Origin of the sequence: Collinsella sp. CLA-JM-H32 (assembly GCF_040098165.1) — a bacterium.
Taxonomy (GTDB): Bacteria; Actinomycetota; Coriobacteriia; order Coriobacteriales; family Coriobacteriaceae; genus Collinsella.
Genome location: NZ_JBBNMZ010000008.1, coordinates 1 through 56,618, shown reverse-complemented (window position 1 = coordinate 56,618; position 56,618 = coordinate 1). Strand labels below are relative to the sequence as shown.

At 59.9% G+C, this 56,618-nt stretch carries 52 protein-coding genes and 1 riboswitch (1 of these 53 running past the window's edge); of the genes, 28 read left to right on the top strand and 24 right to left on the bottom strand.

Annotation, left to right across the window (positions count from 1 at the left end):
* Positions 1-2,090, bottom strand: partial view of a transporter substrate-binding domain-containing protein gene (locus AAA021_RS06265; RefSeq protein WP_349088466.1) — the 5' portion only. The gene continues 715 nt to the left of window position 1, outside the view; the window shows 2,090 of its 2,805 coding nt (coding positions 1-2,090); it begins with the start codon at positions 2,088-2,090; its stop codon lies beyond the left edge, outside the window.
* Positions 2,091-2,334: 244 nt separating this feature from the next.
* On the opposite strand from AAA021_RS06265, the gene AAA021_RS06260 reads away from it, so the two are divergent.
* The 3 genes from AAA021_RS06260 (at position 2,335) to AAA021_RS06250 (ending at position 4,760) form a co-directional block, all read left to right on the top strand.
* Entirely contained in the window at positions 2,335-2,760 is a 426-nt protein-coding gene (locus AAA021_RS06260) for a potassium channel family protein (protein ID WP_055286689.1), read from the top strand.
* A 36-nt stretch (positions 2,761-2,796) separates the two neighbouring features.
* The gene (locus AAA021_RS06255) at positions 2,797-3,330 is read left to right on the top strand and encodes a TIGR00730 family Rossman fold protein (protein ID WP_349088465.1); all 534 of its coding nucleotides are present in this window, start codon (positions 2,797-2,799) and stop codon (positions 3,328-3,330) included.
* 125 nt (positions 3,331-3,455) lie between these two features.
* The gene (locus AAA021_RS06250) at positions 3,456-4,760 is read left to right on the top strand and encodes a chloride channel protein (protein ID WP_349088464.1); all 1,305 of its coding nucleotides are present in this window, start codon (positions 3,456-3,458) and stop codon (positions 4,758-4,760) included.
* Between the two features lie 90 nt (positions 4,761-4,850).
* Here AAA021_RS06250 and AAA021_RS06245 read toward each other — a convergent pair whose 3' ends face one another.
* The 3 genes from AAA021_RS06245 to AAA021_RS06235 are packed head-to-tail and all read right to left on the bottom strand — an operon-like array spanning position 4,851 to position 6,831.
* Positions 4,851-5,549 carry an ABC-2 transporter permease gene (locus AAA021_RS06245; RefSeq protein WP_349088463.1) on the bottom strand — a complete coding sequence of 233 codons (699 nt, stop codon included), beginning with the start codon at positions 5,547-5,549 and terminating at the stop codon, positions 4,851-4,853.
* Entirely contained in the window at positions 5,546-6,427 is an 882-nt protein-coding gene (locus tag AAA021_RS06240) for an ABC transporter ATP-binding protein (protein ID WP_349088462.1), read from the bottom strand. The genes AAA021_RS06245 and AAA021_RS06240 overlap by 4 nt, the downstream gene beginning before the upstream one ends.
* A gap of 23 nt (positions 6,428-6,450) precedes the next feature.
* Complete coding sequence (locus AAA021_RS06235) at positions 6,451-6,831, bottom strand: GntR family transcriptional regulator (RefSeq protein ID WP_117820855.1); 381 nt, start codon at positions 6,829-6,831, stop codon at positions 6,451-6,453.
* A gap of 215 nt (positions 6,832-7,046) precedes the next feature.
* Here AAA021_RS06235 and AAA021_RS06230 point away from each other — a divergent pair, with 215 nt between their 5' ends.
* The 3 genes from AAA021_RS06230 (at position 7,047) to AAA021_RS06220 (ending at position 10,229) form a co-directional block, all read left to right on the top strand.
* The gene (locus tag AAA021_RS06230) at positions 7,047-8,660 is read left to right on the top strand and encodes a peptide chain release factor 3 (RefSeq protein ID WP_055252215.1); all 1,614 of its coding nucleotides are present in this window, start codon (positions 7,047-7,049) and stop codon (positions 8,658-8,660) included.
* A gap of 156 nt (positions 8,661-8,816) precedes the next feature.
* Positions 8,817-9,539 carry a VUT family protein gene (locus AAA021_RS06225; protein WP_022093974.1) on the top strand — a complete coding sequence of 241 codons (723 nt, stop codon included), beginning with the start codon at positions 8,817-8,819 and terminating at the stop codon, positions 9,537-9,539.
* Between the two features lie 9 nt (positions 9,540-9,548).
* On the top strand, positions 9,549-10,229 hold the full coding sequence (locus AAA021_RS06220) for an SDR family oxidoreductase (RefSeq protein ID WP_349088461.1): 681 nt from the start codon (positions 9,549-9,551) through the stop codon (positions 10,227-10,229).
* 50 nt (positions 10,230-10,279) lie between these two features.
* On the opposite strand, the gene AAA021_RS06215 is transcribed toward AAA021_RS06220, so the two are convergent.
* Both AAA021_RS06215 and AAA021_RS06210 read right to left on the bottom strand, forming a co-directional pair.
* Positions 10,280-11,005, bottom strand: coding sequence for a uracil-DNA glycosylase (locus AAA021_RS06215; RefSeq protein ID WP_349088460.1), 726 nt, complete (start codon positions 11,003-11,005; stop codon positions 10,280-10,282).
* Between the two features lie 88 nt (positions 11,006-11,093).
* Complete coding sequence (locus AAA021_RS06210) at positions 11,094-11,996, bottom strand: DMT family transporter (RefSeq protein ID WP_349088459.1); 903 nt, start codon at positions 11,994-11,996, stop codon at positions 11,094-11,096.
* A gap of 158 nt (positions 11,997-12,154) precedes the next feature.
* Here AAA021_RS06210 and AAA021_RS06205 point away from each other — a divergent pair, with 158 nt between their 5' ends.
* Complete coding sequence (locus AAA021_RS06205) at positions 12,155-13,021, top strand: LysR family transcriptional regulator (RefSeq protein ID WP_349088458.1); 867 nt, start codon at positions 12,155-12,157, stop codon at positions 13,019-13,021.
* A gap of 27 nt (positions 13,022-13,048) precedes the next feature.
* Here the strand turns inward: AAA021_RS06205 and AAA021_RS06200 are convergent, their stop codons facing one another.
* On the bottom strand, positions 13,049-14,431 hold the full coding sequence (locus AAA021_RS06200) for an MATE family efflux transporter (protein ID WP_349088457.1): 1,383 nt from the start codon (positions 14,429-14,431) through the stop codon (positions 13,049-13,051).
* Positions 14,432-14,609: 178 nt separating this feature from the next.
* Here AAA021_RS06200 and AAA021_RS06195 point away from each other — a divergent pair, with 178 nt between their 5' ends.
* Positions 14,610-15,425 (top strand): putative RNA methyltransferase, encoded by an 816-nt coding sequence (locus tag AAA021_RS06195; protein WP_349088456.1) that lies wholly within the window; start codon positions 14,610-14,612, stop codon positions 15,423-15,425.
* Positions 15,426-15,553: 128 nt separating this feature from the next.
* Here AAA021_RS06195 and AAA021_RS06190 read toward each other — a convergent pair whose 3' ends face one another.
* Positions 15,554-15,955: a hypothetical protein gene (locus AAA021_RS06190; protein ID WP_349088455.1), complete on the bottom strand. Its 402-nt coding sequence runs from the start codon at positions 15,953-15,955 to the stop codon at positions 15,554-15,556.
* A 436-nt stretch (positions 15,956-16,391) separates the two neighbouring features.
* Here AAA021_RS06190 and AAA021_RS06185 point away from each other — a divergent pair, with 436 nt between their 5' ends.
* Positions 16,392-17,096, top strand: a complete 705-nt coding sequence (locus tag AAA021_RS06185) for a class I SAM-dependent methyltransferase (RefSeq protein WP_349088453.1) — start codon at positions 16,392-16,394, stop codon at positions 17,094-17,096.
* A gap of 48 nt (positions 17,097-17,144) precedes the next feature.
* On the opposite strand, the gene AAA021_RS06180 is transcribed toward AAA021_RS06185, so the two are convergent.
* Positions 17,145-17,441 (bottom strand): hypothetical protein, encoded by a 297-nt coding sequence (locus tag AAA021_RS06180; protein ID WP_118081365.1) that lies wholly within the window; start codon positions 17,439-17,441, stop codon positions 17,145-17,147.
* A 77-nt stretch (positions 17,442-17,518) separates the two neighbouring features.
* Here AAA021_RS06180 and AAA021_RS06175 point away from each other — a divergent pair, with 77 nt between their 5' ends.
* The 4 genes from AAA021_RS06175 to AAA021_RS06160 all read left to right on the top strand — a co-directional run bounded on the left by AAA021_RS06175 (position 17,519) and on the right by AAA021_RS06160 (position 23,982).
* Positions 17,519-18,007, top strand: coding sequence for an N-acetyltransferase (locus AAA021_RS06175; protein WP_349088451.1), 489 nt, complete (start codon positions 17,519-17,521; stop codon positions 18,005-18,007).
* 253 nt (positions 18,008-18,260) lie between these two features.
* Entirely contained in the window at positions 18,261-20,264 is a 2,004-nt protein-coding gene (locus AAA021_RS06170; protein WP_349088449.1) for a translation factor GTPase family protein, read from the top strand.
* A gap of 93 nt (positions 20,265-20,357) precedes the next feature.
* Positions 20,358-21,476 carry an ATP-binding protein gene (locus AAA021_RS06165; protein ID WP_349088447.1) on the top strand — a complete coding sequence of 373 codons (1,119 nt, stop codon included), beginning with the start codon at positions 20,358-20,360 and terminating at the stop codon, positions 21,474-21,476.
* 10 nt (positions 21,477-21,486) lie between these two features.
* Positions 21,487-23,982, top strand: a complete 2,496-nt coding sequence (locus AAA021_RS06160) for an excinuclease ABC subunit UvrA (protein WP_349088446.1) — start codon at positions 21,487-21,489, stop codon at positions 23,980-23,982.
* A gap of 29 nt (positions 23,983-24,011) precedes the next feature.
* Here AAA021_RS06160 and AAA021_RS06155 read toward each other — a convergent pair whose 3' ends face one another.
* From AAA021_RS06155 to AAA021_RS06130, 6 genes are all read right to left on the bottom strand, one after another.
* Entirely contained in the window at positions 24,012-24,611 is a 600-nt protein-coding gene (locus tag AAA021_RS06155; protein ID WP_349088445.1) for a tRNA (cytidine(34)-2'-O)-methyltransferase, read from the bottom strand.
* Positions 24,612-24,706: 95 nt separating this feature from the next.
* Positions 24,707-25,837, bottom strand: coding sequence for a GTP-binding protein (locus AAA021_RS06150; RefSeq protein WP_035137003.1), 1,131 nt, complete (start codon positions 25,835-25,837; stop codon positions 24,707-24,709).
* Positions 25,838-25,923: 86 nt separating this feature from the next.
* A complete protein-coding gene (locus AAA021_RS06145) occupies positions 25,924-26,265 on the bottom strand; it encodes an ArsC/Spx/MgsR family protein (protein ID WP_349088443.1) in 342 nt (113 codons plus the stop codon).
* Between the two features lie 16 nt (positions 26,266-26,281).
* Positions 26,282-26,905, bottom strand: a complete 624-nt coding sequence (locus AAA021_RS06140; protein WP_349088442.1) for a flavodoxin family protein — start codon at positions 26,903-26,905, stop codon at positions 26,282-26,284.
* A gap of 74 nt (positions 26,906-26,979) precedes the next feature.
* The gene (locus AAA021_RS06135; RefSeq protein ID WP_349088441.1) at positions 26,980-28,401 is read right to left on the bottom strand and encodes a diguanylate cyclase; all 1,422 of its coding nucleotides are present in this window, start codon (positions 28,399-28,401) and stop codon (positions 26,980-26,982) included.
* Positions 28,402-28,585: 184 nt separating this feature from the next.
* Positions 28,586-28,933: an EAL domain-containing protein gene (locus tag AAA021_RS06130; protein WP_349088440.1), complete on the bottom strand. Its 348-nt coding sequence runs from the start codon at positions 28,931-28,933 to the stop codon at positions 28,586-28,588.
* Positions 28,934-29,061: 128 nt separating this feature from the next.
* Between AAA021_RS06130 and AAA021_RS06125 the strand changes: the two genes are divergently transcribed.
* On the top strand, positions 29,062-29,931 hold the full coding sequence (locus AAA021_RS06125) for a patatin family protein (protein WP_006234518.1): 870 nt from the start codon (positions 29,062-29,064) through the stop codon (positions 29,929-29,931).
* Between the two features lie 297 nt (positions 29,932-30,228).
* Here the strand turns inward: AAA021_RS06125 and AAA021_RS06120 are convergent, their stop codons facing one another.
* The 3 genes from AAA021_RS06120 to thiM are packed head-to-tail and all read right to left on the bottom strand — an operon-like array spanning position 30,229 to position 32,105.
* A complete protein-coding gene (locus AAA021_RS06120) occupies positions 30,229-30,924 on the bottom strand; it encodes a thiamine phosphate synthase (protein WP_349088438.1) in 696 nt (231 codons plus the stop codon).
* Complete coding sequence (locus AAA021_RS06115) at positions 30,921-31,262, bottom strand: thiamine-binding protein (RefSeq protein ID WP_225093307.1); 342 nt, start codon at positions 31,260-31,262, stop codon at positions 30,921-30,923. Before AAA021_RS06115 ends, AAA021_RS06120 begins: the two co-directional genes overlap by 4 nt.
* A gap of 3 nt (positions 31,263-31,265) precedes the next feature.
* Positions 31,266-32,105: a hydroxyethylthiazole kinase gene (thiM, locus tag AAA021_RS06110; RefSeq protein ID WP_238022525.1), complete on the bottom strand. Its 840-nt coding sequence runs from the start codon at positions 32,103-32,105 to the stop codon at positions 31,266-31,268.
* Between the two features lie 51 nt (positions 32,106-32,156).
* Positions 32,157-32,267, bottom strand: a riboswitch (TPP riboswitch).
* A gap of 163 nt (positions 32,268-32,430) precedes the next feature.
* Between thiM and AAA021_RS06105 the strand changes: the two genes are divergently transcribed.
* The 4 genes from AAA021_RS06105 to AAA021_RS06090 all read left to right on the top strand — a co-directional run bounded on the left by AAA021_RS06105 (position 32,431) and on the right by AAA021_RS06090 (position 36,995).
* On the top strand, positions 32,431-33,339 hold the full coding sequence (locus AAA021_RS06105) for an HAD family hydrolase (RefSeq protein WP_349088436.1): 909 nt from the start codon (positions 32,431-32,433) through the stop codon (positions 33,337-33,339).
* Positions 33,340-33,349: 10 nt separating this feature from the next.
* Positions 33,350-34,246, top strand: a complete 897-nt coding sequence (locus tag AAA021_RS06100) for a LysR family transcriptional regulator (RefSeq protein ID WP_349088434.1) — start codon at positions 33,350-33,352, stop codon at positions 34,244-34,246.
* Positions 34,247-34,401: 155 nt separating this feature from the next.
* Complete coding sequence (locus AAA021_RS06095) at positions 34,402-35,535, top strand: 5-methyltetrahydropteroyltriglutamate--homocysteine S-methyltransferase (protein ID WP_349088433.1); 1,134 nt, start codon at positions 34,402-34,404, stop codon at positions 35,533-35,535.
* 125 nt (positions 35,536-35,660) lie between these two features.
* On the top strand, positions 35,661-36,995 hold the full coding sequence (locus AAA021_RS06090; protein WP_349088432.1) for a uracil-xanthine permease family protein: 1,335 nt from the start codon (positions 35,661-35,663) through the stop codon (positions 36,993-36,995).
* Positions 36,996-37,055: 60 nt separating this feature from the next.
* On the opposite strand, the gene AAA021_RS06085 is transcribed toward AAA021_RS06090, so the two are convergent.
* Both AAA021_RS06085 and AAA021_RS06080 read right to left on the bottom strand, forming a co-directional pair.
* A complete protein-coding gene (locus AAA021_RS06085; RefSeq protein ID WP_195544252.1) occupies positions 37,056-37,721 on the bottom strand; it encodes an alpha/beta hydrolase-fold protein in 666 nt (221 codons plus the stop codon).
* Between the two features lie 138 nt (positions 37,722-37,859).
* Positions 37,860-39,170 carry an NCS2 family permease gene (locus AAA021_RS06080; RefSeq protein ID WP_349088431.1) on the bottom strand — a complete coding sequence of 437 codons (1,311 nt, stop codon included), beginning with the start codon at positions 39,168-39,170 and terminating at the stop codon, positions 37,860-37,862.
* A 193-nt stretch (positions 39,171-39,363) separates the two neighbouring features.
* Here AAA021_RS06080 and AAA021_RS06075 point away from each other — a divergent pair, with 193 nt between their 5' ends.
* Complete coding sequence (locus AAA021_RS06075) at positions 39,364-39,783, top strand: peptide deformylase (protein WP_156598032.1); 420 nt, start codon at positions 39,364-39,366, stop codon at positions 39,781-39,783.
* A 244-nt stretch (positions 39,784-40,027) separates the two neighbouring features.
* Complete coding sequence (bsh, locus tag AAA021_RS06070) at positions 40,028-40,993, top strand: choloylglycine hydrolase (RefSeq protein ID WP_349088429.1); 966 nt, start codon at positions 40,028-40,030, stop codon at positions 40,991-40,993.
* Positions 40,994-41,074: 81 nt separating this feature from the next.
* On the opposite strand, the gene AAA021_RS06065 is transcribed toward bsh, so the two are convergent.
* Together AAA021_RS06065 and AAA021_RS06060 are read right to left on the bottom strand one after the other, a co-directional pair.
* Positions 41,075-43,321: a KUP/HAK/KT family potassium transporter gene (locus tag AAA021_RS06065; RefSeq protein WP_349088428.1), complete on the bottom strand. Its 2,247-nt coding sequence runs from the start codon at positions 43,319-43,321 to the stop codon at positions 41,075-41,077.
* A gap of 139 nt (positions 43,322-43,460) precedes the next feature.
* Positions 43,461-44,372: a DMT family transporter gene (locus tag AAA021_RS06060; protein WP_349088427.1), complete on the bottom strand. Its 912-nt coding sequence runs from the start codon at positions 44,370-44,372 to the stop codon at positions 43,461-43,463.
* A gap of 118 nt (positions 44,373-44,490) precedes the next feature.
* Between AAA021_RS06060 and AAA021_RS06055 the strand changes: the two genes are divergently transcribed.
* The 6 genes from AAA021_RS06055 to AAA021_RS06030 all read left to right on the top strand — a co-directional run bounded on the left by AAA021_RS06055 (position 44,491) and on the right by AAA021_RS06030 (position 52,338).
* Complete coding sequence (locus tag AAA021_RS06055) at positions 44,491-45,348, top strand: LysR family transcriptional regulator (RefSeq protein WP_349088426.1); 858 nt, start codon at positions 44,491-44,493, stop codon at positions 45,346-45,348.
* A 201-nt stretch (positions 45,349-45,549) separates the two neighbouring features.
* Complete coding sequence (locus tag AAA021_RS06050; protein WP_349088534.1) at positions 45,550-47,031, top strand: aminotransferase class I/II-fold pyridoxal phosphate-dependent enzyme; 1,482 nt, start codon at positions 45,550-45,552, stop codon at positions 47,029-47,031.
* A 226-nt stretch (positions 47,032-47,257) separates the two neighbouring features.
* Positions 47,258-48,292 carry an amidohydrolase family protein gene (locus AAA021_RS06045; protein ID WP_349088425.1) on the top strand — a complete coding sequence of 345 codons (1,035 nt, stop codon included), beginning with the start codon at positions 47,258-47,260 and terminating at the stop codon, positions 48,290-48,292.
* Positions 48,293-48,318: 26 nt separating this feature from the next.
* Positions 48,319-49,566: a hypothetical protein gene (locus tag AAA021_RS06040; protein WP_217750125.1), complete on the top strand. Its 1,248-nt coding sequence runs from the start codon at positions 48,319-48,321 to the stop codon at positions 49,564-49,566.
* An 18-nt stretch (positions 49,567-49,584) separates the two neighbouring features.
* On the top strand, positions 49,585-50,703 hold the full coding sequence (locus AAA021_RS06035; protein ID WP_217750124.1) for a neutral/alkaline non-lysosomal ceramidase N-terminal domain-containing protein: 1,119 nt from the start codon (positions 49,585-49,587) through the stop codon (positions 50,701-50,703).
* A 192-nt stretch (positions 50,704-50,895) separates the two neighbouring features.
* On the top strand, positions 50,896-52,338 hold the full coding sequence (locus AAA021_RS06030; RefSeq protein WP_349088423.1) for a PTS transporter subunit EIIC: 1,443 nt from the start codon (positions 50,896-50,898) through the stop codon (positions 52,336-52,338).
* A gap of 123 nt (positions 52,339-52,461) precedes the next feature.
* Here AAA021_RS06030 and AAA021_RS06025 read toward each other — a convergent pair whose 3' ends face one another.
* Complete coding sequence (locus AAA021_RS06025) at positions 52,462-53,385, bottom strand: LysR family transcriptional regulator (RefSeq protein WP_349088421.1); 924 nt, start codon at positions 53,383-53,385, stop codon at positions 52,462-52,464.
* A gap of 36 nt (positions 53,386-53,421) precedes the next feature.
* A complete protein-coding gene (locus AAA021_RS06020; protein ID WP_349088420.1) occupies positions 53,422-53,832 on the bottom strand; it encodes a peptide deformylase in 411 nt (136 codons plus the stop codon).
* 205 nt (positions 53,833-54,037) lie between these two features.
* Between AAA021_RS06020 and AAA021_RS06015 the strand changes: the two genes are divergently transcribed.
* Both AAA021_RS06015 and AAA021_RS06010 read left to right on the top strand, forming a co-directional pair.
* Positions 54,038-55,453 carry an MFS transporter gene (locus tag AAA021_RS06015; RefSeq protein ID WP_349088419.1) on the top strand — a complete coding sequence of 472 codons (1,416 nt, stop codon included), beginning with the start codon at positions 54,038-54,040 and terminating at the stop codon, positions 55,451-55,453.
* Positions 55,454-55,605: 152 nt separating this feature from the next.
* The gene (locus AAA021_RS06010) at positions 55,606-56,457 is read left to right on the top strand and encodes a hypothetical protein (RefSeq protein WP_349088417.1); all 852 of its coding nucleotides are present in this window, start codon (positions 55,606-55,608) and stop codon (positions 56,455-56,457) included.
* The last annotated feature ends 161 nt before the right edge of the window (positions 56,458-56,618 follow it).

Genomic DNA, 56,618 nt, shown 5'->3' with positions numbered 1-56,618 from the left:
TTTGAGCTAAAGGTGACGGAGCCGCCGTGCTTGTTGTACTTAATGCTGTTGTCTAACAGGTTGATCATGATCTGTCGGATATGGGTGGGACTGCCGACCATGTATGGCCCCGTGGTGTATGGCAGACTATTGTCCTGCATGGTGATGCCGTTATCGGATGCGCGGAGCTTGCACAGCACTAGCGTATTGTCACAGAGCTCTTTGAGGTTAAAAGGCGCATGTTCCAGTGTTATCTTGCGGTCTTCAATTTTGCCCATCTCGAGGATGTCGTTAATCAGCGAGAGCAGGTGATTGGCGGCAACACGAGCCTTGGCGCGGCTTTCGCGGGCGACCTGGATATCGCCTTCCTTCAATTCCTCGATATCGATAAGGCCCAGGATGCCGTTGAGCGGCGTACGGATGTCGTGGCTCATGCGCGTGAGGAATGCCGTCTTAGCGGCGTTGGCGGCGTCGGCTTTTTCGCGCTCGGTTCGAGCGCGCACGAGCGCCCAGATGAGCAGGACGATGCTGACCGACAACATACCGATGAGGGTGGAGGCAACGGCGGTGCGGTTGCGATAAAGGAATTGAAGCGTGTTGGATTCCTGGGCCGTGTACGACGTAGAGGAGTAATTGCTTGCGGAGAGCGATTCTCCGGCATTGATGATGCCCTTGTTGATGATTCCCAGCAGCTCGGGCTTTCCGCGCGAAATCCAGCACGAGAGCTCGCAGGTGTCAGGGAGCTCGACCGTCTCGCAGTCCTCGAGATCATAACGATCGCCGAGGGTTTTTACGCGTGAACTGGGAGCGACGACGCAGCGCGCCGTTCCCCTCCTGAGGGCGTCGAACGCTTCATCGTCGGATCGGTATTCGGTCACGGTCGCTGTGGGGAACAGACTTTCAAGTACGTTTCGGTTGATAAACGATGATTTGGTACAGGCGATGTTCTGAAGGTCTTTGTTCAGGTTGCTTCCGCTGTGGATGGCGGTGAGGGATATGGTCCCCAACGATACCGACTGCACAACGCCTGATTGCTCGGCAAACCAGTAATCTCGGTATACCGGCAGCGCGACGTCTATGCTTCCCTTTGACAGGGCCTTTGACATCATCTTGTAGCTATCAAAGGCGACGGTTTTGACCGTAATGCCAAATTTATCGTGCAACGTCGTCGCAAGCGATGCGAGCGAGCCTTCCATTTTGCCGTCTTCGTCTTCGTTGCAGTAGGGGAGTTTGCCCGTAATGTAGCCGAGCGTGATGGTGTTGTTGTTCGCCTTGAGCCAGGCGCGCTCATCGCCGGTGAGCGAGGATGATCCGCTGTTTTGCGCTGAATAGTTCGATTTGACCTCGTCGTTATAGCGGGGGTTGACGCGGTTGATTGCCGCCATTGCGGAGTTGATGTTGTCCATCAGGTCGGGGCGGCTTTTGGGAACGGCAAAGTAGTAATCGCTCGAACCGACGTAGAACATGGGCGACGCCTCGGGCGACGAAATGGTGTCGTTCATGATGATGGCGTCGACCTCGCCGTTTGCGAGCGCGTCAAAGAGAACGGAGCCTCCGTCATACTCCCTGTATGTGCAGGCGATTCCCTCGTTGGCGAGCCACTGCTGGCCGACGATGGTTTGCATAACACCGGAGTTGTAACCGATGGTGAGACCCTGGAGTGCTTGAGGGTCACCCTTGGCCAGGTCGTCACGGTCGGGCCTGGCGTAGATGTAGTAGCGCTCGGTGCCCTCGGGGTTCGAGGAAAAGAGCAGCTTTTGGGCGCGTTCCTCGGAGTAGGAGATGTTGGGCATGAGGTCGATCTCGCCTGCCTCGAGCATGTCCATAAGCTCGGTGAAGGTGCCGGAGACGTATTCGTACCGCCAGCCGGGCGTGTAGTACGACAGGGTCTGGAGGTACTCGTAACCCCATCCCGAGAGACGCTCGCCGGGGGTGCCGTTCTGGAAGCCCTCGTTGTTGACGAGCCAGCCGACGCGGACCGTCTTGACTGGCTGACTAGAGTCATCGGCAAAAGCCTGGACAGGCGCGATGGAACTCAGTGCGGCAAGCGCGGCAAGCACAATGGCCAGGGCGCGACATATAACTGAACGAAGGACAGTGGCAGCTCTCACATGCAATCCTAACGAATCGAGACAATACCGCATAAGGATACCAGCTCAGCCTGCCCAGTCGGCAGCTGTACCGCTAAACGCTCCCGCCCGGCAGTCATCGGGGACGTTCTTAAACGACTAGTCATTGGGGACGTTCTTGTTTGACTGGTCATTTAAGAACGTCCCCAATGACTAGTTCCGTTTGCTGGGGAGGCGTGGGACAATACCGAGCGAACGTGATTGGTTGTCCGTGGAAGGGGTCGCGATGAAAAAGCTCAGGACGCTTGCCGATGTGCTGCGACAGGCTGGCTTTGCACGCATTACGGGCCTGTTTCTTATTTTCTATCTGCTTTGCTCGACGGCTGTCTGGCTGTCCGAGCCCACGACCCTCACGTTTGGCGATGGTCTCTGGTTTAGCTTTGAGACGGTCTCGACGATTGGCTTTGGCGATATCCCCGCTGAAACGCCGGTTGCCCGCGGCATTACCGTTATCCTAAGCGTCATCAGTATCTTCTATATCGCCATGCTTACGGGCGTGGCGGTGAACTACTGCAATACGCTTATCAAGATGCGCCAAAAGGACACCATGGCGCGCTTTATGGACGATCTTGAGCATTTGGAAGAACTCGACCGCGATGAGCTCGCCGATTTGTCGCGCCGCGTGCGCGAATACCGTCGCCGGCAACGATAGAACGGGTGCCGCGCGTCACGACGAGGGGGATTGCATATGAACATCACCGTCTACCTGGGCGCGAGCGTCGGCAACGACCCGGCGTTTCTGCCCGCAGTGCAGGAGCTGGGCAATTGGATTGGCGCCAACGGACACGCGCTCGTATACGGCGGGTCCAAATCGGGACTGATGGGCGCGCTCGCCGATAGCGTACTCGAGGCAGGCGGACATGTGACGGGTGTGGAGCCGAGCTTTTTTATCGAGGCAGAGTTTCAACACGACGGAATCGACGACCTTATCGTGACGAGCGACATGGCCGAGCGCAAAGCCAAGATGATCGAGCTCGGCGATGCGTTCATCGCATTTCCGGGCGGCACGGGCACGCTCGAGGAGATTGCCGAGGTTATGTCCGCGGTGTCGTTGGGGCATCTCGATGCGCCGTGCATTTTGTACAACCTGAACGGTTACTACAACGACCTCAAGGCGCTGCTCGGGCACATGATTGATAAGGGGCTTTCGAGCCTGAAGCGCCAGCACGGCATCTACTTTGCCGACGATTTGCGCGAGATTGCCTCGATTATCAACGGATAAGCCTTGAGCCTGCCCCACTATGGCTCCCAATGGTGCCGTTTGCGGCGCAGACGGTTGGCTTGTCTGGGCCACACTCGCTCTACAATAAAACGTATCTATGTCGACTTTGACCGCGGGAGGACCCGATGGATAACCTTGCCAAACCCACAAACCGCGCGCTGTTTTTAGTTAGCGTTGCCGTGACCGGTGCGTTCGCAGGTGCCGCAGTCTGGCTGTTCTTCTTTGCGATGGAGCACGGCATCGACTATCTATGGACCGAGATTCCACACGCGCTGGGCGTCGCTTCGCCCGAGCTTGCCAGCGGCCCGTTTGGCTTTTTGCCGTACCCGTTTTTTGTCTGCCTGCTGGGCGGCCTGTTAATCGGTCTGTACGAAAAGATGACAGGCACCAAGACCGATGACCTCAATCAGGTGATGGCTAAGGTTAAGCAAGACGGGCGCTACCCGTACGACAACCTGGGCAAGCTTTCGCTCGCGGCATTGCTGCCGTTGCTGTTTGGCGGCAGCATTGGACCGGAGGCCGGCCTGACCGGCGTCATCGCGGGTCTGTGCAGCTGGGTCGGCGATCGCATGCGTCGCTTTGGCGCCGAGTTTAGGGAGCTCACGCTGCTGGGCACCCAGGCTGCCCTGACGGCACTCTTTACCGCGCCCGTCTTTGGCTTTGTGGCGCCGCTTGCCGGTAGCACCGACGGCCAGGGTGAAGACGCCGACGATGAGTCCGCGTCCGGCGAGATCACCATCAAGCTGCCCAAGGCGCAAAAGACGGTGGTCTACGGTATTGCGATTGCCGGCGGTCTGGGCACCTACCTGCTGCTTGGACAGCTTGTGGGCGGCGGCATGGGCATGCCCAGGTTCGAGTCCGCCGAGGTGGGCAACCTAGAGCTTACCTGGCTCGTCCCTCTGTCGTTGATCGGCACCGTCTGCGGCTGGCTGTACTTTGTCTCTGAGCATGCAAGCGAGGCACTGTCCCATGCAATAGGGGAGCGTCCTGTCGTCAAGGCCATGCTGGCCGGTTTGGCACTCGCCATCTGTGGCACGGTTCTGCCCTATACCATGTTTGCCGGCGAGACCCAGGCCGACGTGCTCATGGAAACCTATCTGACCATTCCCGCTGGCGTGCTTATTTTGACCGGTCTGGTCAAGGCCATGCTGACCCCCGCTCTTATCAACTTGGGCTGGCGCGGCGGTCACTTCTTCCCGGTTATCTTCTCGGGCGTAAGCCTGGGCTATGGCCTTGCCATCCTCACCGGCGCAGATCCGGTCTTTTGCGTCGCCGTCTGCACGGCATCGACGATGGGTGCGGTCATGCGTCAGCCGGTCATGGTCGTGGGCCTGCTGCTCATGTGCTTCCCACTCAAGGGTATCGTCTGCATGATCATCGCGGCCGTCATCGCCGCCGGCATTCCACTGCCCAAGCCGCTGCGCAAGTAGTACAGTGGCGCACGCCGGGGACATGCCCTTTGCCACGGATTTGCGGGGAGGGGGGGCGATCGCGTCCTTCGCGGATTGAGACTCGTGTGGCTACAGATCGCGTACTCGATAAACCTTGGTGCTGACGGTGCAGCTGATTGCGCATAGTGCGAGCGCCAGTACGGCAATTCCTGCACACAGACAGCCAAGGACGGCAGGATCGGGATTCGCCCCGGCAATCGACATAAGCCAGTTGCTGATGGGGTTGGAGGAGCTCAGCGCTGCCATGGTAAGGCATCCGAGTAGGGCAAACAGGCCAACGGATAGGCGCAGTGCCTCCATGTGTCCAAATCGGAAGAACAGCGGCTGTGCCAAGAACACCATCATGAGGGAGATGAGCATCGATGCTGCCGAGGCAATTGCGATCTCAAAGATGGTTTGTCCTGTCGAGGCCACGCCCGCGCTGTTGAAGAACGGAAGGGCGATGATGTTCAAAAGCACGGCTGCGCATGCCATGACGGCCGAGAAAGCAATACTGCACAGGTAGCGTGCGCAGATGATGTCTTTGCGCGAGAACGGCAGCGTTGCCCGATAGCGCTCCCAGCCGTTTTGGTTATCGTAGCCAGCCAGTGAGTTCATGATTATGATGGGCGACATGGCGCTGACCGCGCAGGCGCCGGCGCTCATGCCGGAATCGCCATCCGACGCGTTGGCAAGGGTTAGCACGACGAAGATGAACAGGCTGACGCCCGCGATGCTCGGGATAAGCGTGCGAACGATGGCGAGCTCGGACATAAAGGCGCGTTTCATTTCGAAGCCCCTTTCAGCATGAGGCGAAGATAGTCATCAATGGTTGTCCGATCGCAGGGAATCTCTGGGAAGGCCTCGAGCGTTTCGCGACGGTTGGGCACGAGTACGTCCACGCTGTAGGCGTGGCGGGCGGCACGGGCACCTTCGACGCAAGCCATAAGCTCGGCGGCCTGTGCTTGGGTACAGTGGGCGATGCCAGCTCGGTCGGTAATGTCCTCGCGCGGCAGATCAAACACAATCGAGCCGTTATCGATGCAGATGACGCGGTCGGCGGCGCGATCGAGGTCAGACGTAATGTGGCTCGAGAGCAGCACGCTGTGCTGGCCGTCGGCGACAAAGGCAAGCAGCTCATCAAGCAGCTCCTCGCGTGCCATGGGATCAAGCCCCGCGGTGGCTTCGTCCAAAACGAGCAGCTTGGCCTGGTGGCTGAGCGCGCAGGCAAGCTGCAGCTTCATGCCCATGCCGCGGGAGAGGTCCTTGACCTTTGCCTTGGGATCCAAGCCAAATCGGTCGATGAGGCTGGCGAAGGTGTCGTGGCTCCAGGTGGGGTACGCCGGGCCTACGAGTGCCTCGATCTGGCCCGCCTTGAGCGTTGAAGGGAAGGGGCATGTGTCCAGGACGAGACCGACGCGGGAGCGCAGGCAGCGCTGTGTCTCATCGGGCGCGTCGGCGCCACAGTGCTGCCCAAACAGGTGCACCTCGCCGGCATCGAGCTTGATAAGCCCGAGCGCGGCGCGAATCGTCGTTGTTTTGCCGGCACCATTGGCACCAACAAAGCCGACGATCTGGCCGGGCTCCACGGCAAGCGTGACGTCGCGCAGCGAAAAGCGGTCGCTTACAGTGCGTGAGATGCCTTTGAGTTCTAGCAAGTTTTGCATGGTATAGCCTTTCTTGCAGATGGCTACTGCATGGTTTCGGGGGCCACCAGGTCGAGCATCTCGTGCAGTTTGTCGCGCGTGACGCCCAGGGTTTCGGCTTGGCTCGCCGCTTTCGCAAGTAGCTCTTCGATATGGCAGAGCTGGTTTTCGCGCAAAAGCTCCTGGTTGCCCTCGGCGACAAAACAGCCCTTGCCCTGCACGGTGCAGATAAACCCGAGCTGCTCCAGGTCGGCGTAGGCGCGCTTGGTGGTGATGACGCTCACGCCAAGATCGCTCGCGAGTGCACGGATGCTGGGGAGTTTGGCGCCCGCAGCGAGCGTGCCCGATAAAATCTGAGCTTTGACCTGCGAGGTTATCTGCTCGTAGATGGGCTTATCGCTCGAATTGGATAGGATGATGTCCACAGCGGCTCCTTAGCTGATGGGCTACACGTGTATATAACCGGTAAGCACAGTATATATACACTATGCACAGTTATGCAAGAGGCAAATGCTGATTGGGCCGGCTACCCAGGCCCCAACTGATGAATTTGTCCTGATAGGCGCTCTAGAGCGAGGTTTCGCGGCTACAATAATGCGGTTACAACGACGTAATGCACTCAATGCAAGAAAGGATCCGCATGGCAAGCCTGTCGGATGAAATCTCGTCGCGCCGCACATTCGCGATCATCAGCCACCCGGACGCCGGTAAGACCACGCTTACCGAGAAGCTGCTGCTCTATACCGGCAGCATCCAGACCGCCGGCTCGGTCAAGGGCAAGAGCTCGGCCAAGCATGCCGTCTCGGACTGGATGGACATCGAGAAGGAGCGCGGTATCTCCGTTACCTCCTCGGTGCTGCAGTTCACCTACAACGGCGCCTGCGTCAACATCCTCGATACCCCCGGCCACCAGGACTTCTCGGAGGATACCTACCGTACCCTTATGGCCGCCGACGCCGCGGTCATGGTCATCGACGGCGCCAAGGGCGTCGAGGCCCAGACCAAAAAGCTCTTTAAGGTCTGCACGCTGCGTCATATTCCCATCTTCACCTTTGTGAACAAGCTCGACCACGAGGCTCGCGACCCGTTTGAGCTCATGGAAGAGATCGAGAATGTCCTGGGTATCAATACGTATCCCATGAACTGGCCGATCGGCAGCGGTCGTAACTTCCGCGGCGTGTTCGATCGTCAGACCCGTCGCGTTATCGCCTTTGAGGGCGATGGTCACGCCAACGCCACCAAGAAGGTCGCCGAGGTCGAGGCCGAGCTGGGCGACCCCGCCATGGATGAGCTCATTGGCGAGGAGAACCATAAGAACCTAATGGACGATATCGAGCTGCTCGATGGCGCCGGCGACGAGCTCGACTTGGATGCCGTGGCCTGCGGCAAGCTGAGCCCGGCGTTCTTTGGCTCGGCGCTCACCAACTTTGGTGTGGAGCCCTTCCTCAAGGAGTTCCTGCGTCTGGCCCCGACGCCGCGCGCCTATACCGATACGCTCACCAGTGAGCCGGTCGATCCTTGCCGCGACGACTTTAGCGGCTTTGTGTTTAAGATTCAGGCCAACATGGACAAGAACCACCGTGACCGCATCGCCTTTGTGCGCATTTGCTCGGGTAAGTTCGAGCGCGGCATGGATGCCTTTCACGTGCAGGGCAACCGCAAGCTTAAGCTCGCCACGGGCACGTCGATGATGGCCGACGATCGCGCCATCGTGGACGAGGCGTACGCGGGCGATATCGTGGGCCTCTTCGACCCGGGTATCTTTAGCATCGGCGACACCGTGTGCTCCGGCAAGCGCCACGTGCAGTATCCGCAGATCCCGACGTTTGCCCCCGAGATGTTCGCTCGCATTACGCAGGTCGACACGCTCAAGCGCAAGCAGTTCGTCAAGGGTATGGAGGAGCTTGCCCAGGAGGGCGCCATCCAGATTTTCCGCGAACTGGGTGCCGGCATGGAGAGCGTCATCGTGGGCGTGGTCGGCGTGCTGCAGTTTGAGGTGCTCGAGCGCCGCCTCAAGGCTGAGTACCGTGTTGAGGTTCGTCGCCAGCCGCTGCCCTATACGGACATCCGCTGGATCCAGAACGACCCCGACACTATCGATATCCCGGGCCTTTCGCTCACGCGCGACACGCTGCGTGTCGAGGACATGCGCGGCGGTAAGCTGCTGCTGTTCACGAGCCCGTGGAACGTGGATTGGGCAACCGACCACAACCCCGACCTTATCCTGTCGGAGTTTGGCAACGTAGCCTTTTAACGCATTGGCGCGGTGGTCCTGTGGGGCTGCCGCGCCGTTTGTTTGCCTTATGCCGCGCGAGCGGCTATCATACCCACCGTCGTCTCAAGACCGGGGCGTCCGAGCAGTTCGGGTCCGATATCCTGCTCGTTAAACCTAAAACCAAAGGAGTACATAATGATCAAGAAGGTCATGGAGGACTACAAGGTCCTGTTGCGGAGCATTCCCGCGGCAACGGTTTCGCTGTTTTTCGTGAGTGTCATCATGATGAACCTGCTGGCCAACAAGGAGCTTATCAGCCTGCCGTATCTGGCGCTCGACTGTGGCTTTGTGGTGAGCTGGGTTTCGTTTTTGTGCCAGGACATGATCTGCAAGCGCTTTGGCGCCAAGGCATCCATCAAAATCTCTATCCTCGCGCTGCTGGTTAACCTGGCCGTGAGCCTGTGCTTTTGGGCATGCTCGCTCACGCCCGGTATGTGGGGCGCCTACTACGACACCGGCATGATCGAGGTCAACACCGCCCTTAACGCCACCATCGGCGGCACCTGGTACGTGGTGCTGGGCTCTTCGCTGGCAATGCTCGTTTCTGCCGTGGTTAACTCCACGCTCAACCAGTCGCTCGGTCGTATGCTCAAAAAGAATAACTTTGCGAGCTTCGCCTTCCGCTCCTATGTGTCCACGGGTGTTGGCCAGTTTATCGACAACTTGGTCTTTGCCATTGTGGTGAGCCACACGTTCTTTGGTTGGACCTGGGTGCAGGTCCTTATGTGCTCGCTGACCGGCGCTGTTGCCGAGCTGCTGTGCGAGGTTTTCCTGAGCCCCGTGGGCTACAAGGTCGTGCGCGGCTGGGAGCGCGAGAATGTGGGCTCCGAGTACCTCGAGCGCCACGCAACCGCCTAAGGAGCAAGTATGCGGGTTTTGATCACGGGCGCTTCGGGTGGTATCGGAGCCGCGTGCGTGCAGCGCTTTTTGGACGAGGGCCACGAGGTCGTGGGCTTTGATCTGCTGCCGGCGGCGATCGAACACGAGCGCTACCGCCATCTGATCGTTGATGTCCGCGAGCCGGACTCGTTTCCAAGCGACCTTGAACCCCAGGTAATCGTGAATGTTGCCGGTACGCAGGATTCGGCCGACGACATCGCCGCCAACCTGTGTGGCACCATCAACGTGACCGAGCGCTACGCCTTTGTGGGGGAGGGGCTTGCCGCCAAGCCGGCGCCGGCTATTAAATCCGTGGTCAATGTGGGGTCGGCGAGCGGGCATACGGGATCGGAGTTTCCCGCCTATGCTGCCAGCAAGGGCGGCATTATCGCCTACACCAAGAACCTTGCAAACCGGCTGGCACCGCAGGCCATCGCCAACAGTGTGGACCCGGGCGGCGTTATCACGCCGCTCAACCGTTGCGTGATGGAAGACGAACACCTGTGGAGCCAGATTATGGAGCTCACGCCGCTTAGGCGCTGGGCCACTGCCCAAGAGATTGCCGAGTGGATCTACTTTGTGGGCGTGACCAACCGGTTTATGACCGGGCAGAGCCTGCTGATCGATGGCGGCGAGGCCGGCCGCACACAATTTATTTGGCCCGAATAGGAAACGCGTCCGATGGAAAGCCGTCGGGCGCGTTTTTGATGTGTCGATTTTTAGCCGAGGCAAATCCAGTTGACGGGGGTCGAGCCGTGCTGTTCGAGTAGCCGATTGGCTGCCGAGAAGGGGCGCGACCCCATAAAAGCGGGGAGTTCTGCCGTGGCACGGTTGGCCGAAAGTGGCGAGGGGTGCGTGGACGCCAGGCAGAACTTGCCGGTTGCCTTGCCCGCGCCGGTCGCGGCGAGCTTGCCTTCGACCATCTGTTGGGCAAAGCGGCCCCATGCCAAAAAGACGACCGGTTGGGGCAGCTGACAGCAGCGTTCGATAACGTAGTCGGTCAGGGTGCTCCAGCCTAGTTTGGCGTGCGAGTTGGCGGCATGCTCGCGCACGGTGAGCGTAGTGTTGAGGAGCAGGACGCCCTGCTGTGCCCATGGTGTTAGGTCTCCTGTGGCGGGAATGGGGCAACCCAAATCGGCTTTGAGTTCCTTATAGATGTTGCGCAGGCTCGGCGGCAACTTGGTTTGCGTCGCGGGGACCGAAAACGACAGCCCCATGGCCTGGTTGGGTCCGTGATAGGGGTCTTGACCCAAGATGACAACCTTGACCTGGTCGGCCGGCGTGTAGGCGAGGGCATTGAGGATGTCGTCTTGTGCCGGGTAGATGGTCTGCTCGGCACGCAAAAAGGCGATGCGCTCGAGCAGCCGGTTCGTAGTGTCACGTACCGGCTGCGGCGCATCGCCCAACCAAGTTGCTATGTTGCGGTCGCGGGTCGCGGCGTCCATGGGGCTCCTTTACGTCAGATGCTCTGTTTACATCTATTGTAAAGGCGCACCGGTTGCCTTTATGCCGCGGCTGTATGAAGAGCGGGGTCTACGAGACGTGCTCGGGCGCTCCTGCCATGCGAGCCTGTTCATGTGCGCGGAGGCGCGGAAGCTCGACGGTTGCCACCATGACGCCGGTTAGGATGAGTGCGGCGCCAAAGAAGGTGATGGGGCTCAGAACCTCGCCGACCAGGAAGAACGAGAAGACGGCGGAGCAGACCGGCTCGAGCGAGAAGGCGAAGCCGGTGGTCTCGGCGGGCACGTGGGGCTGTACGAGTGTCTGAGTGATAAAGCCGTAGGCGGAGCAGATGAGTGCGAGCGCGACGACAACGACGATTTCGCTGGGCGTGCCGGGAAGCGTGAAGCCGCCAAAGGTGAATGCAGCGATGCCCGAGAACAAGCCGCCGAAGCCCAGCTGCCAAACGCCCAGAGCAAGCGGATCGACTTCTTCGACAAAGCGCTTGGCCACGATAATGTGGCTGGCATAGATAAAGGCGGAGAGCAGCATGATGAGCGCGCCCGGGTTCAGGCTGGTGAAGTCGGCGCCCGAGAGCAGCAGCATGCCGCAGGTGACGATAGCCGTGCCGACGAGCACCTTGCGCTCGGGGGCACGACGCAGCAGGGCGGCGTTGGCAAACGGCACGATCACGACCGTCAGGCTCTGCAAAAAGCCGGCAGTGGAGGCAGAGGTGAGGCTGGAGCCCAGGCACATGCAGGTGAGCTCGGTTGCCATGATGGCGCCGATGATAGCGGCGCGGACCATAAGGTCGCGATTGATGCGGAAAGCGCGCTTGTGGAAGAGCAGCAGGCAGGCCGCAAAGGCGATGATGCAGCGCAGCGCAACGATGCTCGTGGCGTTCATGCTGTCCATGCCGATCTTCATGAGGGGATACGAAAAGCCCCATGCGACGGGAACGGAAAATGAGAGCGCGATTGCTTTTTTGCGATCCATGGGGCTCCTTTTGTTACAGAACGGTTTCGTAAAAAGGATTCTGCTCCCAGATGTGGATGTAGTAAAGCGAATGTATCTTCAGTATGATTAAGAAATGCTAATGTTGGCAGAAAAAGCCCTGGCAAAACGTTTTACGTCTGCATTGATGGGGAGGCACAATGGCATCGCGGTATCAGATTGTTTGTATGGTGGTCGATCGCGGCAGTCTTAAGGGCGCGGCCGATGAGCTTGGCTATACGCAAAGCGCGGTGAGCCAGGCCGTCAAGGCGCTCGAGCGCGAGCTGGGCACCACGCTTATCGAGCGCGGTAAGCAGGGTGTTTCGCTTACGCGCGACGGTAAACAATATCTGCCGTACCTGCGCCAGATTGTGACCGCCGAGGCCGAGCTCGAGGGCAAGCGCCAGGAGCTGCTGGGACTTTCGTCGACTGATATTCGCATCGCGACGTTTACCAACGTGAGTCGAACCGTGTTGCCGCGTGTGATCCGCGACTTTGGGGCCTTGCACCCGGGCGTACGTTTTACCCTCAAGCAGGGCGATTACACGCGCAACGCTCAATGGGTGCACGACGGCGTAGTGGATTTTTGCTTTACGGCACGCGGGTTTACCGCGGGGCTCGAGAAGCGCGTGGTCTATCACGACGAGCTGGTGGCGCTGTTGCCTGTCGCGCATCCGCTGACGGCAAAGGAAAAGGTGACACTCGCCGACCTGGCGTCCGAGCCGTTTGTGCTGCTGGATGAGGGCGAACAGAGCCTAGTGCTCGATGCGTTTGCGGCGCATGGGCTGTCGCCGCACGTGACGAGCGAGGTCACTGACGACTACACCATCATGGCGATGGTGGAGGAGGGCCTAGGCGTGAGCATGCTCTACCGTCGTACTGTGGAGGGCATGCGAGCCGATATTCGTGTGCGGCCCATCGTGCATGCCCCCTCGCGCGACGTGGTGGCGGCCTGGCGCAGCTGGGACACCATGCCTATCGCCACGAGGCGCTTTATCGACTATATGAGCTCGCATATTGTCAATTAATGACTGGCGTAGCGTTGGGTGCGGTGTTTAGCGGGCTGTCGCTTTGGCTTGGGTGGCGCGATAGGTGCGTGCCGGGTGGCAGAGTAGCACCGCCACGACCATAAAGAACGCCGTGGTGCCCAGGCTGATGGGGTAGACCATCATGATGTTCGCAAAGGTGCGGAAGTGCGGGAACACGCAGAACACCCAATAGAAGCGGATGCCGCAGACGCAGATCATGGTGATGAGGGCGGGCGCGAGCGAGATACCAAAGCCGCGCAGGTAGCCGGACATGTTTTCGTAGAACATGCTAAAGGCGTACGCCGGGAAGATCGAGCACACGCGGATATAGCCGATCGAGACGATGTTGGGATCGCTGTTGAACAGCGACAAGATCTCGCGCCCCAGGCCGACAATAACGATGATCGTGGTGAGCGCGACGATACCGCCTTCGACCAGGCAGACCTTGAGCGTTTTGGTGCAGCGGTCGATCTGGCGGGCACCGTGGTTTTGTCCCACAAAGGTGGTGCACGCCTGGCTAAAGCTGTTGAGCAGGTTGTAGCATACGTACTCCAAGCTCATGGCGGCGCTCGATGCCGCCATGACCTCGGTGCCCAGGCTGTTGATGGCGGACTGGATGATGATGTTGGCTACGGCAAAGACGGCGCTTTGGATGCCGGCCGGCAGGCCGATCTTGACGATGCGCTTGAGGGCGACGGGGTCGATAGCCAGGTCGCGTGGGGTGACGCGGACGACGGAGTCGGTCTTGAGCAGGCGGATAAAGAGTGTGGCGGCGCTGACGGTGTAGGCGATGGCGGTGGCGATGGCGACGCCCGCGACACCCCAGTGGAGTACGGGGACAAAGATGAGGTCCAGGCCAATGTTGAGGACGGTGGACACGGCAAGCGCCTGCAGCGGCATGCGGGTGATGCCGACGGAGCGGAAGATCGCAGCCTCAAAGTTGTAGAGCAAGATCGAGGGCATGCTCAGCAAAAAGACGCGCAGGTAGAGCGAAGCGAGCGGCATGGTTTCGGCGGGAACGTTGAGGGCGGCGAGCATGGGCTCGGCAAAGATCTCGCCCAGCGCGATGACGATAAAGCCCACGAGCGCCATTAAAATCGAGGTATGGACGGCGCGTTTGACCATGCTCTGATCGTCGCGGCCGATAGCGTTGGCGATGACCACGTTGGAGCCAAGCGACATGCCAATAAACAGGTTGAGCATAAGGCTGGTAAGCGGAACATTGGAGCCGACCGCCGCCATGGCGAGGGTTCCCTGGTCGCCCGTGAAGTTGCCGATAATGACCGTGGCGATGAGGTTCGACAGCTGCTCCAAGATGCTCGTGGCGGCCACGGGGAAGGCGAACAGGGGAATATTGCGCCACAGCGAGCCGGTGGTCATGTCAATGTGCTTAGATACGGTGTCAGCCATACGCTCTCAATCTCTAACATGCTCTTTCGTGCTCATTTGCGCAGACGATGATACTCCTAATCGACTAGTCATTGGGGACGTTCTTAAACGACTAGTCATTTAAGAACGTCCCCAATGACTAGGTGGGGAAGGCGTGCGACAATGGTGGGCGTTGTGTTGTTCGCGCTAAGGAGTTGCCATGTTGTTGTGTCCCGTTTGCCATGAGCCTTTGGTGGACAATGAGCGCGGTGCTGCATGCGCGGGCGGACACCGGTTTGACCGTGCTCGCGAGGGCTATCTATATCTACTGCGCTCGTCCAAGAGCGGCGACTCCATGGGTGATCCCAAGTCGCAGGCACGCAGCCGTCGTGACTTTTTGAACCGTGGTTACTATGCGCCGTTGCGCGATGCGATGGTCGAGCTCGTGCGCGAGCGGGTGTCTGGGCGTGCAGCATCTGCGAACGGCCCCATGACGCTGCTCGATATTTGCTGCGGCGAGGGGTATTACACGAGCGCCATGGGCGCGGTGCCGGGCGTGGATGCTTACGGCTTTGACCTGGGCAAAGAGATGGTGCGCCTGGCCGCCAAGCGCGGCGATGCGACCTACTTCGTAGCCAACATGAAGGACATTCCCGTGGCCGATGGCGCCTTCGATATGGTGACCGAGCTCTTCGCTCCCTTTAACGAGCGCGAGTTTGCCCGCGTGCTGGCGCCAGAGGGCTCACTCTATACCGTGGTGCCGGGTGCTCGCCATCTGTTTGGGCTCAAGGAGGTGCTCTACGACACACCGTACCTTAACGATGAGAAGCTGCCGAAGACCACCGAGCTCGAGTTAGTCGGAACGCAGCGGGTATCTGCGAATATTACGCTTCAGACGCAGGCCGACATCGAGGCGGTGTTTCAGATGACGCCCTACTACTACCGCACGCGCCCCGCCGACAAAGAGCGCCTGGCAAACTTGGACACGCTCCAGACCGATATCGACTTCATCATCGCCGAGTACCGCCACAGCTAACAACCTGCCAAAAAGGGACAGGTTTATTTTGGTAGGTTTTATCTGGGCAAACGTAAAGGGCCGACCGCGGAGATGCGCGATCGGCCCTTTTTAGCTGCTTGGCTGCAGAGGTTATGAGAAGCGAGCGCTTACAGGCGGTCCTTGTTCTCGGCCTTAACGGCGTGCGCCTGCTGAACAAAGAACAGATCGTACACCACGATGACAAAGGCGACGATATTGACGGAGCTGCCGCCGAGCGCGGGAAGCGTGAGCGCGGCCTGGACGAGCGTGGCGATTGCGGCGACGATGCCGAGCTTAAACGCGCCATCCACCTGCGAAGGCTTGTTGGCGCCCTTGATGCCCGCAACGCCCGCGGCGAGATCGATGAGGCCCTTGGCGACCAGCACGACCGCGGCGAGCATGGCGTTCGACCCGTACGTGGAATCGAGGTTGCCGGTCGCGATGCCGGTGATTCCGATGACGAGGCTGGCGATGCCCAGAACAAAATAAATCAGGGCAAGGATTTTGAGTGTCTTGCGAGCAGCGCTCATAGCTGGTCCTTTCGATGCGGGCGCGGAGAATCTGTCGCGCCCAGGTTACGGCACATATCGTGAAGCACATTGTAGTTCAACGGGACGATGCATGCGTTTGAAAGCGTCTCTTGCCTGTACGGCCCAACCTTTCAAAAAGGAAAGCTGGACGTAAGCCAAATCGATGGCAGCCCATGTGCGGCGCTGCGATGATGAGGCCGTAACAAGGAGCTGGTCTCAAGGAGGAGCCATGATGTACGGAACAGGGCAAGTGCGTGAGCCGCGGTCGTTGGGAAGGCGCATGGGCGATTCTGTGATCGCTGCCGTGTGCACGGGATTGATGGCGGTGCTTTGCATTGCGATGCTGTGGGCCATGTCGCATGTGGGACAATAGCGGACGGTTGGGTGCTGGCATAAACGGCGCTCACGTATTCGTTTTGCTTGCTAAGGAGTACCCATGGGCGTCGTCGATCCCTTTTCTGTTGCTCGGGCCGCGGGGCTTGAACTGACCGGGAAGTCCGAGGGCCTCACGCTCACCGACGGCACGATGGAGCTGCGTGCCGATTTTGGCCGCATGCTTCCACGGCTCAAGCAGGGCCGTCTGCAGCAAGAGCTGTTGGTAAAGGCTGCACGCATAAAAGGTGCCGAGCAACCGTGGGCAATCGATGCCACAGCAGGCTTTGGCGAGGATTCGCTGCTGTTGGCGGCCGCGGGCTTTACCGTCGATCTGTATGAGCAGGATTGCGTGATTGCGGCGCTCCTCAAGGATGCCTTGGATCGCGCGGCAGATGATCCGGCGCTTGCGGTTGCCGTGTCGCGCATGCGCCTTCATGCGGGCGAGGACAGCATTGCCGGTCTTCGCCATGTAGCTGAGTTGATCGGGCGGGGCGAGTTTGCCGCCCCCGACGTGGTGTATCTGGACCCCATGTTTCCCGAGCGCGCCAAGAGCGCGGCGGTGAAAAAGAAGTTTCAACTCTTGCACCATTTGGAGCAGCCGTGTGCCGATGAGGAGTCGCTGGTCCAGGCAGCGCTTGCTGTGCATCCGCGCAAGGTCGTTATCAAACGGCCGGTGAAGGGCCCGTTGCTTGCCGGCGTTAAGCCGAGCTATCAGCTTGCGGGCAAGGCCGTTCGTTACGATGTTTTGGTGCCGCCGCGCCCGTAGCTTGCGTGCGATGGTTGGCGCTCCGTCAGTGCCGTGCCGATGCGGCGCCTATTTCCATGGGTGCGATGTCAGGTGCCATCCGCCGCAGTATTCGCATTTGTAGCAGGCCAAACCGCGCCGCCCGCGGTTTTCGCAGTCGGCCATAACGGCCTCGGCCTCGGCGCGCGTGTCGTAACGGTTTTTGCGTTCGCACGACTTGTAGCGCCAGGCCTCATCGCGCTCGGCGTCCAGGGCGTCGCGGCGCTCGTCCTCGCGCGCAAACAGGTCGCTCATATCGCCGCCCGTGGCAGCGCTCAAAAACTCGCTTTTGGCCTTTGACCAGGCGGCTCGCTTTTTGCTCCCCATCTGCTTCGTGCCCCTCTCCAAACGCTGGTATCATTGCCCAATCAAAGTGATACCAATAAACGTGAGGTCGCCGCGTGATGATCAGAAAAACCCTCGATACCGACATTCCCGCCGTCATGGCTATCTATGACGCGGCCCGCGCCTTTATGCGCGCGCATGGCAACGCTACGCAGTGGCCCGAGGGCACGCCTTCTGCCGATAAGCTGGCTGCCGATATCGCCGCCGGTGGCAGCTATGTGTGCGAAGTCGACGGCCGTGTGGTGGCGACGTTTGCCTTTTTGCCGGGTCCGGACGAGTGCTATGACGTAATTGAGGACGGGCAATGGCGCAGCGACACTCCGTACGCCGTGCTGCACCGTGTGGCGTCCGACGGCACCGTGCACGGTATCGCGGCCGCGATGTTTGCCTTTGCCAAGGAGCGCGCCGATCACCTGCGTATCGACACGCATCAAGACAACCTGCCCATGCAGGGTGCCATCATAAAGGCCGGCTTTGAGCGCGCTGGTATCGTCTATGTGTCCGACGGCACGGCGCGTGTCGCGTTCGATTGGCTGCGCGAGGCATAAGAGCGGGGACGCGTATCAACAATTTGCACGAACGAAAATGGCCCCGGGTGGGGCTATTTTCGTTCGCTGCGCTGATTTAAAGCCGGCTTTCGCAAGGCGCGAACCTACGAAAATCGCCGCGCGGCAACGCGGGGCGATGAGCTCGGTCGGGGGATAGGGCCCGCTTCGCCCGCCGGCCCGTAAATTGTATCATCCAGTGTGGAGCGTGAGTGCCCGTTGCCGCGTGCGATGGGCTTGTAATAAGAGGAGAGCCATGTCGAAGCAAGCGGTCGTTGGAATCTTGGCGCATGTCGATGCCGGCAAGACCACGCTGGCCGAGGCCATGCTGTTCAACGCGGGTCGCATTCGCAAACGCGGTCGCGTTGACGATGGCGATTCGCACCTGGACACTGACGCGATCGAGCGCGAGCGTGGCATCACGATTTTCTCGTCGCAGGCCGTGCTCGACCATGGCGATACCCACGTCATGCTCGTGGATGCGCCGGGGCATGTCGATTTTTCTGCCGAGGCGGAGCGCACGTTGCGCGCGCTGGACTACGCGATTTTGGTTGTGGGTGCCAACGATGGCGTGCAGGGACATACCGAAACCCTGTGGCGCCTGCTTGCGCGCTATGACATCCCGACGTTCATCTTTATCAACAAAATCGATTTGGAGAATCCCGGCCGCGATACACTGCTGGCGCAGCTCGGGCAGCGTCTTTCCGAAGGCTGCCTGGACGCCAACGAACTGCTGGCGGGCGGCGCCGTTCAGGAGGACGCTGCCGCGTTGGATGAGACAGCGCTCGAGGAGTTTCTTGAGGCGGGTGAGCTTTCCGTCGCAACGCTGTCGCGCATGGTTGCCGAGCGCAAATTGTTTCCCTGCTTTGCGGGGTCGGCGCTCAAGGACCAGGGTGTGGCAGAGCTGCTCGACGGCATATGTGCGCTGATGCGCGAGCGAACATGGCCCCAGGAGTTCGCCGCGCGTGTCTACCGTGTGAGTCGTGGAGACCGTGGCGAGCGTCTTGCCTGGGTCAAGGTGACGGGCGGTGTACTGCGTGCAAAGCAAGTTGTCGAGGGATGCTCTGGCGCCTCCACTTGGGAGCAAAAGATCGACCAGGTGCGCATCTATAACGGCGAGAAGTATGAGCTTGCCCAAGAAGTTGCCGCTGGCGGTATTTGTGCCGTGACGGGTCTTGCGCACGTTCGCCCAGGGGACGCCCTGGGTGCGGAGCCCGCGGGCGATGCGCCTGTCATTGCGCCGGTCCTCACCTATACGGTGCTGCCGAACGAGCACGATGTCCATACGGTGTTCAAAGCACTGACTGAGCTGGCGGATGAAGATCCTATGCTCGGCGTAAGCTGGAATACGCATCTGGAGCAGATTCATTTGCAGTTGATGGGCGCCGTGCAGCTCGAGGTCGTGCAGCGCGTGCTTGCCGATCGCTTTGGCCTTTCGGTTGCGTTTGAGTCTGGCGGCATTCTCTATAAGGAGACTATTTCGCAGCCGGTCGAGGGCGTGGGCCACTTTGAGCCACTGCGCCACTATGCCGAGGTGCATCTGCGCCTGGAGCCGTTGCCGGCGGGCTCGGGCGTGCAGTTTGGCACCGTGACCTCGACCGACGAGCTCGATCTTAACTGGCAGCGTCTGGCGCTCACCAACGCCATGGAGCGCGATCATCTGGGTGCGCTGACCGGCTCGCCCATCACCGATGTGCGCATTACGCTCACGGGTGGCCGCGCGCATGCCAAACACACCGAGGGCGGCGATTTTCGCCAGGCCACGTACCGCGCGATTCGCCAGGGGCTCATGCAGGCGCGTGAGGCCGGCGCGGCGGTGCTGTTGGAGCCGTGGTATCGCTTTGAGCTCGAGGTGCCGGGGGAGTGCGTGGGCCGGGCGCTCTCGGATGTCACGCGCATGGGTGCCGAGTACGAGCCGCCGACGATGGCGGGAGACCGGGCGAAGCTTGTGGGTCGCGTGCCGGCATCTGAGGTGCAGGATTACGCGCTGGAGGTGGCTGCCTACACGAGTGGTCGTGGGCATCTGTACCTGGAGTTCGCCGGCTATGCGCCTTGCCATGATGCCGAGTGCGTAATCGAGACGGCCGCCTATGAGCCCGAGGCCGATCTGCCCAACACGCCCGACTCGGTCTTTTGCTCTCACGGCACCGGCTACACGGTCAAATGGTACGACGTACCCGCCGCAGCTCATGTAAAGGTCGATCCCACCACCTTCCGCCCCTGGCGAGCGGCGGACGCCGAGTTTTTCGGCCATAGGTGATAGAGGGTCAGTCTCTTTGCCGCATCCTGTTGGTATAACTCGGTATAAGTTGGTATAACTGTTACCAGGGTTTGCCAATCTGAGGAGGCCGACATGAATCCAAATCCCTTTAAGCCCACGGCTGGCAAGCGGCCTCCGATACTCATCGGTCGCGAGTCGGTCATCGAGGATTTTGAGGAAGGGCTCGATAACGGCGCCGGAGCGCCGGGTAGGCTCATGCTCATTACGGGAAATCGCGGCTGCGGCAAGACGGTTCTCCTGCGGGAGCTGCAACGTCTAGCCAATGAGCGCGGATGGGCGGTTGTCTCCGATTCCGCTTCGCTTGGCTTATGCGACCGATTGGCCGACGCGCTTCGCTCGAATAAGCCCGTTGTGACGTCAATGGAGTTCGGTCCGTCGTTTGGCCGGATGTCGGTCGAGGCGGCGCGGGCAAAGGGCGAAACGTTGCGAGGGCTGGTCAACGAGCGCCTCAAGAAGCTCGGTCCAGGCAAGGGCATACTGTTTGCGATTGACGAGGCGCAATCGGCGTCTATCGAGGAACTGGCGGCTCTTGCCGTTCTCTATCAGCAGGTGCTCGGAGACCAGGATGCTACGGGCTTGCCCGATAGCGAGCAGCGCGGCCTTGCGCTGGTGTTCGCCGGCTTACCCAGTATGGTTGACGATCTGCTCGAAGAGCCGAGCGTAACGTTTTTACGGCGTGCCCAGCAGCGTACGTTGGGGGCGATATCCTTGCCCAAGGTGCGCGATTCGTATATCCAGACGGTCAAGGACGCTGGTCTTTACGTGGACGCGGGGACGGCGGACCTTGCGGCGCGCAAGAGCATGGGGCATCCCTATATGGTTCAGCTGGTGGGATATTACATGTGGCGCTCTGCCGTCCGGCGTGGCTCGCAGGTCATCGAAAGGTGCGATGTCGAGGCTGGCCATACGGATGCCGTCTCCGAGTTCTACGAAGCGGTCGACGCGCCCCTGTATTACGGGCTGCGCAGTCCACAGCGCCTCTTTATCGAGGCCATGGCGGTTGACGAGGGCAAGCCGACGCGCATGGCGGACATCATTGAGCGTTGCGACCGTACTCAGAGCTGGGCGAGTAAATATCGCGCAAGCCTGATTCGCGAGCGCGTCATCGAGGCTGCCGGATACGGCCTCGTCCGGTTTACCGTGCCCATGCTGGGCGAGTACATCCGCGACCGCGTTTTATGGCATGAGTAGGGTGATAAAGGTGACGGAACAGAAGATGAGCCCGCAGGCTATCGAGGTACGTGGCGCACGTGTCCATAACCTTAAGGACATCGATATCGATATTCCGCTGGGAAAGCTCGTGGGCATTGCCGGCGTGTCGGGTTCGGGCAAGAGTTCGCTGGCGCTGGGGGTTCTTTATGCCGAGGGCTCGCGTCGCTACTTGGAAGCACTCAGCACCTATACTCGACGTCGCCTGACGCAGGCCGAGCACGCCCAGGTGGACGAGGTGCTGCACGTGCCGGCGGCGCTCGCATTGCATCAGCGCCCCAGCGTGCCGGGCGTGCGCTCGACCTTTGGTACCATGACCGAGCTCAACAACAGCCTGCGTCTGCTCTTTAGCCGTTGCGCCCATCACGTGTGCCCGCATTGCGGGGCGCGTGTGGAGCCGAGCCTTAACGTAGCTGCGAGCCTGTCGCTCACGTGTCCGACATGCGGCCGCGAGTTCTACGCGCCGAGTGCCGAGGATTTGGCTTTCAATAGCGGCGGCGCATGCCCCACCTGTGGCGGCACCGGTGTCATGCGCGAGGTGGACGAGGCGAGCCTGGTGCCAGATGAGTCAAAGACCATCAACGAGGGCGCAGTCCTTCCCTGGGGTACGCTCATGTGGGATCTGATGAAGCAGGTGGCAGGCGAGATGGGCGTACGCACCGACGTGCCGTTTAGCCAACTCACACCTCAAGAGCGCGATATCGTGTTCCACGGCCCGGCGGTTAAGAAGCACATTCTCTACGTTCCCAAAAACGGCGAGGGCGCCACGCCGCTCGACTTTACCTATTACAACGCCGTCTATACCGTTGAGAATGCGCTCGCCAAGGTTAAGGACGACAAGGGCCTCAAACGCGTTGCGCGCTTTTTGCGCGAGGGTCCATGCCGTGACTGTGGTGGCACGCGTCTCTCCGAGGCTGCGCGCCAGCCCCAGGTGCGCGGTATCAATCTGGCGCAGGCCGCAGCCATGACGCTGGGCGAGGCGATTGAGTGGGTGCGCGGAGTGCCCGCATCCTTGCCGCCCGAGATGCGGCCCATGGCGACGGATATCTGCGATTCGTTTTTGAGCGCGGCCCGTCGTCTGGTCGACCTGGGTCTCGATTACCTTTCACTCGATCGCGCCGGTGCCACGCTCTCCACGGGTGAGCGCCAGCGTGTGCAGCTCGCCCGCGTGGTGCGCAACCGGTCGACGGGTGTGCTTTATGTGCTGGACGAGCCCTCGATTGGCTTGCATCCTGCCAATGTCGACGGCTTGGTGGGCGTGATGCGCGATCTGGTGGATGACGGCAACACCGTGGTTGTTGTCGACCACGATACGCGCGTACTGGCGGATGCCGACTATCTGGTCGAGATGGGTCCCGTTGCCGGAGCAGGCGGCGGCAATGTGATCGCTGCTGGTACGGTAGACGAGGTCGAGCAATCGCGGGACAGCCGCATCGCTCCGTTTTTGCGCGCCGAGCCCAAGCGCTTGCGCCCACAGGTGACTGACGACGAAATGTTCGACCAGGGCCATATCCGCATGGCGACCGATACCATCCATACCGTCAAGCCGCTCGAAGTCGATATCCCGCGCGGTCGTCTCGTCGCGGTGACGGGTGTTTCGGGTTCGGGCAAGACGACGTTGGTGCTCGAGACGCTCATCCCGGCGCTCAAGGCTCGGGCAGCTGGCGAGCGTCTGCCGGGGCACGTGCGTTGGGTCGATGCCGAGGACATTGCACGTGCCAACCTGATTGACGCCACGCCCATCGGTGCCAACGTGCGCTCGACGGTAGCGACCTATGCCGACATCCATGATGAGCTGCGACGCGCCTTCGCCCGTACACCCGAAGCCAAGGCAGCCGGCTACAAGGCGGGCGCCTTTAGCTACAACACCGGCGCCTTGCGCTGCCCTACGTGCGATGGAACGGGCTCGATATCGCTCGATGTACAGTTTTTGCCCGATGTCGAGATCGTCTGCCCGGCATGTCGCGGTTCGCGTTATGCGGATGCGGCTTCGCGTATCCATCGCGAGGGCAAGGACGGGAGCTTGCTGACGTTGCCGCAGCTCATGGATATGAGTGTGGATGAGGCGCTCGACGCCACGGTGGGACTCAAGAAGGTTCAGGCGCGCTTGCAGACCTTACACGACCTGGGCTTGGGCTATCTCACCTTGGGTGAGCCCACACCGGCACTCTCGGGCGGCGAGGCCCAGCGTCTTAAGCTCGCGAGCGAGATGGGCCGTGTGCAGGATGATGCCGTGTTCGTATTTGACGAGCCCACGATCGGCCTGCATCCGCTCGATGTTCAGGTGTTGTTGAGTGTGTTCGACGGCCTTGTTGCCAAGGGCGCCACGGTTATCGTGATCGAGCACGACCTCGACCTTATCCGTAACGCCGATTACGTGATCGACATGGGCCCGGGCGGTGGCGACGCCGGCGGGCAAATCGTCTGCGCCGGCACGCCGGCGGATATCGTCGCTTGCTCCAAGAGCATTACCGGTCGCTACCTATAACCGAATGTGATAAAGGGACTGTCCCTTTGTTACATTCCCGGAAAGCCTGTTTGGCGCAGGGCCTCGTAGAGGACGATGGCGGCGCTGTTGGAGAGGTTGAGTGCACTGATGCGGTAGTCGTCCGGGTTGACGAAGTTGCCGCAGATGTCCTGTTGAAGGATGGCCTCGTGGCTGTCCTCGGTATGCCCGAGTGATTCCTCGTGGGCTTCCCATGCCTCGGCGTTATCGAGTGAGTCACAATCGCGCAGCATCGGGATGCGCTCGCAGCGCTCGGGCGCCGCGGCGAGCAGCTCCTCGGGAATGCCCGAGCTCTCGCTGCCAAAGACCAAGTAGTCACCATCGCGGTAGGTACTCTGCGCATAGGTTCTGCGCGCCTTTTTGGTCAGCAGATGCAGGCGCTCGTCGGCAGGGGAGAGGCCGTTGCGCGCAAGGAAATCCTCCCAGCCGGCATAGGTCGTCACGTCCAAGTTTTGCCAGTAGCCCAGTCCGGCACGACGCACCGTCTTGTCGTCGAGCGAAAACCCCAGCGGCTCCACCAGATGCAGACGGGTGCCGGTAACCACGCAGGTGCGGCCGATATTGCCCGTATTGGCCGGAATCTCGGGCGCATACAGCACAATGTTGAACATGAATCTCCTTGGCTCAGAACGAAAAACCACCACGAAGGGCACCTTCGTGGTGGTTTGGCGGTTACGTAGGCGGAAAAATACCCGCTTGGATAAGCCTAGGCGCGGTGCCAGTCGGTCAGGCAGGCATCGAGGGAGGCGATGAGCGCATCCTTGTCCATGTGACGGCCGATGATGCACAGGCTCGTCATGCGGTCGCCCGTCTCGTCGTCCCAAATCTGCATGATTTCGGGGTTCTCGTCGATGATCTTCTGCTTCTCGCCCTCGGGCGCCGAGTCGACAAACAGGCCGTTCTCCATCAGGCGCATCTGGTGGCCGGCCTGCTCAAACATGTAGCACATGTCCGGATCGCCGGTCTGCCACAGCGGACCCTTGACGCGGATGACCTCGTCGGGCCACTCCTGCTCAACAAAATCGGTGAACTTCTGCAGGTCAAACGGCTTGCGGCGCGAGTACACAAAGGTCTCGATGTCGTACTCGAGCACCTCGGGGTCGTCGTGCTCCTCGGGATGCTCCATGGCCTCGATCCAGGCGGCGGAGTTGTAGGCGCGCATAAAGTCGAAGCGGTCGGTGTCGAGCAGCTCCTCCATGGGGACCTCGCCGTTTTGGGCCTCGACGATCACGGCGTCCTTCTGCAGGCTGCGCACGATGGCCTTAAGCTCGGCGATCTGCTCGGGACTCACGGTATCGGTCTTGTTGAGGATCAGCGTGGAGCAGAACTCGATCTGCTGGATGAGCAGGCTTTCGATGTCGTCCTCGTCGATATCCTCGGCCAGCAGGTCGCGACCGCCGTTGAACTCGTCGTACATGCGGGCACAATCGACCACGGCCACGATGTTGTCGAGCGCGAGCTTGGGCTCGCCGCCCACCTTGGCCTCGTCGCAGAAGCTCGAGATGGTGTAGGCGATGGGGATAGGCTCGCAAATGCCCGATGCCTCGATGATGATGTAATCGAAGTTGCCCGAATCGGCGATGCCCTGCAGCTGGTTGGCCAGGTCGTCCGAAAGCGTGCAACAGATGCAGCCGTTGGTGAGCGGGATGAGGTCATCGGTCTCGGAAAGGCCGCCGTCGGCGATAAGGCTGGCGTCGACGTTGATCTCGCCGATATCGTTGACGATCACGGCGGCGCGGATGCCGCCGTCGTTAGCGAGGATGTGGTTGAGCAGCGTGGTCTTGCCGGCACCGAGGTATCCGGTAAGCATGATGATCTTCACGGGTTTGTTGGGCATGTGCCCTCCTTTGTTAGACATGGCTTACAGTTGAATCTTATGCCAAACGCCTGCTCTTATACCCACGCGCCGGCAAATAACACAAGCTACTCCCAGGCTCCCCATACATCGGGGCAATAACCGACGGTGGCCTTCTTGCCGTTGCGTACGATGGGCTCGGCTAGAACCTGCTGGTTCTCGAGCAGCTTGTCGAAGCGCTGGCTAGGGGTGAGGTGCTGGATGAGTGCGAGCATCTCCTCGTCCTTGGCTTTGGGATTGAGTAACTTGTCGATACTACCGACCGCCTGCATCACGCTCGTGAGCTCGCCCTTGCTCATCTCCTTTTCCTTAAGGTCGATAAACTGCACCTTAATGCGGCGCTCTTTAAAATAACGCTGCGCCTTCTTGGTGTCGAAGGACTTCTTAGTCCCGAAGATTTGCACGTTCATAGTATGTTCCGCCGTTCTACCTGATGAAGTTGGTCGTTGCGCGATCGGCTTCGGGTGCGTTGATACCAGCGGCCTGTCCTGCCTCGATACAGCGCAGGAGCCAGGCCATGTTTTTGCCGATGTTTCGCATGGTGGCAAGGCCCTCGGCATCCCCATCGGCGTCGCCGGGCACGCGACCAAACACGTTGTTCCAGTACGTGGAGGCGACCACGGGCATCTGGTTGATGGTGAAGTACTTGTTGAGCACATCGAAGGTGGTCGATGTACCGCCGCGACGGGCGACGGCGACGGCAGCGCCCGGCTTGTGTGCAAAGGCCTTGCTGCCGGCATAGAATGCGCGATCGAGTGCCGAGAGGATGCGTCCGCTGGGATGCGCATAGTAGACGGGCGAGCCAAAGACAAAACCGTCGGCCTGTTCGGCGGCAGCGATGAGCTCGTTCACCACGTCGTCGTCAAAGGTGCAGCGACCGCCAAGCTTGCCGCACTGGCCACAGCCAATGCAGTCGCGAATGGGCTTGGCGCCCAGTTGAAACACCTCGGTATCAATGCCTTCGGCATTGAGCTGCTCGGCGACCTCGGCGAGTGCGCGGGCGGTGTTGCCGTTTGCCTTGGGGCTGCCATTGACCAAAAGAACCTTCATCACAAACTCCCTCTGCTTTTGGTGGCTTCTGCAGAGGATTATCGCACGATGGGGGAGGCGGCGCGGGCGCGGTGCTAATCCAGTTTGGTACCTGGCACCTGCACGGCTTTCCCGAGCAACGCTTTGAGCTCGTTCAAAATGGAAACGGGCTGTCGGTCAACGCTGTTCAGATGGAGCGTCGCTACACGAATGGGTGGCTGATATTCAAGCGAGCCGATGAGCACGGGGGAACCCAGGAACCGCTCGATTTCGTCTGCGATCGAGTCGGTCTCTTCGGGATCAAAGTCGTCGAAAAGCGCCACGAATGTCGGCCCCGTCGAGCGGAACAGGCGGCCCTTGCCGCGCGAACAATCCATGAGGCAGGCGGCGCTTTCGGCGAGCACGCGGTCGCCTGCATCGAATCCAAAGCGGGCATTGACCTCGGCGATATCGTCGACCTTAATGGCAATAAAGCCTGCCTCGCGCGCCACGCGGCGCATCTCTCCAATAGCGTTGACCAGCGCGTGGACATCGCCCAGGCCCGTTACCGAGTCGGTCGTATCTGCTAGGCTTCGGTTGATGATAATGCCCACATACATGCTGGGCTCGGTATCGGTGCCGTCCAAGCGGTAGCCCGTGCAGTCGCAAAGCACGTATTTTCCGGTGGCATCCATTACGCGATACTGCATGTAGTGGAAGTGCCACGTGCCGTTTATCACCATGTCGAGCTCGGCGCGTACGTTGTCGCGGTCCTCGGGATGAACGCGGGCAAGCCACATATCGACCGAGTTAAAAGGGTGCTGGGAGGGCAGGTCAAAATCGCGCACGGCGTTGACCGACCATTGCGATTCTCCAGTATCGAGATTGAGGATAAACGGATAGCGCGTCTCGGAGCTCATGGAGATCGCTTGGAACACCCGGTCGTTGCAGGGAAGCTGGTCGACGATCGGGCGTTGCGGCGCGTCATCGTCTTTCGGCTGCTGCACGCGATGCATAAGCTTATAGCGATACATCTTGCGATCGGCATCCATCGTCATCTGGCGACGCGTGTCGCCGGCAAGTGGATCGACGCGCGAGCAGCCAAAGCTAAAGCTGGCGATCATGGGCGCCTTGCCACCTGAGCTCGCCTCGATCAGCCCGGCACGTACCTGCTCCAAGCGCTGCTCGAGTTCAGTCTCGTTTGCGGAGAGCGAGATAAGCACAAATTCGTCTCCACCGATGCGGAACAGCATCTCATCGTGCTCCATGGTTTCGGAGAGCGTGCGGCAGATGCTCAGAATATAGCGATTGCCTTCGGCGTGGCCAAACCTATCATTGCAATGTTTGAGATGGTCGATGTCAATATAGGCGCAGGTGAAGGGGCCGCCTTTGCGCCAGAGTTGCTCGACGTGACGGTCGAGTCCGCTGCGGTTGCCCAAGTTGGTGAGCGGGTCGATATAGGCGTTGCTCTCAAGCAGCCGGCGCTCTTGTTGCAGGATGGCATGCGTCTTTTTTAACTGCTCGCCAATGCCGCGCAACTCTACGGGCAGGGCGGCAACGTCAAGCTCGGCGGTCGAGACGCCATTCGCAAGTCACTGGAGATAGGCAATAATCGATTGCTCGCCCAGGCGATATGGCTCGTTCATGATGAATAACCTCCTTGGGCGGAACAATGGTTTGTATCATATCCCCAATTCGGTTTGAATTGGGGATATAAGTTAGCTAATGGAGACAAATGCCCCCTTCGGCGGTGGCGTTTTGCTCGCGAGCGTACCAGTTGTTATTGCCACCATCGAGCAATGCCTCAAAATCCTTCGCCGGCATGGGGCGGTAGTAGAGGAAGCCTTGAGCGTCGCGGGCGCCCATTTGCCGTAGCACGTTCGCCTGCTCATTTGTCTCGACGCCTTCGACCACGACGGGCAGATGGAGCGACTGCGCCATCTCGAGCATCGATGAAATGATCTGCGTGCTGCGGCCTTGATCGCCGTCGACGGGCGCAATCTGCCAAATGTGCTTGTCGAGCGTCACCATAAAGCCGCTTTCCTCGAGTGCGGGGATATGGGTGCACATGCTGTGGACGGCTATTATTCGACAGGCGGTAGCGCGACGATGCGATGTTCGATGAAAATGCGACTGAGACGATATATGTTGACGGGTATACTTGTCCCGGTTTAAAACGCAGGAACGGAGATGGTCGCATGGCACAGCCGGATACGACGCACACGGTGGGGCTTGCGCTCGAGGGAGGCGGCTACCGCGGTATGTATACGGCGGGCGTGCTCGACGTTTGGATGGAGCACGGTTTGACCTGCGACCATATGGTGGGTGTCTCGGCGGGCGCGGCGTTTGGCTACAACTTTAAATCGCGCCAGATCGGCCGCGCCATTCGCTACAACAAGGCCTATTGTGCCGATAAGCGCTATGCGGGTGTGACTAGCTGGTTGCGAACCGGTGACATGTTCAATGCCGATTTTGCCTATCACGAGGTGCCCATCGAGCGCGATCCCATCGACCTGGAGACATATCGCGCCTGCCCTATGCGGTTTACGTGCGTGTGTACCGATATCGAGACGGGCAAGGCCGTCTACCACGACCTGCCCTATGGCGACGAGCGCGATATCGAGTGGATCCGGGCGTCGTCGGCGATTCCCGTGGCGACGCGTCCCGTTGCTATTGGCGGGCATAAGTATCTGGATGGTGGCGTGGCTGATTCCATTCCCAGCGCTTGGTTGTTTGCGCAGGGGTATGACCGCAATATCGTGGTACTCACGCAGCCGGCGGGCTTTGTGAAGCAACCCAACAGCGTGATGCCCATGCTGCGGCGCGTGTTCCGTCACTACCCGGAGTTTGTTGCAGCGCTCGATCATCGGCATGAGGTCTACAATGCCACGCTCGATGACTTGGCGCGTCGTGAGGCTGCCGGCGAGGTCTTTGTGGTGCGGCCGAGCGAATCGGTGAAGGTGCCGTCGCTGTGCCGCGAGCCGGATGAGCTCGAGCGTATCTACCAGGTCGGCCGCCACGATGCGGAGGCGACCTTGCCGGCGCTGGAAGCGTATCTGGCAGAGTAGAGCAAACTGCCGTGGACTCGGCGGAAAGCGCATCCCGGAATCGGCGCTAAAAATGGGATGAGGTTTCCGCGAGAGGCCCGTAGCGGAAAGCGCGCCCCGGAATCGGCATCCAAAACGGGATGCAGTTTCCCCGACGGCGGGTTTTGGAAACGGCGTCCCAGAATTTGCGCCTGGAATGGGATGGGGTTTCCCAACGGAGCCGCATGCGGAAAGCGCATCCCGGAATGGAGGTCCAAACTGGGATGCGCTTTCCATTGCTGAAGATATGAGGCCGCGGATCGGCTGCTCGGCCTAGACTTATGCCTGCTGCCAGGTGTCGACGAGCTCCTTGGCGGCGGCGTAGGGGTCGTCGGCACTGCAGACAGCGCTCACCACAAAGAAGCCATCGACGCCGGTGGCCTTGAGCTGCGGCAGGTCGGCCGTCTTGATGCCGCCGCCCACCACGATGGGCACGGGGCTTGCCGCGTGGAGTGCGGCCAGGTCCTCAAAGCTCTTGGTGATGATAGAGCCGTCGGCCGCGCGTCCGCAGTCGCGCTTGGTTTCGGTCTCGTGGAGCGGGCCGATGCCCAGGTAGTCGACTAGGCTCATGTCGGCGGTCTTGACGTACTCGAGCATCTCCTCGCAGCGGGCCGAAAGGCCCACGATGGCATCGGGGCCCAGAAGCTTGCGGCAGACCTCGACGGGAATATCGCTCTGGCCCACGTGCACGCCGTCGACAGCAATACCCTGCTCGCGCGCGGCGAGTACGCAGTCCAGGCGGTCGTCGATCAGCAGGGCAACCTGACCGGTTTTGCCGGCCTGCGCGATTGCCTGCGCGGCGTCGCCCGTCAGCGCAATGATCTCGCGGGCGCTTGCCACCTTGGAGCGCACCTGGATGCAGGTAAAGCCGGCGTCGAGCGCCTGGGCCACCACATCGCCCACGGGACGCCCGAGCGTGTTTTCGGGGCCGAGTACCAGATAGGCCGAGATATCAAGGTTGTCGCGGATGCTCATCGTGCTTCCTCCTGCTTTTTGATCTGCGCTTCCATGCGTTCGAGCTTGCCGGTCATGGTGTCGGTAAATCCGGGTCGAATATCGGCTTTGAGCACGACTTCGGTGCGGATGCCCTTGCTCGCCAACACAAAGGTTGCGTCGCGCACGACCTGCATGACCTCGTCCCAGTCGCCCTCGATCTCGGTGAACATGGAGGTGGTGCGGTTGGGCAGGCCGCTCTCGCGAATGACACGCACGACCTCGGCGACCTCGGCGGATAGCTCATCGCCGGTGCCGCACGGGGCGATGGCCACGGCGACGAGCGTGTTCATGCCGGCATTGGTTGCGGGCTCGGACATGGCCTATGCCTCCTCGAGCTCGAGTCGGTTATCGGCGATGTCTTGGGCGGTTGCGCGGTAGAGCTCGTCGATAAAGGCGACCTTAAAGCTTGCCGGGGCGTCGGCGACAGCGGCGGCACGCGTGCCGGCCACGTTGTAGACGGCGGTGCCGCAGACGGCTGCCGTAAACGGGTCGGCGGCGCAGGCGTACACGGCCAGCACGCCGCCCTGCGAGCAGCCGCAGCCGGTGATCTTGGACATGAGCGGGCTGCCGCCGTGAGACTTGGCCACCGTCGTGCCGTCGGTGATCAGGTCGACTTCGCCCGAGACCACAACGGCGCCACCGGTGTGGCGAGCGAGCGCCACGGCGGCACCACGGGCGGCGTCGACCGTGTCGGTGGTATCGACACCGCGCACGCGGCTCAGATCGGCCGCCTCGCCCTCAAGACCCCACAGGCCGGCGAGCGCGATAATCTCGGAGGCGTTGCCGCGCACGATGGCGGGCTTGTACTGCTTGAGCTCGTTGACCAGCTGGGTGCGCAGGCTACCGATACCCAGGCCCACCGGATCGAGCACCCAGGGCTTACCGGCGTCGTGTGCCGCCTTGGCCGCGCGGGGAATCGTTTGCTCGTAAATGGGGAAGAGCGTGCCCATGTTGAGATAGATGGCGCCGCCGCCGGCAACGAGTGCCTCGCCCTCGTCGGGCAGATAGACCATGGCGGCCGATCCGCCCACGGCGAGCTGCGCGTTGGCGACAAAGTCGATCGTCACCGTGTTGGTGATGGAACCGGCCATCGGATTGGTAGCGCGAATCTCCTCCACGGCCTTGACCATATGTTGCTTAAGCTGTTCCGAATCAATCACTGCACATGCCTCCTTGGCATAGAAAAGGGGCGCTGTGCATAGACAGCGCCCCTGTAAAGGCGGCATGCTCCCTACGCCAGCATTAACTGACAGGTTCAAAGGATTGGGCCCATTGCCCTCTCAGCCTTGTGGTTTGCACCGCCGGCACTCCCGCATCGAATCTGTTGTTCCCTATACTAGCGCACCTGCCAAAAAGGGACAGGTTTATTTTGGCAGGTAACAACTGGGACTTTGCGTTTTCCCAGATGAAACCTGCCGAAATAAACCTGTCCCTTTTTGGCAGGTCGGTACAATAGATGGGATTAAGAATGACCGAGGGGGCCTTATGATCAAACTTGTGCTGACCGATATGGACGATACGCTGATTCCAGCCGGGCATGACGGCGCCAGCGACTACGCCATTGAGGGTGTTCATGCCATGCAGGCGGCGGGTCTGCACTTTGGGCCGGTTTCGGGTCGTCAGCCGTCCGCGATGGGCTGGATGTTCAAAAACCGTTCCGAGTGTTTTTCGACCGGTGCGTTCTGTAACGGCCAGGTGATGTTTGTCGACGGCGAAGTAGTCGCTTCGCGCGCAATCGACAACGATGCTCTGATGCGTTTGGCTGACTATCTGGAGCAAGAGACCGACGATACATTTCTAAAAGTCTACAGCCTGGGCGATGACTTTTGGAATAACGATGCCTATTGCGTGACAAGCGATCCCGAGCGTGTGCGTCGCGCTATGGAGTCGGGCGGCAATGCGTGGCTCAAAGGCGAAGAGGCCCCGTGTCGTCCCGTCGTCGATGGCGCGCCGGTGTTTAAGGCGAATATCTGGAGTGCCCGTTCGCGTGAGGAGCTCGCGGAGCTACGCGAGCGCGTTGCTGCTGAGGTGCCGGAACTCTCGCTTGTGTTTCCCAACAACCGAGTGCGCCTGTTCGACATCCTTCCGGATGGTTGGGACAAGGGCTGCGCTGCGCTGGAGCTGGCGCGCGCCTTGGGCCTGACGCCCGACGAGGTGGCCGTATTTGGCGATTCCGATAACGATTTGCCCATGATCGATGCCGTTCCCAACTCCGTTGCAGTCGCCAATGCCAATGAGGCCGTCACGGCTGCCGCGCGCTGGCATATCGGCGCTGCGGCAGACGATGCGGTTGCCGGGGCTCTGCATCAGATTGCCGCCTGCGCCGCGACGGGGGAGATGCCGCCGTTTATGCGCCTGCCGGGTGCTGCCGACGCGAATCTCACGAACAGCTAAGGAGACAGCCATGAAGCTTCAGCAGCTCAGGTATGTCGTCAAAGTTGCCGAATGCGGTAGCATCACCGAGGCCTCGCGCCGGCTCTTTGTGTCGCAGCCTTCGATTACCGCGTCGATCCGCGATCTCGAAAACGAGATGGGTGTGCACATCTTTGAGCGCACCAACAAGGGCGTCATTGTGTCCGAGGAGGGCGAGACCTTCTTGGGCTATGCGCGCCAGGTACTCGACCAGGCCGACCTGCTCGAGGGCAAGTACAAAGGCACGTCCGAGCAGGTGCCGCACTTTAGTGTGAGCTGCCAGCATTATTCCTTTGCCGTTAATGCGTTTGTCGATGTAATCCGCGAGTTCGATGCCGCGCGCTACGACTTTACCCTACGCGAGGAACAGACCCACGAGATTATCGAGGATGTCGCGCACATGAAAAGCGAGCTGGGCATCCTATATCTGTCCGAGCACAACCGCGAGGTCATCGAGCGCATGCTGGTGGCCAACGAGCTCGTGTTCGAAGGGCTCTTCTGCGCCACGCCGCATGTCTTCGTCTGCGCCGACCATCCGCTGTCGGACCGCTCCAGCGTGACGCTCGAGGATCTGGAAGACTACCCGTTCCTGTCCTACGAGCAGGGCAGCTACAACTCGTTTTACTATTCCGAGGAGCTGACCTCGACGTTCGAGCGTCGCAAGAATATTCGCGTGCGTGACCGTGCGACGCTGTTCAACCTTGCCATGGGCCTCAACGGCTACACGGTATGCTCGGGCGTGATCAGCCACGAGCTCAACGGCCCCGGCATTATCTCGATTCCGCTCGACGTGGACGAGTACATGGAGATTGGCATCATCACGCGCAAGAACACGACGCTCACGCGCTACGGTCGGGCCTATATCGACGCGATTCGTCAGCATATCTAGGCTGCTGTGCTCCGCACAGTTCAAGTCTCTTTATGGCAGTCCAGACTGATATAGGAAGCATCTATATCAAACTGTTATAAACGTATATTTTACGATGGTCATATGAGCGCTCATACTCTGTCCCAGTAAAGCATCCAATGCAAAGGGAGATATCTATGAGCACTTCGATTCAACCGAACGCGCCGTTTCGCGCCGATATCGTCGGCAGTTTTCTTCGTCCGCAGGCTGTAAAGGACGCCCGTGCCGCCTATGTCGCGGGTAAACTCGACGCTTCCGGCCTTAAGGCCGTCGAGGACGAGGCCATCCGCGACTTAGTGGCCAAGCAGAAGGCTGCCGGCTTGCAGGTGATTACCGATGGCGAGTTCCGCCGCAGCTACTGGCACCTCGATTTTATGTGGGGACTCAACGGCATTGAGCGCCGCACCTCACGCACGGGTTATATGTTCCATGACGAGGAGACGACGGCCGACACCGCCGTGGTTACTGGTCCCATTAGCGGCGAGAACCACCCGTTCGTCGAGCATTTTAAGTTCGTCAAGGCGCTTGAGGGGGAGGGCCAGGTCGCACGCCAGACCATTCCGGCGCCGATCCAGACGTTCTCTGAGGTCACGCTCGATCGCTGCGACGGCCAGCAGGAGAGCCTGCGCGCTGTCTATAAGACCGATGAGGAACTTGCCGACGCCATTGCAGCCGCTTATCGCACGGTGATCGCCGACCTGTACGCAGCAGGCTGCCGCAACATCCAGTTTGATGACTGCACCTGGGGCATCTATTGCGATACCGACTTTGTGTCCAAGACCGGCATGAGCCCGGTCGACCTGCAAAAGGTAAGCGAGCTGGGCGTGGCGCTCAACAATGCCGCCATCGAGGGCAAGCCCGACGATCTGGTCATCAACACGCACGTGTGCCGCGGCAACTATCACTCCACCTATGCCTTTGAGGGCGGCTACGATCCCATCGCGCCGTACCTGTTCGCACATGAGAATGTCGATGCGTTCTATCTGGAGTTCGACACGCCGCGCGCCGGCGGCTTTGAGCCGCTCAAGTACGTCGCTCCCGGCAAGAAGGTCGTGCTGGGCTTGGTAACCACCAAGGCGGCAGAGCTCGAGAACGAGGATGTTATCGTCGAGCGCATCCGCGAAGCCGCTAAGTACGTGCCGCTCGAGAATCTGTACCTGTCGCCCCAGTGCGGCTTTGCCAGCTGCGAGATTGGCAACAAGCTGACCGAGGACGAGCAATGGGCGAAGATCGCGCTGGTCAAGCGCATTGCCGAGCGCGTTTGGAAGTAACGCTAGCGTTTGCAGGTGGCGGCGCGTGCGAGGCATTGCGTATCGCGTACAATGGTTCGGATCGTATCGTTCGGGCAGGTTATCCGATATGCCTGATCGCCCTTCCATTTTTTGAAAGGACTCTCATGTCCCGGTCTTCGACGCCCGCCGTCACCGATGCCATCTACGATGCATCGTCGCTCGGCCGCCCGCGCATTTTTGTGTTGGGTTTGCAACACATGTTTGCGATGTTCGGAGCCACGGTGCTCGTGCCCGTGCTCACCGGCCTTTCCGTTTCGACGACGCTTCTGTTCGCCGGCATCGGCACGCTGCTGTTTCATTTTCTATCGCGCGGTAAGGTGCCCGCGTTCCTGGGCTCGTCGTTTGCCTTTATCGCGGGTTATGCCGCCGTTGCGCCCAACGGCGAGGCCGAGCTTTTGCCCTACGCTTGCCTGGGCGTTGTCTGCGCCGGCCTGCTCTATCCGGTGCTGGCAGCGCTGTTCCGCGCATTTGGCGCCAAGCGTGTCATGCACTTCTTCCCGCCGGTGGTGACCGGCCCCATCGTCATTTCCATCGGCCTGATCTTGGCAAGCTCTGCTATCGCCAACTGCCAGACCAACTGGCTTGTTGCCGTTGTCGCTGTGGCCGTGATCGTCATCTGCAATATTTGGGGCCGCGGCATGGTTAAGATCGTGCCGATTCTGCTGGGCGTCGTGGTGAGCTATGCCGTTGCGGCCGCGTTGGGTGAGGTCGACTTCTCTGGCGTCGCAGCCGCCCCCTGGGTTGGCTTGCCCGTCGTGTGGGACAACACCGTGTTTGCGCTCTTTGGACCGCAGCTCGATAGCGGTCTTGCCACGACGGCCATCATCACCATCATGCCGCTGGCCTTTGCGACCATGATTGAGCACATTGGCGATATCTCCGCCATTGGCTCTACCTGCGAACGCAATTACATTGCCGATCCCGGTCTGCACCGTACCCTGCTCGGCGATGGCCTGGCGACCATCTTGGCATCGCTCTTTGGCGCCCCCGCCAATACGACGTATGGCGAGAACACTGGCGTGCTTGCCCTGACGCGCGTGTTCGACCCGCGCGTGATTCGCATTGCCGCCTGCTGCGCCATCGTGCTTTCGTTCTGCCCCAAGTTTGCTGCCGTGATCGCCGCCATGCCGGCGTGTGTAATCGGCGGCGTGTCGCTCGTGCTCTACGGCATGATCAGTGCCGTGGGCGTTCGCAACCTTATCGAAAACCAGGTTGATTTCCAGAACAACCGCAATGTGCTGGTTGCGGCTTTGGTGCTCGTGCTTTCGCTCGGCATTGCCTACAGTACCGCCGGTGCCATCGTGCTGGAGCTGGGCGGCGTGACGATTTCGCTTTCGGGCCTTGCCGTGGGCTCGCTGGTGGGCATTGTGCTCAACGCCATCCTGCCCGGTAATGACTTTGAGTTCGATACTTCCGAGCTTGAGGAGACTACTGAATAGTAGCTGCGTTCAGCCAAATTAAAAATGGCGTCCATGCGTATGTGCGCGTGGACGCCATTTTTAATGCGTCAGTATCCAGTGGATGCCGCGCGCCATGCGCAGGTCAGTTTGGGCAAAATGATTGCCGGGGTTGAGCTCCAGCGTTGTTGGGATGTCGCGCTCGATAAACAGCTTTTCCATCGCGCGCGTATCGTCGAGTACGTGCCGCATCATGCGGTTGGGCGTCTTGGTTTCCTTTTTACCGAGCGACAGATAGGCGGCGTCGGGCGTAGCCGTCATCGTGCGCTCGCGCGCGTAGTCGATAAAGCCGGGGAACCACAGCGACCCCGATGCACTCGCTACGCGCTCAAAGACATCTGTTTGCCAAAGTGCCCACAGTGCAAAAAGACCCGCCAACGAGTAGCCGGCAACGCCGCGCCAGGCGGGCGGTTGCGGGAGCGATGATTCGGCCTGGGGGATTATCTGCTTCAACAACTCGTCAAGAAAACCAGCAGCCTGTCCGCCAAAGGGCTCGGCATCTCGTATAGTTCCGTCGCATTCCCAGGGGCTCAGCTCGCGATTCCAATCGAGCCCTCCAATGGCGACAAGGGTGAACGGCGGGCAGTCGAGCTCTCGGCAGCGCTCGTAGACTTCACTACCGTTGCCCATAACCACGGGGAGATAGATGACGGGCGCGCCTTCCGCACACTCTGAATAAACGGTTATCTGCTTATGATGCGCTTCCAAGGCAGGCTTCTCTCAGTGTTGTGATAATTGACAGCCTCAATTGTCGCACGCTGACACGGGGGCAGACGCTAAAAGAAAGGCGCGGAGCCGCTCGATGCGATTCCGCGCCTTGTTGTTTTGCTTTAGCAGACTATGCCGTTACGCCACGAAGAAGTAGACGAGGAAGGCGAGGGCTGCGATCCACATGAGCGGCTTGATCTTGGAGGCCTCGCCCTTAAAGAGCGCGACGACCACGTAGGCGATAAAGCCCAGGCCAATGCCGGCAGAGATGGAGTAGGTGAAGGGCACGCCGGCGACAATCATGAACGCCGGGAAACCCTGCGACACGTCGGACCAGTCGATCTCGGAGGCTTCGCTCATCATGAGGTAACCGACGTAGACCAGAGCACCGCAGGTGGCGGCGCTGGAAACGATGGTGACGATGGGGGAGAAGAACGCGGCGAGAATGAACAGCACGCCGGTGGTGACGGAGGTGAGGCCCGTGCGGCCACCGTCGGCAGCGCCAGAGGTGGACTCGACGAAGGTGGTGATGGAGGAGACGCCCATGAAACCGCCCACAGCAGCGGCGGCGGAGTCGACGATCAGAATCTCCTTGATATTCTCGACGTTGCCGTCGTCGGTGAGGAACTCGCCCTGCTTGGCCACGGCCATCGCGGTGCCCATGGTGTCGAAGAAGTCACTCATGAGCAGCGAGAACGAGATGACGAGGAGCGTGGGGTCGGTAAGGACCTTGACGATGGCGGGCACGCCGCCGGCGTCGGCGATGGGGCCACCGATGCTCGAGAAGTCGAGCGGTGCGATGAGGCCCTCGGGGGCGTGGGTGACGCCCAGCGGGATACCGGCGATAACGGCGACGATGATGCCGATGAGCAGCGAGCCCGGCACGTTGCGGGAAGCCAGGGCAACCGTCACGACGATGGAGATGATACCGACGATAAAGGTGGGGGAGGCGATGTCGCCCAGGCCGACGAGCGTACCGGCGCCAGCGGTGATGATGCCAGCGTCGCACAGGCCGATCATGGCGATAAACAGGCCCAGACCCACCGAGATGGCGTGACGCAGGACAACCGGGATGGCGTCCATGATGGCCTCGCGCAGGCCACAAAGCACGAGCAGCAAGACGACGACGCCCTCAAGGAAGATGACGCTCATGGCCACGTGCCAGTCACCGCCGCAGACGGTGGTGGTGATTCCGGCGATCATCGCGTTGACGCCTAAGCCCGATGCGCAGGCGAGCGGGCGGTTGGCGAAGATGCCCATGCAGATGGTCATGATGCCGGCGCCCAGGCAGGTGGCGCAGGCGAGCGCTCCCGCATCGATGCCAGCGCCCGAGAGCACCGCGGGGTTGACGGCGATGATGTAGGCCATCGCCAGGAATGTTGTCAGTCCAGCGCGGAGTTCGGTCCCGATTGTGGACTTGCGCTCGCTGACGTGAAATAGTTCGTCCATGCATACCCTTTCCTTGTTCGGCCCCGAGTTTAGGCCGATTGACACGAACTCACCCACTATAGCCCCTTTACGACGCTGTTGTTCCTCGCATGTTGATGTTCGGCGCTTTGTAGCAGACGGACGGTATTTTTCGCATGAAAAAGTGTGGGTACCGTATACTTAAGCGGTTACAACGACCCCTATGGAGGAACGTATGATTAAAGAGCTTTGCCACGACGAGGCTATCCTGTCCCAGCGTTGCGAGGTTGCGACCGTCGAGGACGAGTCGGTTGCTCAGGACCTGATCGATACCATCAAGTCGCTCGACGATGCCGGCTGCCTTGCCGCTAACCAGATCGGCGTCACCAAGAAGGTCTGCGTCTACCTGGACGATGCCGGCGAGCCCCATGTGCTCTACAACCCCCGTCTGGTGTTTGGCCTGGGCGCCAGCAAGATGGAGGAGAGCTGCCTGACGCACGAGGAGATCACCAAGTCCACGCGCTATATCAAGTGCAAGGTTGCCTTTGACCAGATCGTCGACGGCAAGATGAAGGAGTGCCGCCGCGACTACGCGGGCTTTGAGGCACAAATGATCCAGCATATGATCGACCACTGTCTCGGCAAGTTGGTCTAAGGGGACCAAAGCACCGCACCTTGCCGCTCAATCGTCGCTTGCGTACCGTTAGTACGCGGCGCTCCTCTTTCGTGGCAATCTGCGGCACTTTGACCCCTTAGACGACCTGCGGGGTTAACTTGGTTGAGTTTATCCAGCTTGAATAGTCCGGGCGTGACATTGTTGTCATGTCCGGGCTTTTGTGTTTAGCGCCTTTTTGTTTGGAGACAATGAAATTAGCAAGAACGTAAAGCTAGGAGGCGCTATGTGCACGAGTATTCGATTTACCGATAATTCTGGCCACATGTATCTAGGCCGCAACCTCGACTGGAGCTTTGACTACGGCCAACAGGTTCGCGTGATGCCGCGCGGGTTTCAGATTCCGTATTCGTTTATCGACGACGCGACAGCGGCACACGCGGTGATCGGTATGTGCATCGATTACAAGAACTACCCTATGTTCTTCGATTGCGGCAACGATGCGGGCCTCGCCGTGGCGGGCCTCAATTTCCCGGGTTATGCCGAGTATGCCGAGGGGCCGGTTGATGGAAAGACCAATATCGCGGCCTATGAGTTTCCCCTGTGGGTGGCAGCGACGTTCTCGACGGTCGATGAGGTCGAGGCCGCGCTGCGCGACACGGTGATTGTCGCCAAATCTGCCGGAGAGGGGCTGGGCGTGTCGCTGCTCCATTGGATTATCGGCGACAGCCAGCGCAGCATCGTGGTCGAGATGATGGCTGACGGCCTGCATGTATACGACGATCCGGTCGACACCCTTGCCAACCAGCCGACCTTCCCGTGGCACATGGAAAACCTGCGCACCTATATCACCGCCACAAGTGATTTTCCGCAGACGGCGACATGGCGTGGCGCCGAGCTCAAGCCCTATGGCGCGGGCGCCGGCATGCGCGGTATTCCGGGTGACTGCTATTCGCCGAGCCGTTTTGTAAAGGCGGCGTACCTCAATGCCAATTACCCGCAAAAGGAGAGCGAGACCGAAAACGTCGTCCGCATGTTCCGTTCACTTGAGGGCGTGGTGATGATTGAGGGGGCGTCCAGGATGGGCGATGGCAAGTTCGAGAAGACTATCTACACCGGATGCTTTAGCGCGCGCACGGGCAATTATTACTACGCGATGTATGATGATCCGTCGATTCGCTACGTGAGCCTGATGGATGCCGAGGGCGCAAGCCCCGATAGGCTCGTGGTTCCCGAGCCGCGCCGTTCGTAGCTCACTGGTCCGTTGCGACATAAAACGGCCTCGCACCTCTTATGAGATGCGAGGCCGTTGTCGTTAATGGCTGGTGGCGTGTTAGAAGTTGGCGTCGTTGAACTGGGTGCTCTCGAGTCCGTCGAGTTGCTGTTCGGGCGTATCGGCGACGCTCTCGAGCAACTCGGTGGGGTCGACGTTCATATTCTTACCGGCCTCGTTGCCGTTGACCAGGTCGTCCGAGAAGATATCGACATCCATTTCCTCGGCTTCCTCGATCTGAACTTCGAGTGGCACCTGGGTGCGTACAAGCTTGACTGCCGGACGCATGCGGGCAAAGAGGGGCACGTACTCGATGATGATGGCCGAGTTCTCGAGACCGTACCAACGTGCCGGGCTTCCGCAGGCGCGGCGGACGGCGTACTTGATGGCCATGACGCGATGGTCGTTGCGGTTGATGTCCGTTTCGGGGGCAAGCATCTTGCGCAGCATGCAAAAACGGAAGTCGCCCACGTTGCCGCGTGTCTCGTAGATGGAGTAGGTGTGATGCTGCGGCGGCAACTCACCCGATGCCATCAGGTCGCCAACGATCTGGCGCAGGTAGGCGTTGATGCGCTGATTGACCTTAAAGCCCAGGTCCAAGCGTACGCGGAACAAAAAGTCTGTGCCAAAGGTCTCAACGGAATACTCGTGCGTATAGGGCTCGTCGGTAACGTGTACGTTGATGAACCAATATGCCTTGGCACGCTTGGGGTGCTTGTCCAGGATGGAGTAGAGCACGTCGCGGTCGAGCGTGAGCGGATCGGGGCTGTTGGTGAGGAATACCAGATTGTCGGCGAGCACGGGGTAGGTTTCGTCGTTGCGCAGGCGGTTGAGCTGATCGATGTACTTGGAGACGGGCAGCAGGATCGTCTGCGTGCGCTCGATGGCGGTGCCGCGACGCCACACATACATAAGGCCGAACAGCAGTGCGGCCAGGAAGATCATGACGTAGCCGCCGTCAAAGAACATGGTGAGGCACGAGGCGAAGAAGCATAGCTCAATGGCACCAAAGAGCAGGGCGAAGACGCAGGCACCTAGCTTGTGCTTGAGGATGCCGGCGATGTAGCTCGTCAAAAGCGTCGTGGTCATGAGCATGGTCACGGTAATCGCGAGGCCGTAGGCGCTCTCCATGCGCTCGGAGTTCTGGAACAGCAGCACGATGAAGATGCAGCCGACCCACATGATGTTGTTGACGAGCGGAATGTAGAGCTGGCCCTTGGTGTCGCTGGGGTAGTGGATGCGCAGATGCGGCATAAGGTTGAGACGGGTTGCCTCGGATACCAGCGAGAACGAGCCGGTGATGAGCGCCTGCGAGGCGATGATGGCCGCCACGGCCGAAAGCACGATGGCAAAGGGGCGCAGGGGCTCGGGGAGCATCATATAGAACGGGTTGACGATGTCCATCGCGAGCATCTGGGGATTGGAGTTGTTGGCGAGCAGCCAAGCGCCCTGACCCAGATAGTTAAGGATGAGGGCCGCCTTTACGAACGGCCAGGATGCGTAAATGTTAGCCTTGCCCACGTGACCCATGTCCGAATAGAGCGCCTCGGCGCCGGTCGTCGACAGGAAGACGAAGCCGAGCACCATGATGCCCGAGTGGTTGATGGGCGAGAACAGGAACATGATGCCGCGGATGGGGTTGAGCGCGCGTAGGATGGACAGGTTGCCGAGCATGTTGAACAGGCCGGCGCCCGCCAGGAACAGGAACCATAGCGTCATAAGCGGGCCGAACAGCTTGCCGATTGACGAGGTGCCGGCGCGCTGCATGGCAAATAGGCCGCAGATAATGATGATGGTAATAATGATGACGTTGGTTTGCCCGTCACCCAATAGCGCGTGGCCCCACTCGATAGTGCGCAGGCCCTCAATGGCCGTGGTAACCGTGACGGCGGGGGTGAGGATGCCGTCGGCGAGCAGCGCCGCGCCGCCGATCATGGCGGGAAGAATCAGCCAAGGCGCCACTTTGCGCACCAAGCTAAACAGGGCGAAGATGCCGCCCTCGTTATGGTTGTCGGCCTTCATGGCGATTACCACGTACTTGACCGTGGTCACGAGTGTCATGGTCCAGATGACGAGCGAAAGCGCGCCCAGAATCATGTCCTCGCTGACGGTGCCGATGCCGCCGTTGTTGGCGACGATTGATTTCATGGTGTACATGGGGCTTGTGCCGATGTCACCGTAGACGACGCCGAGCGTTACGAGCAGCATGCCAGCGGAGAGGGGAATGGCTCCATGCCTGCCTTGACTACGCTGGTCTTGGAGGCTTGCCTCCAGCTTGTTGTGTGCCACGTGGACTCCCTTGGACATCTGGCCTCTGCCACGAGCAGCAGACCTTTATGCCATCTTTATACATATAAGAGCAGTTTGGCACATCGGGGTGTTTTAGACAATAATCCCCATCTGGGGATTATTCATGTACGCAGGTAGTATTTCAGAGCAGGGGCTATTAAGCACGTGCTGTCTGGGCGATGCCAGCCTTGGTGTTTGCGCGTTTGCCGGCGAGTTCGCAAAAAATCGCGCCGCCGATGATAAACGCGGCGCCCATCAGGCGGACCGGTGTTATGGTTTCGCCCAAAAGGACGGCCGAGAACACGACGGCCGAAAGCGGCTCAAGGTAGCCGACGACGGCGACGGTCTGCACGGGCAGTTTGGCGACGGCGCTAAAGTAGAGCAGGCAACCGAGTCCGGTGTTGACAATGCCGAGCATGGCAACGGCGTGCCAATCGATGCCGGCGGCAATGCTGGGGGAGAGGAACGAGGGGGCACCTTGCGTGAAGAGCGTAAGGATCAACGCGGTTACAAAGGCGGCACTCACCTGGAGCGTGGAGTTCTCGAGACCTTCGATATGTGGCGCTCCCTTGCTGGCAATGACCATCAACGCGTAGCAGAAGGCCGAGGCGATGCCGCACACGATGCCTGCGATGGGCATATTGCCGCCGAGGCCTTGGGCCGCGATGAGAAAAGCACCGCAGGCGACGGCGATAAACCCGGCGATTTTGCCGCCGGTCAGTTTTTCGCCAAAGATGAGTGGGGAGAGCGCCATGACAATGATGGGGCCGCAGTAGTACAGCAGCGAGGATACGCCGACGCCGATCGTCTGGTAGGCGCGGAACAGAAAAATCCAGCTGGCGCCCAGTGCGGCTCCCGAGAGGAGGAGGGCTGCGGCTTCGCGGGGGCGAGATGGCGCCTGCAACTTATGGCGTTGGGTGATGGCGAGGACGGTGACAAGCGAGAGTGCGCCCAAAAACGTGCGTAGTAGCACGATATCGGAGCTCGGCAGCGCGATGGCAGCGGCGATGATGCCGTTGGAACCAAACAATAGCAATGCTGCTAAGTACGTAAACAGTCCGTTGTTCATGCGCTGACATCCCCTCTATATCCGAGCATGTTCACTATGGGTGAACTGGCTTTAGAAGAAAAGCGAATATAATGCATGGATAGCATGAGAAAAACTCATGCAAAGGTGGAGGGGTGCCGTGGAAACGAATATTCAAAAGATGCAGGTGCTGCTCGAGACCGTACGCGCCGGCAGTTTTACGCGCGCCGCCGAGCGGCTAAGCTATTCGCAGTCGGGCGTGAGCCGTATGGTGGCCGATCTCGAGGCCGACTGGGGCTTTAAAGTGCTCGATAGAAGCCGCGAGGGCGTAGTGCTTTCTGCCGACGGGCGGCAGGTCATGCCGGCGGTCGAGGCGTTATGCGAAGAGTTTGGCCGTCTGCAGCGACGCGTGGACGAGATGCGAGGGCTCATGCGTGGCAAGATCTGTATCGGTACGTTTTCGAGTGTGGCGACCCATGTGTTGCCGCCGGTGATCGCGCGGTTTCGCGCCAATCACCCGGATGTCGATTACGAGCTGCTGATGGGTGATTACTCAGAGATTGAGCAATGGGTGGCGGAAGGCCGCTGCGACCTGGGCTTTATCCCGCGCGAGCCACGCGGCACCGGCATGGCGTCGCGGCCGTTGGTGCAAGACGAGCTGATGGCCGTGGTGCCAGCGGACTCCTCGCTTGCCACCGCGGAGGTCGTTTCCCTTGCCGATTTGGCAAACGAGCAGTTTATTCTGCTGGAACGCGGTAGCGACGACGAGATTACGCCGCTGTTTCGCCGCGCGGGCCTGGCGGTGCGTTCTAAGCTGTCGACCTGGGATGACTATGCGATTATGGCTATGGTCGAGGACGGCCTGGGCGTGAGCATTCTTCCGGCGCTCATCTTGCGGCGCTGCCAGTTCGATGTCGCCGTGCGTCCGCTCGAGGGGCATCCCCATCGGCAGATCAACGCCATATACCGCACCGCTGACGTTTCGCTCGCGGCCGCTCGATTCCTTGAATACCTTTAAACGTGTACACGTCATTGTCCGCTTTGGGCAAATCTCGGAGTTCGGTACGTTTTCTTATGAAATTGAACTTTCGAATGAGGCGCCGCGCTATACTGCTGCCTAAATTGAACTCAGGTTCAATTCGTGTTCTATAAATTGAACTTTGCCAGCAAGGAGGTTCTAGTGGCCCAAGAGACGTTTAGCAATCGCCTGCGACAGACTATGTCCGATCGCGACGTTCGCCAGTCGGACGTAATCCGCGCATCGGAGATGCTCGGCAAAAAACTCGGCAAGAGTCAGATGAGCCAATATGTGAGCGGCAAGACGATCCCGCGGCGCGATGTGGCAGAGCTGCTCGCCCGCATTTTGGAGGTCGATGTTACCTGGCTGCTTGCCGGTGACGCCGATCAAGGCGAGACATCATCGCCTCGCAACGACTCCAAGCCCGAACCCCATCCCTCAGCTCAAATTCCAAGGAGCACCACCATGCGTACTTTTTCTAAATCCACCAAGCTTGATAACGTCCTGTATGATGTGCGCGGTCCCGTCGTCGACGAGGCCGCCCGTATGGAGGACGAGGGCGAGCGCATCCTCAAGCTCAATATCGGCAACCCGGCGCCCTTCGGTTTCCGCACGCCCGACGAGGTTATCAAGGACATGCGCCAGCAGCTGCCCGACTGCGAAGGCTATTCCAACTCGCGCGGTCTGTTCTCTGCGCGCAAAGCGATTATGCAGTACTCGCAGATCAAGGGCTTGCCCAACGTTCAGATGGAGCACATCTACACGGGCAACGGCGTGTCCGAGCTCATTCAGCTTTCGATGAACGCGCTGCTCGACAATGGCGACGAGATTCTGATCCCCAGCCCCGACTATCCGCTCTGGACGGCGTGTGCAACCCTTGCCGGTGGACATCCCGTGCACTACCTGTGTGATGAGCAGGCGGATTGGTATCCCGACCTGGAGGATATGGAGTCCAAGATCACGAGCGCGACCAAAGCCCTCGTCATCATCAACCCCAACAACCCTACGGGTTCCGTCTATCCGCGCGAGGTGCTCGAGGGCATCGTCGAGATTGCACGCAGGCATCAGCTGATGATCTTTGCCGATGAGATCTACGACCGCCTGTGCATGGACGGCTACGAGCACGTCTCGATTGCCTCGCTCGCCCCCGACCTGCCCTGCGTCACCTTTAGCGGCCTTTCCAAGTCGCACATGATCGCGGGCTATCGTATTGGCTGGATGGTGCTTTCGGGCAACCAGCGCTGCATGAGCGACTTCATCATGGGCGTCAACATGCTCTCTAACATGCGCCTGTGCTCCAACGTGCCGGCCCAGTCGATCGTCCAGACGGCGCTCGGTGGCCATCAGTCGGTCAACGACTACATCCGTCCCGGCGGTCGTGTCTACGAGCAGCGCAACTTTGTGTATGAGGCACTCAACAAGATCGATGGCATCTCGGTGGTCAAGCCGCGCGCGGCGTTCTATATCTTCCCCAAGATGGATGTTAAAAAGTTCAACATCACCGATGACGAGCAGTTTGCCCTCGACCTGCTGCACGAGAAGAAGATTCTGATCACGCGCGGCGGCGGCTTTAACTGGGCCGAGCCCGATCACTTCCGCATCGTGTACCTGCCGCGCATGGAAGTGCTCAAAGAGTCGCTCGAAGACCTCGCCGACTTCTTCGATCATTACCGCCAGGCGTAACGGCAAAGGTAGCCTGTAATGAAACGGTCGGCCCGCAACGGATGCGGGCCGACCGTTTTCTGTCTAAGCCCGTGCTGTTAGCGCTTGTCTCGTTGAGCGGGCGAGGTTCGCGCGTGAGCGGTAAGTTCTATTCCAAAATGGAATACAGTTGGCTTAAGCTGGAATTGATGTCCGGGTACCTGCTTTTCTAGAATGTTTTCAACAAGATGAAAGGCGGTTCCAACCAATGATTATCGATGCAAATTCCTACTGGTTCGACGAGCACATCTTTCATGACGAGACGCTCTGCGAACAGTTTTTGGCCGAGGTACCCCGCGCCTATGACACCGAAGGCTATCTGACCATGAATTCCGCCGGCAAACGACAGATCGTGATCGAGATGCCCGCCGGTTCTCCGGGTCTTAACTACATTGAGGGCGACTACACCCTCGAGAAGCGCTTGGCCGATATGGATGAGGCGGGGGTCGACAAGGCGATCCTCAAGCTCCCCGGCTGCCACGAGTGGATGTCGCTCGAGATGTGCTGGCGTTTCAACGACGGTATGGCTGCTGACGCGAAGGCGTCAAATGGCCGTCTGATTCCGCTTGTCGCCGTGCCGCCCTTTGGCACCAAAGCGAATTTGGAGGAGCTCGACCGCAGGCTCGACGATGGTTTTGCGGGCGTGCAGCTCTGCGCTCACTACGGCAAGCGCTATCTCGACGACCAGGTCTTCTCGAGCTTTTTCGAGCACCTGAACGAACGCCATGTCACCGTTTACGTGCACCATGTTCCCGTGCCGGTCGAGAACGAGTCGCTTCTCGCGTACGACAACCTTCGCCGCTCTTATGGCCGCTGCGTCGACCAAACTACGGCGATCGGCCGAGAGATCTTTGGTGATTTCTTTGAGCGCTATCCCAATATCAAGATGGTCCACTCCATGCTCGGCGGCGCATACTTTGCGTTCAAGGAAATGCTGCTGCCTCATGGTCCCAAGCGCCCTGATGCTTCTGGCCGTTTTCAGGTCGATACCGAGACCGTTTCCAGGCACCTCGAGAACAACATCTATTTCGACATGTCCCATGCCCAGCCTTGGGGCAAGACACTCCTTGCCTGCGCGGTTGACGTGCTGGGTGCAGACCATATTGTTTTTGGCACGAGCTATCCCGTTAAACGCGAGTGGCTCACCGAGGGTGTCGCCTGCGTTCGCGCTGCAAATCTGAGCGATACAGACAGCGACCTTGTGCTTGGCGGTACGGCGCAGCAACTGTACGGTGTCGAGTGAGCGGCAATCAGAGGGGAGTATCTGCCATGGACGAAGGAGAGATGAGAGCTGGGGCCGCTCGTGTGGCCATCGATCTTGGGGACGTGTTGCCGTTCGACGGTTTCGACGAACTCCGTCATGAGGTCTTCGCCCGTGCCCTTATCATCGAGGGGACGGGGCGACGCGCCTGCGTCCTTTCGCTTGAGGTCACCTCGATCGCTCCGGCTCTACTCGCCGATCTGCGTGAGGTTGTTGAGGATGCCGCCAATTGCAGCGGTGCTTATTCTTGGGTGGTTCCTACCCACACGTTTTCCATGCCTCACGTCCGCACTCCCGGGCATCTTGCCGACGATGCTGCCCGCAATCGCAACGAGCGCTATCGCGCAGCGCTCGTCGCTGCCGCCCGCACGGCTGTCGAGCGCGCTGTTGCGGGCATTCGCTCTGCCACGCTCGCCACTGTGGAGGGCGAATGCCCCGTGAACGTTAATCGCGACATTGAGACGCCTGCCGGCTGGTGGTTGGGCTCGAATCCCAGGGGGTTTGCCGACCACACGATGCCCGTGCTCGCCATAAGGGATGCCGGGGGCGAGTATGTTGCCGTGCTCGCGACGGCGGACGTTCAGTCCTCCGTGCTCGACGGGTCGCGCGACTCCGAGGGGAGGCGCATGGCGAGCGGAGACCTCTTTGGTTTTGCCGCCATGTCACTCGAGCGCGAGCTGGGCGGCGTTGCCCTGTTGCTGCCAGGGGCCGCGGGCGACCAAGGTCCGGCGGAGCACGCCATGAACGTCATGTTCGATGCGGCCGGCGTTAAGCAGACGGTCGATGCCCATGAGGACGGATACCGCATGCTGCACCAGCAGGGGCAGGCCTTGGGCGACGCTTTAATCGAGGCCGCTCGCATGGCGCGTGAGGATGACGCTACCGGCATCGATGCCCGCACGGTCGACGTTCTCCTGCCCGCTCAGACACGCGCCGATTTTCACTCTTTGGCCCCGCACCGAACGTATGAGTTTCATGCCGCTGGCGAGCAGCGCACGAGGGTCTATCTGCTCCGGCTGGGAAACGTCGAGCTTGTCGGCGTACAACCCGAGGTCTCGAGTGCATTCGGCGCCACTGTGCGCGCCGCTCGGTCCGGCTCTGTGTTCTTTGCCACACTCGTCAACGGCGGACAGAAGTACCTACCGGCTCCCGACGCGTACGAAAAGATCACCTATGAGGCCATGAACTCCGGTTTTGCCGCCGGATCCCATGAGCGCCTCGTCGAAATCATCATTGCCGCCTTGAATGCGGCGTGACACAGAAGGAGAACGTGCATGAACATTGGACACGCGCGCCGCAAAATCACCCCACAGGGCGACATCTACCTGATTGGCTACCGCAATCTTCCCAACCGTCTTGAACCTGCGACGGGCGTCCATGACGACGTCTTCGCCAACGCCATCCTCTTCCAGCAAGGCGAACGTGAAGTGTTTCTCTTTAATGCCGATGTCCTCGAGTTCGAGGAAAGCATGGCCGAGGAGGTCAAGACAATGCTCGCCGAGCGCTACGGCATTGACCGTGATTGCGTCCTGCTCTCGGCGACGCACGACCATACTTCAATCGTCGCTTATCACCGCAGCTGGTGGACGGGAAAATTCGACGAGAACTACTACCGCTGGTTCCTCGATACCATTTGCCAATGCTTTGAGGAGTGCCGTGCCAACGCACAGCCCGCGATTTGTCGCTTGGGCAAGCAGGTCATCACCGGTTTCTACGACAACCGCATCATCCCAGGTGAACTCGCCGACAATGAGGTCATTGTCGTATCGTTCTTCGATACCGAAGGCAAGCCATTTGCGGGCTTTGTGAACTGGGCGGTGCATTCCGCTTGCGTCGGACCCGACTGCACGGAGCTCACGAGCGAACTCGCCGGTCTTACCGGCAAAAAGCTCGCTCAGAGTCTTGGTTACTATCCGGCCATGGTCGTCGGTGCTGCTGGCGACTGTAGCGACCGCAATTTTCGACAGGGACGCGGCATTCCCGAGGTTGAGCGTGTTTCGACCGGTCTTGCCGAGGCGATTTCCCAGATCAAGCTCGATTGCGAGGTCGTTCTTGACCGCATCGAGCCTCAGACGTTCTATCACACCGTTGCCCATGACGACTTTTCACTCACGCTTAAGTGCGCCGTCATCAGTCTGGGCGGCCTGCATCTCTTTGTGTTCCCGAGTGAACTCGGCAGCGACCTGGGCATTCGCATGAAGCGCGAATGTCCGGTCGAGGGAATAGTCTGCGGTTACACCAACGGCTATTTTGAGTATTTCCTTCCGGCACGCGAGTACGGCCTCTCCTTTGAGACCGAGCGTACTCAGATTCCCCAGGGCGAACCGGAACGTCTGTGTGACAAGTTCTGCCAGACGACGAGACTTCTCGGCGCAGCAGATTCGCGTCTGTAGGCCTGATTGCGTGATATGGGCCAATGAGGCTCATTGCCATGTGATCGGCATCTTCCATCTTCTCTGCCGTTCCCCATCCCGGGCGTACGTGCGTCCGCGGATTTCAAAGGGGGAAGCGGGTTCCTTGCCCTCCCACGTCGACTACGGAGGCATGAAATCGATGCTATACCCCGCTCAGAAAAGGAGAATTCCATGAAATACCAGAAGCTTTGCGATGAAATCATCACAAAGGTCGGTGGTCGAGACAATGTGTTAGACGTGAGCCACTGCATTACGCGTCTCCGCTTCCGCCTCAAGGATGAATCGCTCGCCCAGACCAATGAGCTTAAGGCGACGAAGGGCGTCGTTGACGTCATCCAGGCCGGCGGACAGTATCAGGTCGTGATTGGTGCCACTGTCGAGGCCGTCTACAACGACCTTGTTCAGATTGGCGGGTTCGACTCCAAACCCGCACTCGATATCGATGAAGACGACGACGTCAAAAAGGGCGATCCATTCTCGCGTCTGCTGGCCATCATCTCCGAGATTCTGCAGCCGGTTCTTGGCGTGCTTATGGCCGGTGGCTTTATCAAGTCGATGCTCGCGCTCTGCACGGTTGCCGGTTGGCTTGCCAAGGACAGCAATACGTATGTGACGCTCTCGGCAATCGGAGATTCGGTCTTCTATTACTTTCCGCTAATCATTGGCTGGACGTCGGCCAAGAAGTTCGGACTTAAGCCCGTTATGGGAATGGCGCTCGGCGGTATCCTCGTCTACCCGACGCTCGTTGCCCTTATGGGTGGAGATCCGCTCTACACGCTCGGCGCCGGTACGGTCTTCGAGTCCAATGTCTACGGTGATATTTTTGGCATCCCGCTAATCATGCAGAATTACTCATCGACGATTCTGCCTGCGATCTTTATCGTCTGGATTGCCTCCAAGGTGCACAAGGCCCTTTCTAACGCGCTGCCCGCGCTTGTGAGCTCGTTCTTCTCCAACATCCTGACGCTCCTCATTTGCGGCATCCTTGGCCTGCTTGTGGTCGGTCCGGTCATGACGGTCCTCTCCAACATCGTTGCCCAGATCATCTTGATGCTCATCAACTTCCAGCCCGCCATCGCCGGCTTCGTCATCGGCACGTTCTGGAGCCTGCTCGTCATGTTCGGCCTGCACTGGGGTATCATCCCGCTGTGGTTCCTCGATGTCGCAACCTACGGCTATGACCTTATTAACCCACTCGTGTATGCAGGCGGTTGTGCCATCGCCGGTGCTGTGCTTGGCATGGTCATCCGAACCAAGGACTCCGAGGAAAATGCTGCCGTCAACATTCCCGCCCTTGTCTCTTCGATTTTCGGTGTCAACGAGCCTGCGCTTTACGCCATCTTGCTGCCGCGTAAGCGTCTTATGTGGGCAACCTTTATTTCCGCTGGTGTAGGCGGCGCCATTGCCGGCCTCATGGGTGCCAAACTCTATGCCTTCGGTGCCTCCGGCCCGCTCGGTTTCCCGAGCTTTATTAACCCTGCCGGCATCGACACGGGCTTTATCGGCCTTGTCATCTCCGGTGTGGTCGCTTTCGTTCTGGCTCTTGTCGCCGCTATGGTGATCGGTACCAGGAAGGACGAGGGCGGTAAGGCGCTCAACATCTCGGTGGACTAGTCTGTCTGCGCACTTTAACTAAATATGCCTCGGACGGCGACTTGCCGCCCGAGGCATATTTGTGTTTTGTGCCGTTGTCAGCGTGTTTGCGGACACAGGTCTGCGGTTGTGGAGCAGCGGGGATTATGACGGTCGTGCCGCGGTGGAAGACGCACGGTCGCCCTGCAGGAGCTGACGGTAGGGGAGGAAGCCGATGAACGAGACGACCGCCTGCGAGTGCGCGGCATTCCGCTTGAGGTAGAGCCTGACCTCGGAGGTCGTCGCGGGCTCAAGCGGCACCAGGGCTACCTTTCCGCTGGCAAGCGATTCCGCCGGCTTGCGCATGAGGAATGAGACACCGGCGCCGCGTGCGACAAGAGAGATGATGTTCTCGGCTCGTTTGCCGGTGAACGTAACACGTGGGCCAAATCCAGCTTCTCGACAAAGGGAAAGGACGAGCTCGCTTACGAACGAGCCTTGGGGAAGCATGAGGAAATTCTCGTCGATAAGGTCGTCTATCTCGACGGTGTCACGTTCGGCGAGTGGATGGTCGAGCGAAAGGACGGCCACAAGCCGGTCGGTCGTAAAGGGAATCTTTTTGAACTCTGGCTCGATGGCGCCGCTGTCACGGATGAAGGCCAGGTCAATGTCCTCGTGCAGGAGCATGCGCTTGAGTGTGTCGCCCTCGCCTTCGATGAGCTCGACAGAATATGAGGGGTTCGCCTGCTGAAAATCGATGACGGCGTCCGTGATCCCATAAGGGGCCATAATGGGGATAGAACCTACGGTGAGGTGCTCGAGCGGCTCACCTGCACCTATTTGAATGGCGGCAAGATAGCGATGCTGAAGCGTCGCAATTTTTTGAGCATAGGGGAGAAGCGCTTCACCTTGCGCGGTGAGTGTTACGTGGCGCTTGCTTCGATCGATGAGCTTGCAGCCGAGTTCGTGCTCCATTGCCATGATGTGCTTGGAGAGGGTTGATTGCGACATGAAAAGCAGTTCCGCCGCATCAAGAAACGTGCGTGACTGCGCTAAGATGGCGAATTCGCCAAAGCGGCTGATGTCCATAGGGAGGCCTCCGGTACCCTCATTTTGGCAGGTGGCCTAAACCACGACGCCATTGCAGTGGTCGATTTCGTGCTGGATGATCTCGGCGGTGTAGCCCGAGAAGTTTTTGATGCGGTGAACGAAGTTCTCGTCCAAATACTCAACCTTAATGCGGCGATAGCGGGTACAGGGACGCTCGCCGATCAGCGAGAGGCATCCTTCGCTCGTCTGATAGGCATTGACCTGCTCAAGAATTTGAGGGTTGTACATCAGGAGTGTCCTGTTGCCGTCCTTTACGCAGATGATGCGTTTGCGCACGCCGATCATGTTGGCGGCGAGGCCCACGCACTCGCGCTCATGCTCGTGGAGTGTATCCAGGAGATCCTGCCCGGTTGCGACATCGTCGGGTCCCGCGTCTTCGGAAGGCAGACGCAAAAAGAACTCGGATTTCATGATGGGCTTAATCATGGCGGGCTCCTCATGTCTTATGCTTTCGTGGACTTTTAATAATAGCGCGGAAGGAAAGCTGTGCGTCCGCGTTACAATCCTTCGATATTGGACCATGTTGCCAGATTCGTCGTGTACGGCGTCTGGCGTAAGTCTAGGGCTCATTTTTCGCCCTGGACTGTTCCTCTGGGGCGATGCAACTGTCGTTCCAAGAGGAAGGAAATGCATGGGGAGCAAATCTCAGCAACAAGTTCAAGTAACGCCATCGGCCACTGCGGCGCTTCTCGTCGTTATGTATATTGCGGCCTTTGTTGCCGCGTTTAACGAGAACATCATTAACGTGGCGTTGCACGACATTATGGCGGCCTTTTCGGTGAGTGCCACCACGGCGCAGTGGCTCGTCTCGGGCTACATGATTGTGACGTCGATCTTTACGGCCATCATGGCCTTCCTGTCCGGCCGTTTCTCGACGCGCAAGCTGTTGTTTTTCGCATGCGGATGTATGGTCGCCGGCGAAGTCCTGTGTCTGATCGCTCCGTCGTTTAGCGTTTTGCTGCCAAGTCGTATTTTACAGGCTGCGGGATCGGGCATCTTGTTTCCGCTCATGATGAACGTGGTGCTGTCTTGCGCCCCGCGCGAGAAGCTCGGTCTGTATCTGAGCCTGGGTGGTGCCTGCATTACGCTAGGGCCGGCGTTTGGACCTGTGATCAGCGGTCTTATGTGCACGTTGTTTGGCTGGAGGGCGGTGTTCGTAGTGCCGCTGGTGGCCGGCATTGTGGTCGCTGCGGCGGGCGTAAAGCTTGTTCAGAATGTCGGAGAGCGCTCGAACACCACGCTTGATATTCTGTCGGTTGTTTTGCTCGCCGCCGGCATTACGGCATTTGTGTATTCCGTAGGCGAGTTCTCGACCAATCTGATTGCCGGCATCGTGACGCTTATCGCCGCCATTGTGCTGCTCGGCCTGTTTGCGGCCCGCCAGCTCAAACTCGAGCATCCGGTGCTTAACGTGCGTCCCATGGCGAGCGTTCGTTTTTGGCCTGCGTGCCTGCTTGTGGTGGTGTCGATGATGACGACGTTCTCGATGAGCGTTTTGTTGCCGCTCTATTTTGAGGGCGCATACGGCATGACCGCACTTGTTGCGGGCTTGCTCATTTTGCCGGCGATTGCCTGTAACGCCGTGACCTCGATTGTGGGCGGACGCGTGATGGACGCCCGTGGCGCATGGCCGCTGCTGCCGGTCGGCTTTGCCCTGATTGCCGTGGGGCAGACTGCCATCTCGATGACGGCGGCGAGTATGAACATCGGCGTCGTTGTGGCGCTGACCGTTGTGGTGTATGCCGGAGTCGGTTTGGTGCTGAGCCCCTCGCAAACGGCCGGATTGGAGACGCTGCCTGCCGCTGAACATCCTCACGGAACGGCATTGCTTAACACGTGGAACATGATTGCCGCATCGTTTGGCCCGTCCCTGTTTATCGGCCTGCTCTCGAGTTCTGCAGCGACTGCCGGCGCGGCTGACGCTGCGACCGACGTTGCCCAGGCGATTGGATTTGCAACTGCCGTGCGCGTGGCGGCCGTGATTGCCGTGGTCGGGTTTGTGGCGTCGCTGGTGTACGCTCGTCGCGAGTCACACATGTCGCATTAATGTGTGCACATAGATTCTGCAGCTAGATTAGATGGCGACACCATAAACTAATGGACGTTTTGCCGAGAGGCATGAATGTTTAAAGCGCAAAGAGTGCGCGACGGGCCCCGCGAATGGGGCGATGATGCCCGAGAGGGCCAAGAAGGAGTCTCATGTCCGAGAACGAAGAGATCATGAACGAGACCGAGAACGAGACCATGACTGCCGAGGTCGAGGCAGTCGAGACCGTGGAGACCGAAGCTGCCGAGGTTGAGGCTGCTGACGAGGTTTCCGCCGAGGAGGAGGCCGAGGTTGTCGAGGCCGCCGTTGATTACGATGACGAAGAGCTGATGGACAAGATGCAGAAGGCCGCCCGCCTGCTGCGTAGCCGTCGCTTTGCTATTTCTAAGGAGGAGGAGGCCAAGGCCGAGCGCATGGCGAACATCGAGCGCGCCATCAAGCTTCTTGACCTCAAGCCCAAGATGGAGCAGAAGGAAATGTCCGACCTGCTGGGCATGCGCCTTCGTGAGCTCGATGGCCTGATGGCCGAGGCCGAGGCTGCCGATCTGGTCGGCCGCATCGACGACGCCGAGGGCGATATGCGCAAGATTGTTGTCTTCGCCGCCGAGGATGCCGCTGAGGGCCTGGTCGAGCTTGCCAACAAGAAGGAGAAGCTCCTGCCCGAGCTTTCTTACGAGGAGGCCACCGAGCTGATGGCCGCTCTCGATAAGGTTATCGCTCCGCTCGTCGCCATGGGCCTGGACGAGGATCGCGGTCCTCGCGGCGGCCGTGACGACCGTGGTGGCCGTGGCGGCGACCGTGGCGACCGTGGCGGCCGTGGCGGCTTTGGTGACCGTGGCGGCGACCGTGGCGGTCGCGGCGGCTTTGGTGGCAACCGTGGTGGCTATGGCGACCGCGGCGGCAACCGTGGCGGCTTCGGCGGCAACCGTGGTAACGACCGCGGCGGTCGCGGTGGCGACCGTGGCGGCCGCAACGGTGGCGGCTTCCGCGGTAACCGTTTTTAGTTACGGCGTTTTACCAAACGCCGTAACGGGCCGGCGCTGCGCGGGCCGCATTTGGACAATCTGACGTTCAACTTCAAGGGCGCGACCAGAAGGTCAGCGCCCTTTCGTTTCACGTCACCTTGTCTCAAATGCGGCCCGCTCGCTGACTTATGCTCAACCTG

Bases quoted from the DNA above. Each gene is read 5' to 3' on its own strand.
- AAA021_RS06260 (WP_055286689.1), top strand. From the start codon at position 2,335: ATGAAAAAGCTCAGGACGCTTGCCGATGTGCTGCGACAGGCTGGCTTT.
- AAA021_RS06255 (WP_349088465.1), top strand. From the start codon at position 2,797: ATGAACATCACCGTCTACCTGGGCGCGAGCGTCGGCAACGACCCGGCG.
- AAA021_RS06250 (WP_349088464.1), top strand. From the start codon at position 3,456: ATGGATAACCTTGCCAAACCCACAAACCGCGCGCTGTTTTTAGTTAGC.
- AAA021_RS06245 (WP_349088463.1), bottom strand. From the start codon at position 5,549: ATGAAACGCGCCTTTATGTCCGAGCTCGCCATCGTTCGCACGCTTATC.
- AAA021_RS06240 (WP_349088462.1), bottom strand. From the start codon at position 6,427: ATGCAAAACTTGCTAGAACTCAAAGGCATCTCACGCACTGTAAGCGAC.
- AAA021_RS06230 (WP_055252215.1), top strand. From the start codon at position 7,047: ATGGCAAGCCTGTCGGATGAAATCTCGTCGCGCCGCACATTCGCGATC.
- AAA021_RS06225 (WP_022093974.1), top strand. From the start codon at position 8,817: ATGATCAAGAAGGTCATGGAGGACTACAAGGTCCTGTTGCGGAGCATT.
- AAA021_RS06220 (WP_349088461.1), top strand. From the start codon at position 9,549: ATGCGGGTTTTGATCACGGGCGCTTCGGGTGGTATCGGAGCCGCGTGC.
- AAA021_RS06215 (WP_349088460.1), bottom strand. From the start codon at position 11,005: ATGGACGCCGCGACCCGCGACCGCAACATAGCAACTTGGTTGGGCGAT.
- AAA021_RS06210 (WP_349088459.1), bottom strand. From the start codon at position 11,996: ATGGATCGCAAAAAAGCAATCGCGCTCTCATTTTCCGTTCCCGTCGCA.
- AAA021_RS06205 (WP_349088458.1), top strand. From the start codon at position 12,155: ATGGCATCGCGGTATCAGATTGTTTGTATGGTGGTCGATCGCGGCAGT.
- AAA021_RS06200 (WP_349088457.1), bottom strand. From the start codon at position 14,431: ATGGCTGACACCGTATCTAAGCACATTGACATGACCACCGGCTCGCTG.
- AAA021_RS06195 (WP_349088456.1), top strand. From the start codon at position 14,610: ATGTTGTTGTGTCCCGTTTGCCATGAGCCTTTGGTGGACAATGAGCGC.
- AAA021_RS06190 (WP_349088455.1), bottom strand. From the start codon at position 15,955: ATGAGCGCTGCTCGCAAGACACTCAAAATCCTTGCCCTGATTTATTTT.
- AAA021_RS06185 (WP_349088453.1), top strand. From the start codon at position 16,392: ATGGGCGTCGTCGATCCCTTTTCTGTTGCTCGGGCCGCGGGGCTTGAA.
- AAA021_RS06180 (WP_118081365.1), bottom strand. From the start codon at position 17,441: ATGGGGAGCAAAAAGCGAGCCGCCTGGTCAAAGGCCAAAAGCGAGTTT.
- AAA021_RS06175 (WP_349088451.1), top strand. From the start codon at position 17,519: ATGATCAGAAAAACCCTCGATACCGACATTCCCGCCGTCATGGCTATC.
- AAA021_RS06170 (WP_349088449.1), top strand. From the start codon at position 18,261: ATGTCGAAGCAAGCGGTCGTTGGAATCTTGGCGCATGTCGATGCCGGC.
- AAA021_RS06165 (WP_349088447.1), top strand. From the start codon at position 20,358: ATGAATCCAAATCCCTTTAAGCCCACGGCTGGCAAGCGGCCTCCGATA.
- AAA021_RS06155 (WP_349088445.1), bottom strand. From the start codon at position 24,611: ATGTTCAACATTGTGCTGTATGCGCCCGAGATTCCGGCCAATACGGGC.
- AAA021_RS06150 (WP_035137003.1), bottom strand. From the start codon at position 25,837: ATGCCCAACAAACCCGTGAAGATCATCATGCTTACCGGATACCTCGGT.
- AAA021_RS06145 (WP_349088443.1), bottom strand. From the start codon at position 26,265: ATGAACGTGCAAATCTTCGGGACTAAGAAGTCCTTCGACACCAAGAAG.
- AAA021_RS06140 (WP_349088442.1), bottom strand. From the start codon at position 26,905: ATGAAGGTTCTTTTGGTCAATGGCAGCCCCAAGGCAAACGGCAACACC.
- AAA021_RS06130 (WP_349088440.1), bottom strand. From the start codon at position 28,933: ATGTGCACCCATATCCCCGCACTCGAGGAAAGCGGCTTTATGGTGACG.
- AAA021_RS06125 (WP_006234518.1), top strand. From the start codon at position 29,062: ATGGCACAGCCGGATACGACGCACACGGTGGGGCTTGCGCTCGAGGGA.
- AAA021_RS06120 (WP_349088438.1), bottom strand. From the start codon at position 30,924: ATGAGCATCCGCGACAACCTTGATATCTCGGCCTATCTGGTACTCGGC.
- AAA021_RS06115 (WP_225093307.1), bottom strand. From the start codon at position 31,262: ATGTCCGAGCCCGCAACCAATGCCGGCATGAACACGCTCGTCGCCGTG.
- AAA021_RS06105 (WP_349088436.1), top strand. From the start codon at position 32,431: ATGATCAAACTTGTGCTGACCGATATGGACGATACGCTGATTCCAGCC.
- AAA021_RS06100 (WP_349088434.1), top strand. From the start codon at position 33,350: ATGAAGCTTCAGCAGCTCAGGTATGTCGTCAAAGTTGCCGAATGCGGT.
- AAA021_RS06095 (WP_349088433.1), top strand. From the start codon at position 34,402: ATGAGCACTTCGATTCAACCGAACGCGCCGTTTCGCGCCGATATCGTC.
- AAA021_RS06090 (WP_349088432.1), top strand. From the start codon at position 35,661: ATGTCCCGGTCTTCGACGCCCGCCGTCACCGATGCCATCTACGATGCA.
- AAA021_RS06080 (WP_349088431.1), bottom strand. From the start codon at position 39,170: ATGGACGAACTATTTCACGTCAGCGAGCGCAAGTCCACAATCGGGACC.
- AAA021_RS06075 (WP_156598032.1), top strand. From the start codon at position 39,364: ATGATTAAAGAGCTTTGCCACGACGAGGCTATCCTGTCCCAGCGTTGC.
- bsh (WP_349088429.1), top strand. From the start codon at position 40,028: ATGTGCACGAGTATTCGATTTACCGATAATTCTGGCCACATGTATCTA.
- AAA021_RS06065 (WP_349088428.1), bottom strand. From the start codon at position 43,321: ATGTCCAAGGGAGTCCACGTGGCACACAACAAGCTGGAGGCAAGCCTC.
- AAA021_RS06060 (WP_349088427.1), bottom strand. From the start codon at position 44,372: ATGAACAACGGACTGTTTACGTACTTAGCAGCATTGCTATTGTTTGGT.
- AAA021_RS06050 (WP_349088534.1), top strand. From the start codon at position 45,550: ATGTCCGATCGCGACGTTCGCCAGTCGGACGTAATCCGCGCATCGGAG.
- AAA021_RS06045 (WP_349088425.1), top strand. From the start codon at position 47,258: ATGATTATCGATGCAAATTCCTACTGGTTCGACGAGCACATCTTTCAT.
- AAA021_RS06040 (WP_217750125.1), top strand. From the start codon at position 48,319: ATGGACGAAGGAGAGATGAGAGCTGGGGCCGCTCGTGTGGCCATCGAT.
- AAA021_RS06035 (WP_217750124.1), top strand. From the start codon at position 49,585: ATGAACATTGGACACGCGCGCCGCAAAATCACCCCACAGGGCGACATC.
- AAA021_RS06030 (WP_349088423.1), top strand. From the start codon at position 50,896: ATGAAATACCAGAAGCTTTGCGATGAAATCATCACAAAGGTCGGTGGT.
- AAA021_RS06025 (WP_349088421.1), bottom strand. From the start codon at position 53,385: ATGGACATCAGCCGCTTTGGCGAATTCGCCATCTTAGCGCAGTCACGC.
- AAA021_RS06020 (WP_349088420.1), bottom strand. From the start codon at position 53,832: ATGATTAAGCCCATCATGAAATCCGAGTTCTTTTTGCGTCTGCCTTCC.
- AAA021_RS06015 (WP_349088419.1), top strand. From the start codon at position 54,038: ATGGGGAGCAAATCTCAGCAACAAGTTCAAGTAACGCCATCGGCCACT.
- AAA021_RS06010 (WP_349088417.1), top strand. From the start codon at position 55,606: ATGTCCGAGAACGAAGAGATCATGAACGAGACCGAGAACGAGACCATG.